The following is a 56,087-nucleotide window of genomic DNA, read 5'->3' as shown; positions in this document are numbered from 1 at the left end:
GGAGGCGATCAGCGTCGTGCGATCGGGCGTGACGATGCCCCGCAGGATCGAGCGACCGGCCTCCATGAATTCGGAGGCGAGGACGATGTCGACATCGCCCGGTGTCGGCATCTGCGCCAGGATCGGCTTGCGCCCGTTGGCGGCGGGCATCATCTCGACATAATAGATCGTCGCCCCGGTGCGCTGAGCCACGCCGGGCACCGAGGTCGACTGTGCCACCCAGCCGGCATCTTCGGCCAGCCGGACGATCCATCCGGTGAGCACGCCGCCGCCCTGCCCGCCCATCGCGACGATGGCGATCGAGATCGGCCGTTCGGTGGCAGCGCCTCCGGGCACCAGCGGCACATGCAGGGCCTGGGTCAGCATGCGGCCGCCTCCAGTGTCAGGCGGCGGCCGGCGCGGCGGCGCTGCAGGAAGCCGATGACCGCCATCCGCCAGCGATGGGCGATCCGCTCCCGCCGAGTAGGATTGTGCACCACTTCGGCGCGGTAGAAGGAGGGGCACAGCGCCACCGCCTCGGAAACCTCGCCGCAATTGCCGCAGCCGACGCAGCTATTGTCGATCGCCGCAACGGGATCGTCGCGCAGCGGATCGTCGAGCATCTTCACCGACAGCGACGGGCAGCCGGACAGGCGGATACAGGCATGATCGCCGGTGCAAACATCCTCATCGACGCCGAAGCGTTCCTTCACCACCCGCTCGCCGTTCCGGATCTTCTTCGCCACCAGCGGCTTGATGCGGCGCTGCTTGTTGAGCATGCATTCGGAGGAGGCGATGATGATCTTCGGCCCCTCCGCCTCGGTGGTCAGCGCCTCCTTCAGCGTGTCGCGCATCCGCGCCACGTCATAGGTCCGGTCGACCTCGCGCACCCATTTCGCCCCCATGCCCTTCACCGCAGCGATGATCGGGTTGTTGGTCGCGCGATCCTTGTTCTGCGCGCGCGATGACAGGATGTCCTGCCCGCCCGTCGCCGAGGAATAGAAATTGTCGACGATCAGGAACACGCCGTCATGCTTGTTGTACACCGCGTTGCCGATGCCGCTGGTGAGGCCGTTGTGCCAGAAGCCGCCATCGCCCATCACCGCGATCGACCGCTTCTCCGCCTTGCCACCGAACGCCGCCGCCGACGCCGGACCGAGGCCATATCCCATGGTGGTGTTGCCCAGGTTGAACGGCGGCAGGATCGAGAAGAGGTGGCACCCGATATCGGCGGCGATATGGTGCTCGCCCAGATCCTGCTCGACCATCTTCATGGCCGCGAAAATCGGCCGTTCGGGGCAGCCGGTGCACAGGCCCGGGGGACGACTGGGAACCACGTCCTTGAGCTTTTCGACCATCGGATGCGCGAGCACCGGGGCGGCATCGGGCACGGGTGGGCGGTTGCCGAGGAATCGGGGCGCACAGTCCTCCAGAAACCGCTGGAGCCCGGTCATGATTGCCTGTGCCGTATAGTCCCCTGCCATCGGCAGCACGTCCTTGCCGCGCACCCGCGTCGCGATGCCGCGGCGGCCCAGCACCGTGTGCAGCGCCTGTTCCAGATATTCGGGCTGCCCCTCCTCGATCATCAGCACCGCATCCTTGCCCTGGGCGAAGGCGGCCACTTCGGTGTCGATCATGGGATAGGTGACGTTCATCACATAAAGCGGGATCTGCGTGTTGCCATAGGCGTCTGACAAGCCGAGATATTGCAGCGCGCGGATCACGTTGTTGTACATGCCGCCCTGCAGGATCAGTCCCACCGGCGCCTCCTGCGGGCCGAACCATTCGTTCAGCCGGTGTTCGCGCACGAAGTCGATCGCGGCGGGCAGGCGGCGGGCGATCTTCTCGTGCTCATGCGCATAGGCGGCGGGCGGCAGCACGATGCGGCCCAGGTCGCGCTTCGGATGGCTCTGCGCCTGCGCGACGGTGAGCGGCGGCGGCACATTGTCCTTGCAGCGGAAACTGCCATGCATGTGACAGGTGCGGACGCGCACCTGCAGCATCACCGGCGTGTTCGACGCCTCGGAAAGCTGGAACCCCTTCTCGATCAGGTCGACGATGCAGCCATGGTCGGGGCGCGGATCGAGCAGCCACATCTGCGACTTCATCGCGAAGGCATGGCTGCGCTCCTGCATGATCGAGGAGCCCTCGCCATAATCCTCGCCGACGATCACCATCGCACCGCCAGTCACACCGCCCGAGGCGAGGTTGGACAGCGCATCGGACGCGACATTGGTGCCGACCGTGGACTTCCAGGCAACGGCGCCGCGCACCGGATACATCACCGATGCCGAGAGCATCGCCGCTGCGGTCGACTCGTTGGCGGAGCTCTGGAAATTGACGCCGAGTTCGTCGAGCACGTCCTTCGCATCGGCGAGCACGTCGATCAGGTGCGAGATCGGCGATCCCTGATAGCCGCCAACATAAGCAACGCCCGATTGCAGCAGTCCCTTGGTGATCGCGAGGATCGCCTCGCCGGAGAAGACCTCGCCCTCCCCCAGCCGCAAATGCTCCACTTCCCGCGCAAAAGAACGCTCCGCCATTGGGATCCCCCATTTATATGTATTTGCATATAACTAGGTTCCCTCCCTGTCAATCGCCGCCGCCTTTGCGAAACCGGCGGCGGCTGTCCGGAACGGAAATTGCGTGCGCAACGTGGCAGCCGTACTGCTGACCGCCACGCATGAATGTTGGGAGGAGTTCGCCATGATCGCATCCATCCGCCGCCAGCTCTGCGGCGAAGGCGCGGCGCAGGGGCTGACCCGATCGGCCTTTCTGGGTCTGCTGACCGCCGGCATCGTCACTGCCGGCGTTGCCGTGCCCGCTGGCCGGGCGATCGCTGCGGGCCGCAAGCGCATTCCGCCGGTGACCGATCTCGACCGCTTCTATGATGCCTGGCAGGATCGGTTCAACGCCGCCGATCTGGAGGCGATGCTGGACCTCTATCTGCCCGATGCCGTGTATGTGAATCCGCAGGGCCAGCACCTGAACAGCCATGCCGGGTTACGCGCCGATTTCGAAAGCATGTTCGTTGCCAGGCCGGTCATCGACCTGCACGATCGCCGCCACATCGTCTATCGCGATACCGCGATCACCACCAATCATTGGACGATGACGCTGCCCAAGCCCGATGGCAGCAAGGAAAGGCTGACCGGTGGCGGCATCGAAGTGGTCCGCAAACAGGCCGATGGCGGCTGGCGTTTCATCATCGACGACGCCTCTCGCTCCGCCGCCTGAACTGCACCGCGCAGGCGAAGCTGGCCGGTTCCGTGCGCCAATCTATCGGCGACTTTCCCTGGGAGGGATCGCTCGTGCGCCGTCGCCCGTTCGCTAGAGCGCATCGCTAGCGGCCGCCCTTCTCGGGGCAAGGCCGTACGCTGAGGTTAAGATCAGCGCGTGCAGCCGTTACGCCGCCTCGTTGTCCTTCATCGTGTCGCCGCGGCGGCGATCCTCGCGCTGGCACTAGTGATGAAGCTGCTAATCCCTGCCGGCTTCATGCCGTTGGGGCTTGCGTCCGGGTCGGTGCTGCGTGTCACCCTTTCCCTCTTCAAGACGCCGGACGAACTCGACCGCCTCGTTCACGCGATCCGCGAGGAGCGTGGCCTGTTTTCGTGACCTGCACGGCGCCGCCCCTCGAACCGACGCCGCCATCGCCGGGACAGCCGACGCATATCCCGGCGCGCCTTGCGCAATCCCATCCAGCTGCCGGTGGCGCAAACCAGCGTGACCATCGCAAGCAGCGGCAGTACTACCAGGTCCCGAAGCGGGCGGGACCGAAGACCCGGCAGGTCGAGCCGGTGAAGACCGTCCTGTAGCCAGCGAAAGGCTCGGCCCTTGCCATCGACGGCGCGGAGCAGCACGCCCGTATCCGGATCGATGTAGAGCCGCGTAGCCTGGCCATCTGCCAGCACCGCTCGCCATACCGGCAGCGATGCCGGCGCCCTGTGGCCGTAGTAATAGGCGTCCTCGTCCGTGAGCAGGGTTAGGCTGGTGACGCGCGGGCCAGGCTCCAATGCCGCCGTGAGCGCGGCACGCCGCAGCGGCGCGGGTCGACCTTGCGCATCGAAACGCGTCGTTACCCCAGCGCCATTCACCGCCAGCAGGAACAGGCGTCCCCCCAGCGGGGCACTTTCCAGCCGCCGCGTATCCGCCGGGAGATGCTCGATCCGGGCCAAGGCGGTGCGGAGCGCGTCCCAGCGCATCGGACCGGCGAGACGCGCGCGCTCAAGGCCCCCAGCATGGCTATCGAGAAAGCCCCAGGGGTTCATCGAGAACAGCCCACTGGCCACCCAGGTGAGCGTCAGCACCCCGAAAGCGAGCCCGAAGACATGGTGCCACCACCACAGCCCCTTGTACGGCGAGCCGAAGCTACCGTCCTTCCTTCGGCGCAACCGCGCAATCCCGACCCAGAGGCCGGTCACCGTCAGGAAGCAGCCGATCAGCGAGGTCCAGATCACCACCTGGCTCCACAGCGCGCCGTTCTGCCGCAGCAGCGTGGGATAGAGCCAGTGCGGGACCGCGCCGAGCCAGCCCCAGAAGCGCTCGAACCGCGTGGTCTGCTGCACCACCTCCCCGCTCCGGCCCGCGATGTACACGCTGGTGGCGGCCGGATCGGAATAGTCGACACGGACAAGCGGACGGTTCTGGCTATAGGTCTGCACGGTCCACTGATCGATGCCGGTTTCGGCTACCCGCATCGTCGCACTCGCGATGCCGGCCTGCGCCGCATAGTCGGACCCGATCCGGCGGAGGTCGGGCGGCGACAGCGCGGCCAGCAGAGCGCCCGTAGCGACGTCATAGCTACCAGGGTTCGATCGCACCTGCTCGATCCGCCGCTCCGGCACCGTGGCGGACACGATGCGCAGGATGGTCCGGCCCGCGATGGTCTCCAGCCGCGCCGAGGCAAGCGCAAGATCGTCGGGCAAGTCGATCCGCGCCAGCGCTGTCGCGGCGGGCAGCCGCAGGGGCGGTAACCCGCGCAGCTGCTCTGCCGGCGTCAGCCGCGGATAGTCGACATACAGCATCACGAACCCCGACAGGCACCAGAGCGTCATCACCGTGCCGATGACGACGCCCAGCCAGCGGTGTAGGACGAGGACCGCCTTGGGCATGGTCAGAAACCCAGGCCGTAGCTGACCCGCAGCGTCCGCGGCGTGCCGCGGGTGAAGTAGAGGAACCGCCCCACCCCGCTATCCGGCACCGCCGACTGGAAGCCGCGCGTGGCATAGTCGCGGTCGAACAGATTCTCGACGTTGATGCCGAAGCGGTGGCGGCGCGCCACATCGGGAAAGAGGGTCACCCCGGCATCGACAATCGCGTAGTTGCCATAGTTGCGGCGACCAAAGCCGCTCGCCGTGGCATAGGCGTCCCCCACCCAGTTGACCGAAACACTGGCGCCCACCGGCAGCCCCCGGGGACGCCAGGCGACCGTACCGCGCGCCAGCTGCTTGGGGGTGCGGTCTCTCTGGAGCGACGAACCTGCGGTACGCGCGCGGGCATAGGTGTAGCTCGCGTCCAGGTGCCAGGCATCGGCGATCACCGCGCCCAGCACTACCTCGGCACCACGCACGTTCACGCGGGACGCCGAGTTCGTGTAGATGCCGTCGGGATAGGCGGGATTGGCCGTGTCGATGTCGATCAGATGATCGATGCGCCGGGCGAAGACCGTGCCCTGCCAGTGGAGCAAGCCGCCGGCCAGGGTGCCGCCGATGGCGGCATTGATGCTCAGGCTCTCCTCGGGCTTGAGGTTCGGATTACCCAGTTCGCAACAAGGATCGATCTGATAGAGCTGGGAGGCGCTGGGCAGCAGAAACGACGTGCCGCCATTGGCCTGCACGAACAGGCTGTCGTTCAGTTCGATGCGACCGGAAACGTTCCACACCGTCTTCCGCGATCCGCTGCCGTCATTGTAGCGCAGTCCGGCCGAAAGACGCGCGCGGCGTGAAAGCTCGTCGTTGGTGCGAATCTGGAAGGTGCCGGCATGGACGCGTTCCTTGGTAGCGGCGATCCGCAGCACGTCGTCGCGTCCGCTGAACTGCTGGAAATCATAGCCGATAAGATACTCCAGCCCGCGATGCGGCCGCAGCTGCACCAGCGCGCTGCCGCCATAGTCCTTGAAGCCCCAGAAGGTGCCGGCAGGATATACCACGATCGGCGCGCCGCCGCCGATCGGGTTGCGGATCTGGACATAGGCGGTCTTCCAGTCATGGAAATAGCCCTTGAGGAACAGCTTCACCACATCGTTTCCGACATAGTCGAGCCGGACGCTGGCGATCTCCTCGTTGCGATCGTTACGGCTCTCGCGGGTGAGAGTGGGGCTGAGATTGTCGAGCTTCGCCTCGGTATGGATGTACTGGAGGTTGAATCGCCAGTCTGGGCCGAGATCGTAGCGATATTTGCCGCCGACCGACCATAGGTCGTAACCGCGCAGGCGGTCTGTCGCGCTCGGCTCCATCCGGTTAAAGGGCCGATAGCCTTCGGAGCGATTGTATGAGCCCCAGGCGACGAATTGATGCCGACCCGATCCGCCGCGCACATAGCCGCTAAGGTTGGTACCCGCGAAGCTGTCGACGCTGGCGTCGATCTGGCCCCCGAACCGGTCCGCGAAATCGCGCGTGACGACATTGATCACGCCCGCCGCAGCCTGAGTGCCATAGAACAGGCTCTCGCCGCCCTTCAACACCTCGATGCGCTCGATCATGCTGGCCGGCAGCGTGTCGTTGGGCGAGGTACTGCCATAGAGGCGGTTGTTGATGCGGATACCGTCGACGGTCCACAGCACATCCTGCGTTCGCGAACCCTGCAGCGAGACGTCGACATAGCTGAACGGGCCGCTACCGGGCTGGACGTAGAGGCCAGGTACGCCGCGCAGCGCCGTCGCGACGTCGATCGCGCCGCTTTCTTGGACCTGGGTTTCGGCGAGTACGGCAAGATCGCTGCCATAGCAGGCACGCTGGTGCGGCAGCGTCTCCTCCAGGCTGGTGCCGGTGACGACCAGCGTCTCGTCGTCGCTTTGCACCTGTGCATGGGCGGGCGGGATCGCGACGGCAACGGCAACGGCGAGCGCGGCCACGGACCGGGTAACGGACGGAAAATGCATCATTCATCCCCTTCGGCGTCGTCGACATCGGGCGGGAGCGTGCCGTTCATGCAAACGGTCGGCGCACGGCGCCGGCCGGACGCCATGGGCGACCGACGCGCGTGACCGATGCGGCTCCCGCCGCTCGTTCGTCGCTCAGACGGAGTACACCGTGCCGCGGCCCTCCCCTGGACCAAGGCAAGAGCGACCAGACGCCGGCAGGTATCCTGGCTCACGGGTCGTCGCTCGATACACACCTTCCCGGGCCTGCGGGCCCAGTGGCTGCTTCCGTAGCAGGAAGCCCGTGGATCTCGCTTACCGCTTACAGTTGCAGGGACAGCCTCGGCTTCGGACGGCATGCCGCCTTCACCGCGTTCCCTTTTAAGCCTCTCGTCGAGGCACCGGCGCGATCTGCGCTCGCGGCAACGGATGCCGAGAGCGCAGCATGGGCAGAGGCGCTCTGTCGACCGTGCAAGGTAGCGGCCTCCATCCTCCACTCAGGGTGTGGATCGCTCCACGCCTGGACAGTGCTCTGATCAAAAAGAGGCGGCGACCAGGCCCCAGCAACCTAGATACGTTGCACGGCAGACGTAGCAGTGCCGAATCAATTCGGACATCAGCCAGCACCGCTTGCGTGCACTGGCTGCGGCTCTCGATGGCCCTGCAACCTCGGCATTTTAGCCGTATAGTCTGACATGCTCTCCTCCCTTGTTCATCGCATCTTCGTCGGGATGCTATGTCCAGAAAGGTACGGAACCGAAGGTCGCAACGGTTAGGTTACGGTGCTGCCGGATAAGTGTAACCCGCTGCGAGGGACCACGGAGATTTCTTCCGATGCCCTGCCGAAGGAGTGTCTCCGGAACCTGTTCTCGACTGTTCGCTCCTGAAACTCACCGGCTCCGCAGTAGCAAGGCTCGCTGTAGCCACGCAGGCCGCCGCACCCTCAGGATTCGCGCGCCGCCCATCGTCAGATCCGAACCTTGAGCGTGGTGGCCCACTTTTCGCGGGGCTTGGCGGAACAAGGCGAGAGACCCCGTCAACCGCGATTTTATCGCCGTTTTCCGCGGATTTCTACAATGTTCTCAATATGTACTGGTGCCCCTGGCCGGACTCGAACCAGCATGCCTTGCGGCGTTCGATTTTGAGTCGAATGCGTCTACCAATTTCGCCACAGGGGCAGCGAAGGCGGCACGGCTAGACGAAGCGCGCGCCGCCCGCAAGCGCCTTCACAATTCCTCGCGCACCTGGGCATGCGCCAGCAGCGCGAACAGCACCGACCCGCCCAGGATATTCCCCAAGAGCGCCGGCGCCAGAAAGCCGAACAGCACCCAGCCCAGGCTCGCCTCCCCCGCCAGCCACAACAGCCACGCCTCCACCGCACCCGCCACCACATGGGCAAAGCCCCCCAGCGAAATGAAATAGGTGCAGAACAGGACGACGAAGAACTCCTGCCGCCGCGCCCCCGGCAGCGACCAGGCCACCGCCGCCATCAGACCCCCCCGGCACCCCTGCCCGCACCGCCGCCCAGCCGCTATGTTCGGCCAGGCTGCGCGAGGTTTCCAGCATCGCCGCCGTCGCTTCCGGCGTACCCGACCAGCCGGCGGAGACCAGCCAGGCGATCAGCAGCGTGCCGCCCATATTCGCCACGAACACCAGCCCCCCATAGCCGCGCCAGCCGCCCCAGGTTGCGCGGCGTCGGATCGGCCGCAGCCGGGATCACCGCCGACAGGGTGCTTTCGGTAAACAACTGCAATCGGCCCAGAATCACGATCATGAAGCCCAGCGAATAGCCGATACTCGCCACCGCCGGCCGCCATGGCGCATCGGGCAGATGGCTTTCGATCAGCGCCCGCCCCAGCACCGAGGCCGCCATCGCGATCCCCGCCACCACCCCCGACCAGAGCAGCGAGCCCGCCGGCCGGTCGAGCTCCTCATCCCCCTGCCGGCGTATCGCCTCGTGAATGACGCGCGAGGGCGCAGCGCGGCGGCGGGCGATCTCGTCCTCCTCGGCGGCGGGGAGCTGGGCCTCGTCGCCGTCCGCGGCGTCGCTTGGGGATGGTTGCATCCCCGCTGAACGCCGCGGACGGGTGGAGGTTGCCCCGCCAGCTTACCGTCAGGCGTCGATCGCCGGCAACAAGGCCGCGAGCTGGTCGAGCTGCATCGGCAGCCCCGCCGCCGAGCCTTCCATCGCCTCTTCCAGCGCCTCCGGCGTGGGATAACGCTCATGGAACGTCACCAGCGTCTTGCCGCCCTGGTCCTCGAAGGTCACGGTGGTGACGGCGCCTTCCTCCCCCTCGTCATTGGTCCAGACGATGCGCTCGCCCGGCACGACTTCCAGATATTTGCCGTAAAAGGCCATGGTGGCGCCCTCTGCGGCCGCAAATTCCAGCCGATAGCTGCCGCCGGTGCGGACATCCATTTCGCAGCCGACCAGCGTGACCCCCACTCCCTCCGGCACCCACCAGCGGCGGAACAGCGCAGCCTCGGACCAGGCGCGGAAGACGATGCGCGGCGGGGCATCGAACAGCCGCGTCACTTCCAGTTCGCGGTCGGACTTGCGCGCCACGGCCGTGCGGTGCGCGGCGGCGGGAATGTCAGTCTGGTCGGCCATGTTCGTCCTCCTCCTGTTGTATCTCGGCAAGTACGCGGTCGAGCGCATCGAACCGCGCCGCGAACCGGTTGTGCCAGGCGGCGATCCATTCGGCCTCGGCCGCAAGACTGCGCTGCCCCAGCCGGCAAACCCGCGTGCGCCCCACCTTCTCGGTGGCGACCAGCCCGGCGCGTTCGAGCACGGCGACATGCTTCTTCATGCCGGTGAGCGTCATCTGAAACCGCTCGGCCAGGCTGGTGATCGACGCCTCTGCCCGCGCCAGCTGCTCCAGCACGCCGCGCCTTGTGGCATCCGACAGCGCGGCGAAGGAGAGATCGAGGGCGAGAGACGAATACTGAACCATATGGTTTAGTGTTAGCAGCGTCCGGATGGAGAGGCAAGGGGCCGCGGTCGTGCAAAACCGCCGTGTAAAATCAACACGCCGCCGCGAGCGTTCTTGCGATGAAACGCGGGCGGCAATGGGGGTGAAGTTTAGGAAGTTGTCAGTATCGCGCAGTTTTTTCAGGAGCGACCGCACCCTGGGGTTGGAGAGCTGAAAATAGAACATAAACAGAACATTGGCGTGTAGGAAAGCGTTTTTTGCGGCGACCGGCGAGAGTCAGGGGGTGGCGAGCGGTCGGCGCGGGGACTGGCCGGTTTCACGCGGAGGCGCGAAGACGCGAAGGGGGCAGGGAAGAAGTGTATGGTTCGCGCGGAGGCGCAGAGACGCGGAGGCTTATACCAAGCTGCGTCGATACGGATATGCGCGCAATGCGCAGCCTCCAATCACCGTCACCCCGGCGCACGCCGGGGTCTCTGCGGAGCTGGGCGAGACCGGAACAGCGCTGGAAATAGGGACAGGGAATAGGTATACTGTCCCCGTAATTCCCTGTCCCCGTAATTCCTGTCCCCGCAATTCATGCCGCTGGACATCAACGGTCAATGTGAAATTGCTCTAGCACTTTGGAAACCTTATACCCTTCGTGGTACTCTTCAACGCGCGAGATATCCATGCCCAAGTGGCTGAGCACATCGTTTACATTTGTCGTAAATTGCTGGGAACGAATGCTTTTCGGCTTTGTGGGAACGGCATGCCTCGTACTGACATTCAAATCTCTGTTGGCCAACAATTTAACAGCCGGTTCAGCGCTATTTGGCATGACATTTTTCAGCTTCTTCTACTCTAATCTCGCCCGATTTAAAAAATTCAAGGGATTAGGTTTTGAAGCCGAACTCTGGGAAGATAAACAAAAAGAGGCCGCCGATCTGATCGAACGCCTAAAAAGCATCGTCTCGGTGTATACACATGAAATCGTTATGGGCAGCGTAATGCGCAATCGCATGAGCGGAATAAATTGGCAAGAGAAATGGGATTTATTTGACAAACTATCCGCAAAGCATTCTGAACTTGGCCAGGAAATCGACTTTAGTAATCTAAAGCACGAAATTGACAGCGCTTTTATATTTGACATTTGCATAAAGCACGCTTCAATTCTTAACAAAAGCATCCAAGCTGCAATTAACGAAGCGACAAATTTCATTTCAAAAAAGTATGGTAACCCAATTAAAGACGCAGAAGGACACGCAAAAGACCACTCAAAACTGATTGGCATACAGATTATCTTAGACGATTTGTTTGAAATGTCAAAAAGCGCAAATATTGCTCGAGATATTTTGACACAAGCCGATCTTGCTCGCTACAACCTCAAGGAATCATTCGACATAATGGTTGATTTTAATGATAATTCTTATTCAATAATTAAAAATATGGCCGAGCTTATTGATAGAAGGCCTCTCGCAATCACTCCAGAACTGGTCTCATGGGCAAATCGCGAGTGATGAGCGCTTGCAGTCCAACCCGTTTAACTCAATCCTTCAGCCAAACTTCGCACTCCGAAGGCTCACCCTCTCACCCCCGCGGTGCCTGCCGCCGGTAGCTGAGCGCCTCCGCCACATGGATGCGCCCTACCCCCTCCGCCCCCGCCAGATCGGCGATCGTTCGGGCCACGCGCAGCACGCGGGTGTAGCCGCGCGCGGATAGCCGCATCGCTTCGGCGGCTTGCGCGAGCAGCTTGCGGCCGGCGTCGTCGGGCGTCGCCACGGCCATCAGCGGTTCGCCGTCGGCCTCGGCATTGGTGCGCGTGGCGGTGCCGGCATAGCGCGCCGCCTGGACCGCGCGGGCGGTAGCCACGCGGGCGGCGACTTCGGCCGATCCTTCGGCAGGCGGCGGCATCACCAGATCGGCGGCGGTGACGGGCTGGACCTCGACATGCAGGTCGATGCGGTCGAGCAGCGGACCGGAGACCTTGGCCTGATAGTCCGCCGCGCAGCGCGGCGCGCGGGCGCAGGCGAGCGCGGGGTCGCCGAGATGGCCGCATCGGCACGGGTTCATCGCCGCGATCAACTGCACCCGCGCGGGAAAGGTGACATGCGCATTGGCGCGCGCGACGCTGACCACCCCGGCCTCGAGTGGCTGGCGCAGCGAATCGAGCACGACGCGCTGGAACTCGGGCAGTTCGTCGAGGAACAGCACGCCGAGATGGGCGAGGCTGACTTCGCCCGGCTTCACCTTCAGCCCGCCGCCGGTCAGCGCCGCCATCGAGGCGGAATGATGCGGGCTGCGGAACGGCCGGGTGCGGGTGAGCCGCCCGCCCTGCAGCGTGCCGGCGACCGAGGCGACCATCGAGACTTCGAGCGCCTCGGCCGCATCGAGCGGCGGCAATATGCCCGGCAGGCATGAGGCCATCAGCGACTTGCCGGCGCCGGGCGGGCCTACCATCAGCATGTTGTGGCCGCCGGCTGCGGCGATCTCCAGCGCGCGCTTGGTGGTTTCCTGCCCCTTGACCTGGACGAGGTCCGGCCCCTGCCCCGGCGGATCGACCGTGCCGGCGGCGGGCGCGGGGAGCAGCTGACTGCCCTTGAAATGGTTGAGCAGCGCGATCAGGTCGGGCGGGGCGAGCACCTCCACCTGCCCGGCCCAGCTCGCCTCCGGCCCCTGCGCGGCGGGGCAGACCAGCCCCTTGCCCTCTTCGGCCGCATGCATCGCCGCGAGCAGCACCCCCGGCGACGGCGCGATCCGCCCGTCGAGCGCAAGTTCGCCGACCACGACATAGCCGGCGATAGTCTCCGCATCGACCACCCCCATGGCCGCGAGCAGGGCAAGGGCGATCGGCAGGTCGAAATGCGATCCTTCCTTGGGCAGATCGGCCGGCGAGAGGTTGAGCACGATATGCTTGGGCGGCAGCGCGAGGCCGATCGCAGCCATCGCGGCACGCACCCGCTCGCGGCTTTCGGCAACGGCCTTGTCGGGCAGGCCGACGACGACGAACTTGGGCAGGCCGGCGACCAGGTTGCACTGCACCTCCACCGCCCGGGCCTCCAGCCCGAGATAGGCGACCGTCGATACGCTTGCGACCAAAGCCACTCTCCCCCGCGGGCGAGCATAGAGGCTGGGAACCGTTTCGGAACCGGACCCAACCGGAATGGATGCAAGTTTGTTGGGGGCCTCGAGATCGCGTCGCTCTCTTCGCTTGCGCTCCCCTCCCGCTTGCGGGAGGGGAACGCCGGTTGATATCGGGGGGGGGGGGGGGGGCGAAGCCGCCTTGCATCAGCAACACACCCTTCCCATCTGCCGCGGCAATGTACGCCGCTCCGCCTTGTCCCCGCGATCGCGCGTTGACTCGGGCGCTACATCTGCGTAAGGGCACCCGACACGCGGCCGCCCCTGTGGCGGCCCTTTTACGTTCTAGATACTCGAGGATGAGCGATGAAGCGGACCTTTCAGCCGAGCAACCTGGTGCGTGCGCGCCGGCACGGCTTCCGTGCACGGATGGCGACCCCGGGCGGTCGCAACGTGATCCGCGCCCGCCGCGCCCGCGGCCGCAAGAAGCTGTCGGCGTAATCGCCGGCACTGCTTCGGTGGGCCTCGAACGGCTCACGCAGCGCAAGGACTATCTCGCCGCGAATGCGGGCAAACGGGCACCGATGCCCGGCTTCGTCCTCATCGTGCGCGACCGTGGCGATGCCGATCCGGTCATGCGGGTCGGCATTACCGTATCCAGGAAAGTCGGCAACGCCGTAATCCGCAACCGGATGAAGCGGCGTTTCCGCGTGCTGGCGCGCGAAGTGCTGCCGCAGGCGGGAATCGCGGGTGCCGACCATGTGCTGATCGGCCGCGCGGGCGGAATCGAGCGGCCCTATGCCGAGCTGAAGGCAGAGCTGGCCAAGGCGCTGCGCCGCGTGGCACCGCGAGACGCGCAGTGATTGCCCGGCTGCTGATCCTGCTGGCGCGCGGCTGGCAATTGGGGCCGTCGCTGATCCTGCCGCCCAGTTGCCGCTACCAGCCTTCCTGTTCGGCCTATGCAATCGAGGCGCTTCGCCGCTATGGAGCGCTGAAAGGCGGCTGGCTTGCGCTCCGGCGCATCGCCCGTTGTCATCCATGGGGCGGGCACGGCCCAGATCCCGTACCTTGAGCGACCTTCCGGGGAATCATCGGTGAAAGAAGACCAGAAGAATTTCGTGCTCTTTGCGGTGTTCGCCGCGCTGATCCTGTTCGGCTGGCCGATGATCAGCCACTGGATCTTTCCGCAGCAGCAGCCCGCATCGGTGAAGATGGTCGACGGCAAATCGCAGCCGGCGCCCAGCCCCGCCGATTCGCCCAAGGTGCTGCGCAACCGCGACGCGGTGCTGGGTGAAACCCCGCGCGTCGAGATCGACACGCCGGCACTCAAGGGCTCGATCAACCTGAAGGGCTTGCGCATCGACGACCTCGTCCTGCGCCAGTACGACCAGACCGTCGCCAAGGGCTCGCCGCCGGTGCGGCTGCTGTCGCCGAGCGGGGCCGAGGGCTCCTATTTCGCGCAGTTCGGCTGGCAGGGCACCGGTGCGCCCGACGCCAACACCGTCTGGCAGGCCGATGCCGACAAGCTGACGCCGGCGACCCCGGTGAAGCTGACCGCCACCAATGCCAGCGGGCAAATGTTCCAGGTCGAGATCGCCGTCGACTCCAACTATATGTTCACCGTGCGCCAGACGGTGGTGAACCGCGCGGGCGCTCCGGTTGCGATGACGCCCTATACGCTGATCTCGCGCGGGCAGCGCTCGACGGATGTGAGCCAATGGGCCGCGCATGTCGGGCCGATGGCCGTCTATAACGGCGCCGCCGACTATATTAACTGGAAGGATGTGGAGAGCGCGCCGAAGCAGTTCTCCACCACCGGCGGCTGGGTGGGCTTCACCGACCATTACTGGCTGACCGCAGCGATCCCCGACCAGCGCGGCACCGTGCAGATCGAACAGCGCGGCACTTCGGCCCAGGCCTATCAGGCCGATTATTCGCCGACCCAGCCGATTACCGTGCATCCGGGCAAGGAAGCGACCTATACCAGCCACTTCTTCGCCGGCGCGAAGGAAGTGAAGCTGCTCGAAGCCTATCAGAAGGATCTGGGCATCGTGCAGTTCGATCGCGCGATCGACTGGGGCTGGTTCGGCATGATCGAACGGCCGATCTTCGCCTATCTCAGCCTGTTGTTCCGGCTGGTCGGCAATTTTGGCGTGGCGATCATCCTGCTGACGATCACCATCCGCGCACTGCTCTTCCCGATCGCGCAGAAGCAGTTCGCATCGATGGCGAAGATGCGCCAGGTGCAGCCGAAGATGAAGGCGATCCAGGAGCGCTTCAAGGACGACAAGCAGCGCCAGCAGCAGGAGATCATGAAGCTGTACAAGGAGGAAAAGGTGAACCCGCTTGCGGGCTGCGCACCGATGCTCCTGCAGATTCCGATCATGTTCGCGCTGTACAAGGTGCTGCTGCTGACGATCGAAATGCGCCACCAGCCCTTCGTCTTCTGGATCAAGGACCTGTCGGCGCCCGACACCGCGACGATCCTCAACCTGTTCGGCTATCTCCATTATCCGCTGCCCAGCTTCCTCGCGATCGGCGTGGTGCCGGTGCTGCTCGGCGTGTCGATGTTCTTCCAGATGCGGATGAACCCGGCGCCGATGGACGAGATGCAGAAGCAGATGTTCGCGATCATGCCGTGGATGCTGATGTTCCTGATGGCGCCGTTCGCGGTCGGCCTGCAGCTCTACTGGATCACCTCGAACGTGCTGACCGTGCTGCAGCAGCAATGGCTCTATGCGCGGCACCCGGAAATGAAGGCGCCGGTGGCAAAGGCCGGTTCGGGCAAGTGATGGCAACCCTCGCCTACCCCAACCGCGAGCAAGAGGCAGGCGCTTTCGCTCCCCTCCCGCTTGCGGGAGGGGAACGCGGGCAGCGCGCTCCCCGCATTTCTGAAAGGGCTCCGCGTTGCGGGGCAGCTGATTAACTGATGCCCTTCGACGACGACCAGATCGAATCCGCCCGCAAGCTGTTCGCCGGCCCCATTACCTTCCTGAAATCGGCGCCGGCGCTGCAGCATCTGCCGGCCCCGGTGGCGCCGGAGATTGCCTTTGCGGGTCGCTCCAATGTCGGCAAATCGTCGCTGATCAACGCGCTGACCAACCGCAACAGCCTGGCGCGCACCTCAGTGACGCCGGGGCGCACGCAGGAGCTCAACTATTTCGACGTGGGCGAGCCGCTGCGCTTCCGCCTGGTCGACATGCCCGGCTACGGCTTTGCCAAGGCGCCCAAGGACATGGTGCGCAAGTGGCGCTATCTGGTGAACGACTATCTGCGCGGCCGCCAGGCGCTCAAGCGCGCGCTGGTGCTGATCGATTCGCGCCACGGCATCAAGGATGTCGACCGCGAGATTCTCGACATGCTCGATGCGGCCGCCGTCAGCTATCGTATCGTCCTGACCAAGGCCGACAAGATCAAGGCGACCGAACTGGCCGACGTCACCGCCCGCACCGCCGAGGAAGCCCGCAAGCGCCCGGCCGCACATCCCGACATCCTCGCCACGTCGAGCGACAAGGGTATGGGCTTACCCGAACTGCGCGCCGCCGTGCTCGAAGCGATCGGTTGAGGCGCGGATGGAGCGGCTATTCTCCTATGGCACTCTTCAGCTGGAAAGCGTCCAGCTGAGCCAGTTCGGACGGTTGCTGACCGGCAGCGACGATGTGCTGCACGGCTTCGTCGTCACCGAAATCCAGATCCGCGACCCCGCCGTGCTCGAAGCCAGTGGTATCGAGACACATCTCGCGCTGGTGCCGGGCGACGGCCCGCCCATCGCCGGCAAGGTGTTCGAGGTGACGGCGACGGAACTGGCCGCCGCCGATGTGTATGAAAGCGAGAATTACCGGCGGGTGCAGGTGCCGCTGGCATCCGGCACCCGCGCTTGGGTCTATGTGAAGGCCTAGGCCGGGTTATACTTGTTCAGGAAGGCCTCCAGCGCCTTCAGGAATTCCAGCCGGTCCTGGGCGCGGGTGAAGAAATGGTCGGCCAGCGGCTGTTCGATGAACTCATACGTCTTGCCGGCCGCACGCAACTGATCGACCATCAGCTTGCTCTGCTTGAACGGCACGCGGCGATCCTTCTTGCCATGGACGATAAGGATCGGAATCGAGAAATCCTGGGCATGGTATAGCGGCGAGATCGCCTTGAAGTCCGGCGCCTGCGCCTTCAGCCAGTCCTTGCCCGAGCCGCTGGCCAGGAAGCGCGAATTATAGCTGACCATGCGCTGCAGGTCCGACACGCCGGCGAACGACACGGCGCAGCGATACAGCGCGCCGTCGCGCTGCGCGGCCCGCATCGCCGCATAGCCGCCATAGGAGCCGCCCACCATGCACACGCGCTTCGGATCGGCGATGCCGCGATCGACCAGCGCCTTCACCGCATCGTTCAGGTCATCCTGCATCGCCAGGCCCCATTGGCCCTCGCCCTTGGCGGCAAACTGCGTGCCATAGCCCGACGAGCCGCGATAATTGGGCTTGATGACGGCGTAGCCGCGATCGGCGAGGAACTCGCTCCACCAGTCGAAATCCTCGGTGTCACGCGCGAACGGACCACCGTGCGGCATCACGATCAGCGGCAGGTTCTTCTGCGGACCGCTGCGCGGCAGCGTCAGCACGGCGGCGATGTCGAGCCCGTCGCGGGCCTTGTAGTGGATCGTCTGCACCGGGTGCAGCTTCTTCAGCCCCAGCGGCTCATAGTTCATCGCCAGCAGCGTCATCGAATCGTCTGCGGCGCGGTAAACGAAATAGGCACCCGCGACATTCGCCGCGCCGATCTGCACGATCGCCACGGAATGATCGCGCGAAAGCGACTGGATTTCGACCTGCGCGCCCTGCACCTTGTCCGCCAGCTTCTTTTGCAGCGCGACCATTTCCGGGTCGATCCAGTGCGTGTACGGCCGCTCTTCATTGACCGAAACGCCGGTCAGCACCGTATCGGTAGCGTCGGTCTGGAGCCCTTCAATGTCGTAGCCGGGCGTGCCGAACACTTGCTTGCCCGTCTGCATCGTCTTGAGATCGAGTTCGTAAACGGCGGAATAGCCCTTTTCGTCGTCCAGAACCGCCAACGCCTTGCCCGGATCGGCAAGGAACAGTGCAGGCGCCAAAAGACTGTCGTGCAGCCCGCGCGCCCGATCGACCACGCGGAAGCTCTGGCCGCGACTATCGCGATAGAGCAGCCGACGGCTGCGTCCGTCCATCGACTTGCCGATACCCATACGGACGGTGCCGCTGGCATCGGCATACCAGTCCATCACGCCTTCCTGCCCTTCGAGCACGGTCTTGCGCTTGCCGTTCGTGACGTCGATTTCCTCGACCTTCGGCCAGAATCCGGGCTCGTTGCTGTAGATCGAGGTCTGCGTCGCGATCATCACGCGCGGCGTGCCGTCCCGGGCGACCCATAGCAGATCGCCGCCACTCTGTGCGGCGTCACGGCTGTTGAGCTTGACCAGCTTGGCGGTAGTCGCGTTCACGCCGAGTGCGCGGGAAATGTACCAGTCATCGCCTTCCACCTGCTGGGTTTCGCCGATGCCGATCGCCAGCCAGTCGTCATTGACCCAGCGCCACCAGTTCAGGTCGATTTCGCCGAGCCCGATCAAGGCCGGCTTGCCCGCCTCGATCGACTGAATGACGAAATATTGCACACCGTTGATCGCGATCTTGGCGGCAAAGCGCTTGCCGTCGGGCGACAGCGTCGGATTCTCAAGCAGCGGCAGTGCGGCAAAGACTTCCACCGGAATGCGGCTCGCGGCCGGCGTCGCCGGCTTGCTGGCTTCCTGCGCCATGGCGTGCGGCGCGAAAGGAACGGACAGCAACAAAGCGCCTGCGGCCAGCAGGCACGACTTACCGATCATCAATTTCCCCCATCAAAACCCCGGCGCCCCCGCGCGACCCCGCCAATACCTAGAATGAGACGGTGACGTTACGGTTGCAACCATGATCTTGCGCCGTTCCCGGTTGCCGCGTCGCCCGCCGCTGGGTATCCCGGTGGCATGAAGCTCATCATCGGCAACAAGGCCTATTCGTCCTGGTCGCTCCGCGGCTGGCTCGCCTGCAAGCAATCGGGACTGCCGTTCGAGGAAACGGTCGTGCCGATGTACGATCAGGACTGGGACCGGCGGCGTCAGGGCGCCGAATTCGCGCCTTCCTCGGGCAAGGTGCCGATCCTGTGGGATGGGGAGGCGGTGGTCTGGGACAGCCTCGCGATCGTCGAATATCTCAATGAAAAGACCGGCAACACGCGCTTCTGGCCGGAAGACCCTGCCGCGCGCGCCATGGCGCGGTCGATGGCGGCGGAGATGCACTCCAGCTTTGCCGCCCTGCGCAGCAAGCACAGCATGAACATCCGCCAGGTCTATCCGGCGCGGCCGGTCGACGAGGATGTCGCGCAGGATCTGTCGCGGATCATGGAACTTTGGGCACAGGCCCGCGCCCGGTACGGCAGCGAACAGCCCTTCCTGTTCGGCGCATTCGGCGCGGCCGATATCATGTTCGCGCCGGTGGTAACGCGGATCGTCACCTACTCGCTGCCCGTCCCCCGCTTCGCCCAAAGCTACATGCTCGCGGTGCTCCAGCACCCCTTTCTGCAGGACTGGATCGCCGGTGCGCAGGAAGAGGAATGGGTGATCGAGAAATACGAACTGTCGGTGGCGTGACCCGCCTGCCTGTGAGGGCGGGCGGGACGGTGCCTATTTCACCCGCTGGGTTGCGTAGCGCGTACCGTCCTTGTGGAAATAGCCCTCGGCCGTGAATTTCATGTCGATGTCAGGATAGTCGCCGCCCCCGCGCTCGCCTGCACCAATCGCCAGGAACACGCAGTCGGCATCCGAGCGGTTCTGGAGGTGATGGCCGTCGGCGACGCCCTTTGGGAATGCCGCGCAGTCGCCGGCCCTGAGCAGCGTCTCGCCGCCATCCTCGATCAGCACAGCCTCGCCCGCCAGCATCACGACGAACTCGTCCTCGCTGTCGTGCCAGTGGCGCTGCGACGACCAGGCGCCGGGCTTGAGCACGACATGGCTGACGCCCATTTCGGTCAGGCCGCTGGCCGGCGCCAGGCGGCGATACCAACGCCCAGAAACCGCGGCATCGAAAGGTGCGGGATAGCCGGTGGCGTTCGTCTGCGGGATTGTATCCAGATCGAGCTTGGGCAATGCCGACTCCTTAGCCTGTTGGAGGAACTGTGCCCGACGTCGTCGAACTTACCAAGGCCTTGATTTCGGCCGAAAGCATCACCCCGGCGCGTGGCGCGGTGTTCGATGTGCTCGAATCGGCGCTGGTACCGCTGGGGTTCCGGGTCGAGCGGTTCGTGGAGGGCGAGGCGCCCGACGGGCCGGTCGAAAATCTGCTGGCGGTGCGCGGCGAAGGCGGCACGCATTTCGCCTTTGCCGGGCATCTGGACGTGGTGCCGCCGGGCGAGGGCTGGACGAGTGGCGCCTTTGCCCCCGACGTGCGCGGCGACCTGCTCTATGGTCGCGGCGCGGTGGACATGAAGGGGGCGATCGCCGCCTTTGTCGCCGCCGCCGCGCAGGTGCCGGCGACGGGCACGACCAGCCTGATCATCACCGGCGACGAGGAAGGGCCGGCGACCTGGGGCACGCCGAAGCTGATCGAGCGGATGGCCGAGCGCGGGCTGAAGCCGGACATATGCCTAGTCGGCGAGCCGACTTCCGCCCACCGGCTGGGCGACACGATCAAGATCGGGCGGCGCGGATCGACGGTGATCGACATCGCGGTAATCGGGCGGCAGGGGCATGTCGCCTATCCGCACCTCGCCGACAATCCGGTGCCCCGGCTGGTCCGCGCGCTGGCCGAGATCGACGCGATCGAGCTCGATCAGGGCAATGCCTGGTTCCAGCCGTCGAACATCGAAGTGATCGATCTGGCCGTCGGCAACAAGGCGACCAACGTCATCCCCGGCCGCGCCGCCGCGCGGCTTAGCATCCGCTTCAACGATCAGCAGCGCGGTAGCGATCTGATCGCGCGGATCGAGGAAATAGTCCGCCGCCATGCGCCGGAATCAGAAGTGCATGGCCGGGTTTATGGCGAAGCGTTCCTGACAACGCCGGGAGCATTGTCACAACTGGTGAGCGACGCGATCGAGGCGCGGCTGGGCGTGACGCCGGAGCTCTCCACCACAGGGGGCACGTCCGACGCGCGGTTCCTCTCGCGCCTCTGCCCCGTGGTGGAATTCGGGTTGCTTAACGCGACAATGCACAAGCTCGACGAGGCAGTTGCGCTCGCCGACCTGCACGCGCTGACCGAGGTCTATGCCGAAATTTTGAAACGGGTGGGCTAGGCCGGCAGGCCGACGATGGCGCGGCGCGGCGCCATTTCGCGTGCCCAGGCTAGGAAATCCCCCTCGCCCATCGGCTGGCCCAGCGCATAGCCCTGCAGCACATCGCAGCCGATGACGCGCAGCACGGCGACCTGCGCCTCGGTCTCGATACCTTCGGCGACGGCTTCGCAGCCCAGGCCATGGACCAGCCCGATCACGGCCTGGGCAATGGTCCGCGCTTCAGGGTCTTCGGCGACACGCTCGATCACGCTGCGGTCCAGCTTCACCCGGTCGACCGGCAAGTCGCGCAGGCGCGCCAGATTGGAATAGCCGGTGCCGAAATCGTCGATCGCGATGCTGGCGCCATCGGTGCGGAGCGCGGCGATCGCTTCGATCACTTCCTCCGAGCAATGCATTGCCAGCGTCTCGCTGATTTCCAGCTCGAGCAGATGCGCGGGCGCCTCCGCCGTCAGCATTGCCTCGCGAAGGCGGCGGAAGAAGGTTGCGTGGTCGAGCTGGCGCGGGCTGATGTTCACCGCCAGCCGCTGTTCGATGCCAAGCCGGCCCCAGCGCGAAATGGTTTCGGCGACACGATTGACCACCCATTCGCCGATCTCGACGATCAGCCCGGTTTCTTCCGCGCGCTGGATGAAGGCACCGGGCAGCCGCACCCCTTCCGGATGCTGCCAGCGGAGCAGCGCCTCGGCGCCGACGATGCGGCCGTCATTGGCGGCAATCTGCGGCTGGAAGGCGAGGATGAACTGGTCCTTCTCCACCGCGACGCGCAGGTCGCTTTCCAGCCGGGCGCGCTCGGCCATCCGCTCGGCCAGTGTTTCAGTGAAATGCTCGACCCGGCCGCGCCCCTGCGCCTTGGCATGGTACATGGCAGCGTCGGCGGCGCGCATCAGGTCGTGGAGCGTCGTGCCATGGTCCGGCCGCACCGCAATGCCCACCGAGGCGCCAATCGAGACTTCCTGCTCGGCAAGGTCGAACGGTTCGGACAGGGCGAACAATATGCCGCGCCCGATCCGCTCCGCCTCGCGCGGGTCGGCCAGGTCGGGGAAGAACATGGTGAACTCGTCGCCCGCCAGACGGCCGATCAGCGGCAGGCGGCTGGTGCCCTCCGCCGCAAAGCGATCGGCCACCGCACGCAGACGGTTCGCAACCATACCGAGCAGCACATCGCCGGTCGCATGGCCCAACGTGTCGTTCACCGCCTTGAAGCGGTCGAGATCGATGAAATAGAGCACCGCGCGATGGCCCTGCGGCAGCTCGGCCAGGATCCGTTCGGCACCGCGACGGAAATTGGGGCGGTTGGCAAGGCCGGTAACGGTATCGAACATCGCCAGCCGCTGCACGCTTTCGAGATTGCCGTGCAACTGGCGGAAAAGCCCGTCCATCGCGTGCGCCAGCGGTGGCACCGCTTCGCGGACGGTCTGCGGCACCGGGCTCTGCAGGTCGCCATTGGCCGCGCCGGACAGCCGCTCGATCGCAACATCGAGCGCCGATGCCGTCGCCGCTAGCGCGCGTTCGGCCGAGGCCCAGCTCAGGACGCCGCAGACGATCGCCGCGATCAGCGCGCGGCCCAGCGAATCGAGGCTGGGCACATGGCCACCCGACGCGGCAATGAGGGCGAGGATAAAGGCCACCGCCCCTGCGCATATCGCAAATACGATTGCGCGGTTCCTGAGCGAAAAGCCCTCCACCAGTGTCCGCTCCGAATCCCCATCCAGCCGGCAGGCAATGCCCGTTTGAGAGAGGAGATTTCGCAGACAGAAGTTAAGAAATTGGCAAGCCCGGTCCGCGCGGCCGGCGCAGCACGATATACAGCGCGCCCGCCCCGCCATGGCGCGGATGTGCCTGGCGTACCGCCGCAATGCGATCGGCATGGCGCGAAGCAGCCAGCCAGTCCCCCACTGCCGCGCGGATGGCGCCACGGGCATGCGGCCGCTCGGATTCGGGCCGGGGTGGCTTGCCGGTAACGAGCAGCAGCACCCGGTCGCCCCGCGCAATCGCCGCCGCCAGCCCGGCATCGAGCCGGTCATAGGCGGAATGCAGACTGTGCCCGTGCAGGTCGATGGCGCTTTCGGGCGCGACCAGCCCGCGTGACAGGCGGCGATCCCAGCCGGCGTCGAGCGTCCGCCGCTCGAACGTATCGGCCGCAGGGGTGGTAAGCGTCACCGTCGGGCGCGGCGGTCGGACGGGTACGAGCTTGCCCGGCGCGAGCGCGACCGGTCTGGCGCGCGGCGCTGCGTTGGCACTCGGCTCGGGCGGCGCCGGAACCGGCGCATCCAGGGACTTCGGCGCAGGGCGCGCATGGAGCGGCGTGACACTGGCAATCACGCGCTGCCACAGCGCCGATTCCTCGGGCGCCAGGGTGCGGCGCCCGCGCCCGCTCATGGCTGTGCGGCGGGTTGCGTCAGCCGGGCAAAGGTTCCTCTGGGCACCAGCAGCCAGGCGGTGCCGTGCGCGGCCATGCCGCCGGCGATTGCCCGCGCCTCCTCGCCCGCGCCCCAGAAGGTATCGATGCGGTTGGCGCCCTTGATCGCACCGCCGGTATCCTGCGCCACCCACAGCCCGGTCGCGTCGGTGCGGTCCATCGACAGGAACAAAGGCGCGCCCAGCGGCACGAACTTGGGATCGGCCGCCACGCTGGCCCAACCCGCCACCGGCACGCCCATCGCGCCGAGCGGCCCCGCGCCGGTCAGTTCCTTGAAGAAGACGAAGCTCTTGTTCTCGCGCATGATCGCGCGGCCTTCCTCTGGATGCGCGCGAATCCAGGCCATGATGCCCTGCATCGATGCCTGGCCGGGGGCGAGGAGGCCGCGATCGCGCATGACCCGGCCGATGCCGGTATAATCGCGGCCGTTCTGGCCGGCATAGCCGATCCGCATCACGCCGCCGCCGGGCAGCTTGAGCCGGCCCGAGCCCTGCACCTGCAGGAAGAATATCTCGACCGGGTCCGCCGCCCAGCCGATCACCGGCGCGCGACCTTCGATCGCGCCCTGCTCGATCTGGGCGCGATCATAATAAGGAACGAAGCTGCGACCATCGACCCGGCCGCGGATATGCTTGCCCTTCAGATCGTCGGAGAACAGGCCCAGATCGACGTCAACCAGATCGCTCGGCAGGCCATAAATGGGCACGTCATAGCCGGGGCGATGGTCGCGTGAACCGGCAATCTCCGGCTCATAATAGCCGGTGGCGAAAGCGGCGCCGTCGGCGACCTGCAGCGTTTCGAAATGTTCGTTGAAAAACCGCACAGCATCTTCGGTGGGCCAGCTCGTGGCGACCGTGCAGGCATCGGCCCAGTCGGCGGGCCGCGTAAGGCCTGTCGCATCCGGGCGACGCACCAGTCCGGGGCAGCTCAGGCGGAACGCCATCAGCGCCCGCGCGGCATTATCCTCGCCGATGGGCAACGTGTCGACCGCCGGACCGGCGATCACGCCGGCGGCCCGTGCGGTCGTGGCGCCCGCCGGGACTGGCGCAGCAGGGAGTGCCGGGAGCGGCTTGGCACCCACCGGCTGACGCGCGGGCAAGTTACGCGGCGTTTCCGGCAGCGCGGCGGAACCATCGGCGCGCGGCGTGGATTCCGGCGCCGGCCGCACTGGCGCGGGCCGGGGACGTGGCGGCGCCTCGGGCGGGGTCCGCGATCCCGGCGCGGGAGGAACGATGCCGCCAGAACAGGCGCCCAGCAGCGCAGCGAGCGCAATTACCCCCCAGTGGCGCATCAAATCCCTCAGGCTTCGTCGGTTTCGACCAGCTTCCAGTTCGGATCGTCGCTACGCAGGTTGCGCGCAAAGGTCCACAGGTCATGCGTGGTGACCGCGTCGGTCAGCGAGCCGGCGACAACATTGCCATCCTGGTCGCGCGTTACAGCGGCGATGTCGGCATCAAAGCGCACGACAACCCGCGCCACCCGGCCTTCCACCGAGGCATCGACGATGGACGCACGCTCGATGGCGACCAGCCGGTTGTCGAGCACATGGCCCTTTGCCTTGCGGTCGGCGATCGCCTCGCCAAACGCGGCGCGCACATCCTCATCGGCCAGCCAGGTAAGCGTGTCTTCGTCGCCCTTCCAGAACGCCTCGAGGATCATCTTGTAGGCGGACTTGGCGCCTTCCACGAACTGGGCGACGTCGAAACCCGAATCGGCCGCCACCACGGCACGCAGGCCAGTTTCAGCGCCAGCCTCGACCGCGCGGCTCGCTGGTTCGCGCAAATCGGACACCGCGTCGATCGTCCGCGCGACCGGCGACGCGACGATGCGCTCTTCGGCCGGTTTGGGCAGCGGCTGCTCATGCCCGGTGCGCTTGCCGAGAACGGCATAGAGTCGCAGCGCGAGAAAGCCTGCCACCATCGCGAACAAAATGACGTAAAACACGGGCCCTCCAAAGCCTCCAAGCGTCTCACATAAGCGTTCGGGACGCAGGTTTCAAATCGGGCATCCCACGTACGATTGCATGGCCGGCATGTGCCTGCTACTCGCCTGCCCGGTAACGCGCCCAGGGCGCGAAATTATCCGGAAAAAAGAGGAAAGTTCGATGGCCGAGAACGACACCTTCGCCGATATCGGCGAAACTGCCGCCAATGGCGCTGACACTGCGCCGCAGGCGGGCGTTCTGTCGCAATATGTGAAGGATCTTTCGTTCGAGAACCCGAACGCCCCGGCCATCTACCAGCAGCAGACGCCGCCTGCGATCGACGTGCAGTTCAACATCGGCTCGTCGAAGGTTGCCGATGACGTGTACGAAGTCGTGCTGAAGATCGAAGTCCGCGCCCAGGCCGGCGAGCAGGTCGCGTTCCTGGTCGACCTCTCCTATGCGGGCCTGTTCGCGCTCCGCAACATCCCGGCCGAAGCGCTGGACCCGTTCCTGCTCGGCGAAGCGCCGCGCATCCTGTTCCCCTTCGCCCGCCGCGTGCTGGCCGATCAGGTCCGCGACGGCGGCTTCCCGCCGCTGATGCTGGAGCCGATCGATTTCGCCGGCATCTATATGCAGCAGCGCGCGCAGCAGGAAGGCGAACTTGCCGCACCGGCGGGCAACGCCTGATCGGTTCCGGGGAGCGCCTGCCCTTGCAAGCACCGGTGCGCTCCCCAGCCTCCCAAAGCATCGTCATTCCCGCGAAGGCGGGAATCCATTGGTGGGAACGCTTCGGTTCTTGCCGTGAGTGCGCCGGCAAATGGATCCCCGCCTTCGCGGGGAGGACGGGAGGACGGGCTGCGGCACGTCCTCTTCTTTCCACGATGGCGATCTATCGATGAAGCTCGTGCGCAGCCTGGGTTCGGTAGGTGGTCTCACGCTTGCCAGCCGCATCCTCGCGCTGGTCCGCGACTCGCTCCAGGCGCGTTACGTCGGCGCCAATTTCGCGTCGGACGCCTTTCTCGTCGCGTTCCGCCTGCCCAACATGTTCCGCGCCTTTTTCGCGGAGGGCGCGTTCGCATCGGCCTTCATCCCGATGTTCAACCGCAAGCTGGGTGTGGACGGCGAGCGCGGCGCGGCGTTCGACTTTGCCGAGCGCACCCTGTCGGTGCTGTTCGTCTTTCTGCTCGCGATGACGCTGGCGGCGCTGGCCGCGGCATGGCCGCTGACGGCACTGCTTTCCGGCGGCTTCGCCAAACAGCATCCGACGCATGAACAGTTCGCCTTTGCGGTACAGCTTTCGCGGATCACCATCCCCTATCTGATGCTGATCTGCCTCGCCTCGCTGCTGGGCGGCATCCTCAATTCGCTCGACAAATTCTGGGTCAACGCCGCCGCGCCGATCCTGCTCAATATCGCGATGGTGGTGGCGCTGTTCGCGTTCCACGGCACGCCCGAGGAAACCGCGCGGGTACAGGCGATTGCCGTTCCCGTCGGCGGGCTGATGCAATTGCTGTGGCTTGCCGCTGCATGCCGCGCCTCGGGCGTGTCGCTCAAGCCCCGCCTGCCCCGGCTAGACCCCGAAGTGCGTGAGCTGATGAAGCTGATCCTGCCCGCGGCAGTCGGTGCCGGCGCAGTGCAGATCAACCTGCTGATCTCCACCGCCCTGTCAGGCAAGCTGCTCGGCAAGGGATCGATTTCGTTCATCTATTATGCCGACCGGGTGAACCAGCTCCCGCTTGGCCTGATCGGCATCGGGCTGGGCACGATCCTGCTGCCCACCATCACCCGGCTGCTCACCGCCGGCCGCGATACCGAAGCGATGGAGACGCAGAATCGCGGCATGGAACTGGCGCTGTTCCTCACCCTGCCCGCAATGATCGCGCTGATCGTCGCCGCCGAGCCGATCATTCGCGGGCTGTTCCAATATGGCCATTTCACCCCGCAGGACACGGTGAGCTGCGCGCTGGCACTGGCCGGCTTTTCGATCGGCCTGCCCTCTTATGTGCTGGTAAAGGTGCTGACTCCCGGCTTTTACGCGCGGCACGACACGAAGACGCCGGTGCGGTTCGCGATGATTTCAGTCGCGGTGAACATCGCCGCCAATCTCGCACTCATCCCGCTGATCGCGCATCTCGGGCCGCCACTCGCCACGGCGCTCTCTTCCACCGTCAACGTGACGATGCTGTATCTCACGCTGCGCAAGCGCGGCCATTTCATCGTCGATACCCAGTTGCGCCGCCGGGTGCCGCGGCTTGCGCTGGCCGCCGTGGTAATGGGCGTGGCACTGTGGGCCGGCGACGGGCTGCTCGACCCGTGGCTGAACGGCCGCATCTGGGAGCGCTATGCGGGCCTCGTGCTGCTGGTCGGCGCCGGTTGCGCGATCTATGTCGCCGCCTGTTTTGCCACCCGCGCCTTTCTGCTTTCGGATCTCAAGGCGCTGCTCTCGCGCCGTGCTGCGCGCTGATCCGGTTTCCCTTCGTCGCAAGCTGCTCTACAGCGCCCGCGTCCTGGCAATTCGCGCGGCCCTAGCACCCCCGCTGCCCATGGACCCGCGGCCGGTCCAACGGCCGAACGGTCAACCGGGTGCGGAGTGAACATGTCATGCGCGTCGTTTCCGGCATCCAGACCACCGGCAACCTTCACCTCGGCAATTATCTGGGCGCCATCAAGCAGTGGGTCGCGATGCAGGATCAGGGCGAATGCCTGTTCTTCCTCGCCGATCTCCACGCCCTCACCGGTACGGTGACTCCGCAGGAACTCGCCAACTCGACGATCGAGATGGCCGCCACGCTGTTTGCCGCGGGAATCGACGATCGCTCGATCCTGTTCAACCAGGCGCGCGTGCCCGCCCATGCCGAACTGTGCTGGATCCTGCAGGGCACCGCACGGATGGGCTGGCTCAACCGCATGACGCAGTGGAAGGACAAGGCGGGGAAGAATCGCGACGGCGCCAGCGTCGGGCTGTTCACCTATCCGGTTCTCCAGGCGGCCGATATTCTCGTCTATCAGGCGACGCATGTGCCGGTGGGCGAAGACCAGAAGCAGCATCTCGAACTGACCCGCGACATCGCGACGAAGTTCAACCAGGATTTCGGCGTCGAGCTGTTCCCGCTGCCCGAGCCGCTGATTAGCAAGGCCGCGCCGCGGATCATGAGCCTGCGCGACGGCAATGCGAAAATGTCCAAGTCCGATCCCTCGGACCTGAGCCGCATCAACCTGATCGACGACAACGACACGATCGCCGCCAAGTGCCGCAAGGCCAAGACCGATCCCGAGCCGCTGCCCGATTCGTTCGATGCGCTTGCCGAGCGGCCCGAGGCGCGCAATCTGGTGACGATCTTCGCGGCGCTGGCCGATCGCGAGCCGCAATCGGTGGTCGAGGAATATGCCGGGCAAGGATTCGGCGCGTTCAAGCCGGCGCTGGCCGATCTGACGATTTCGGTGCTGGGACCGATTCGCGAGCGGCTGACGGCACTGCTGAATGACCGGGCCGAAGTGGGCGCCCAGCTTGCCAAGGGGGCCGCACGGGCCAGCGCGCTGGCGGCACCGACGCTCAAGGCCGCGCAGCAGGCGGTCGGGCTGCAGGTGTGATTGGGAGAGGCGGGGAGCATTCCCGTCACCCTCACCCTTCCCACCGCCTGCGGCGGCGGGCCCCTTCCCTCTCCCATTGGGAGAGGGAGGGAGGCGCGCAGCGCCGGAAGGGTGAGGGTGAGTGTTCGCTCCTTAAGGTAATTACCCCTCCAGCGTCCGCATCAGCGCGCGCACGGCGCCGTCGATCTCGACATCCTTCACGCGCAGATCCTCGATCCGCTTGACCGCGTGAATGACGGTCGAATGGTCGCGATTGCCGAACTTGCGGCCAATCTCCGGCAGCGACCGCGTCGTCAGCCGCTTGGCGAGATACATCGCGATCTGACGCGGGCGCGCGATCGCGACCGCGCGGCGCGCCGAGATAAGATCGAGCTGCTTGACTTCGAAATGCGCCGACACCGCGCGCTGAATCTCGTCGATCGTGATGCGGCGCTGGCTGGTGCGCAGCACTTCGCCCAGCACATTGTTGGCGAAATCGAGCGTGATCGTCTCGTTCGACAGATTGGCATAAGCCAGCAGCCGGTTGAGCGCCCCTTCCAGCTCGCGGACATTGGTGGTGATCCGCGCGGCCAGCATTTCAACCACTTCCGCCGGCATGTCGACGGCCGGCATGTCCTTCAGCTTGCGCGCGACGATCGCGCGGCGCAGGTCCAGCTCGGCTGGTTTGATGTCGGCGACGAGCCCGGCGCCGAGCCGCCCCGCCAGCCGCGGCTCAAAGCCTTCCAGCGCCTGCGGCGCGCGGTCGGCGGCGATCACCAGCCGTTTGCCGGCGCCCATGAACTCGTTGACCGTATGGAAGAATTCTTCCTGGGTCGCATCCTTGCCGCCGATGAACTGCAGATCGTCGATCATCAGCAGATCGACCGAACGCAGCCGCGCCTTGAACGCATGCGTGTCCTTGTTGCGCAGCGCCTGGACGAATTCGAACATGAAGCGCTCGCCGGTCGAATAGATCGCCGTCGCGCCGGGATTCGCATCGAGGAACGCATGGCCCAGCGCGTGCATCAGGTGCGTCTTGCCCTGGCCCGTGCCGGCATGGAGATAGAGCGGGCTGAACTGCGGCACGCCCGGCTGCGCCACGGCCCGCGCCGCGTTGAAGGCGACGCGGTTGGTAGAATCCACCACGAATCGCTCAAAGGTGAAGCGCGGGTCGAACAGCGGCCGTTCGGCGGCCGATCTGGTCTGTTCCACGCGCAGCTCCGGCGCCGGCTCCGCCTTGAGAACCCGGGCCGATTCGTCCGCGATGGTCTCTACCAGAACCGCGCGCACGCTGGGCAGCGTCGAGCGGAACTCGAGCAGCAGCCGGTCGGCATAGTGATTCTTCACCCACTGGGTAAGGAACGGCGAAGGCAGGCCCAGCCGCACGGTCAGCGAATCGCTGCCGTCGATCAGGACGACAGGTTTCAGCCACTGGTCAAACAGCCGCTGGCCGGCGGAACGGCGCAGGTTGGCACGCACATGCGCCCAGGCCTTCGCCACCGCTTCCCTATCATCACGATCCAGGGCCTGAACCTGATTCACGGTGACGCAACCCTCCTCCACGGGAAACGGTGTTCCCGCGCCATAAGCCAATCCGAAATGAGGCCCCGCACCACTGGTCATGCCCCCATGTGGGCGCAGGGCTCGCAAACCTTCCCGAACACGTCGTGCCGGGACCGTTGTTTTAGGTAGCCAGAACTGAGTCGATCAAGGGGGGAGCGCGTAAAGAATCTGAAATAGTTTAGTTGACAGAGCTAACCCCTAGATTTTCCGTGGGTTGCCCAATTTTACCAAATAATATCAGCGCCTTGCGATTAGTTCATCACTATAGATCGACACGACTCGTGGAATTCCGCGATTCGCTGGCGCAACGCCGATTCGGCACCAGAAAGCGTTTGATCCACGGCAAAAAGCCCCGCCGGAGGGCTCCGACGGGGCTAAAATTACGGATTCGTTACGTTTATGCGAGCGCTTGAAGACGCTTGTTGAGGCGCGAGAACTTCCGGGCCGCCGTGTTCTTGTGCAGCACGCCCTTGGCCACGCCGCGGGCCAGTTCCGGCTGCACTGCCGCCAGCGCCGCGGTTGCAGCAGCCTTGTCGCCCGATGCCAGCGCCGATTCGACCTTCTTCACGAAGGTGCGGATGCGGCCGACGCGCGCGCCATTGATTTCTGCGCGGCGTTCGTTGCGACGGATGCGCTTCTTCGCTTGCGGCGTATTCGCCATTCGGTCTTGTTCCTGCTCGAAATTGGGTGAGGCGCGGAAGCGAGCCCACGCCGGAAAGACGCGCCCCTTAACGGCTTGTGCGATTCGGGTCAACCATCAGCGCTGGCATTTCGGACACCAGAAGGTCGATCGCCCGCCATCCACCCGGCGCTGCACGGGGCGGCCGCAGCTGCACGCCTCCCCTTCCCGACCATAGACGCGCCATTCCTTCGCGAAATAGCCGAGTTCGCCATCGGGCCGCGCATAGTCGCGCAGGGTCGATCCGCCGGCGCGAATCGCAGCCTCCAGCACCTCGCGAATCGCCGCGACGAGCTTTTCCAGCCGTGCGCGCGTGATCGTGCCCGCAGCGCGGGTGGGGGCGATGCCGGAAAGGAACAGCGCCTCGCAGACATAGATATTGCCGAGCCCCGCGACGATTCGCTGGTCGAGCAGCAGCGCCTTTACCGGAGCGATTCGCCCCTCGAACGCCGCCGCCAGATGCGCTGCGTTGAAATCAGGCCCTAGCGGCTCCGGCCCAAGCGCCTTGAAGGCGGGCCAGTCGCCAAGTTCTGCCGTCGCCACCAGATCGATCGATCCGAACCTGCGAGGATCGTTGAGCGCCAGCCGGTGGCGCGCCGTCTCGATAATGACGTGATCGTGCTTGCCCAGCTCCGCCGGATCGATCCGCCAGCGGCCCGACATGCCCAGATGGAAGATGAGCGTATCGTCGCGATCGGTGGCGATCAGGCCATATTTGGCGCGGCGAGACAGGCCGGTGACGGTGGCACCGGTCAGCCGCTGGCCGAGATCGGCGGGAAAGGGCCGGCGCAGATCGGCGCGATTGAGCAGCACACGCTCGATTCGCTGGCCTTCCAGCACAGGGGCCAGGCCGCGAACGGTAGTTTCGACTTCGGGAAGCTCGGGCATTTGCCGGTAGAGCTAGGCATTGGAGGGCGGATTGTCACCCTTTGATCCTTCCCCCTCAGGCCCCTTGGTTTGCCCGGCGCACCCCGCTAAGGCACCTCCATGCCCGATACCGTCTCCTTCGGTTACGAAGATGTCGCCCCCGAGGAAAAGACCCGCCGCGTCGGCGAGGTGTTCTCGAACGTCGCCAGCAAATATGATCTGATGAACGACGCCATGTCGGGCGGGATGCACCGGCTGTGGAAGGACCGCTTCGTCCGCCGCGTGAAGCCGCGCGCCGATGAACACATCCTCGATATGGCGGGCGGCACCGGCGACATCGCCTTTCGCATGGCGAAGTCCGGCGCGGCGATCACCGTGGCCGACATCAATGCCGAAATGCTCGCCGTGGGCGTGGAGCGCGCGGCCGAGCGCGGGATCGACGGGCTGGTCTGGACCCAGGCCAATGCCGAGGAACTGCAATTTCCCGACCGCTTTTTCGACGCCTATACGATCGCATTCGGCATCCGCAACGTGACCGACATCCCCAAGGCGCTGCGTGAAGCGCACCGGGTGCTGAAGCGCGGCGGCCGGTTCTTCGTGCTCGAATTCTCCACCACCCAGTGGCCGGGTTTTGCCGAGGTGTACGACGCCTATTCGCACCATCTGGTGCCGAAGCTGGGCAAGCTCTTCGCGCGCGACGAAGAGAGCTATCGCTATCTGATCGAATCGATCCGCCGCTTCCCCGACATGCCCAGCTTTGAGCGGATGATCGCAGAAGCGGGCTTTGTGCGAACCCATGTCGAGCCGCTGCTCGGCGGGCTTGTCGCGATCCACAGCGGCTGGAAGATTTGATGGGGGTTCCCGTTCGATCCTCCCCGGCATGGGGAGGGCGGATCGCCACCGGCGCCACGTTCGTCCCCCTCCCGCTTGCGGGAGGGGAGTGAGGCCGCATGACTGCACCTGCCGTCCATCTCTGGCGCCTGCTGAAATGGGGCCGCATCCTCGCTCGCCACGGCGCCCTGCGCGGTATCGAGCGTGATGCCAACACCCCGCGTCCGGTGCGGCGCCTGGCCCGCATTGCCCGGTTCGGCGCGCGGGTGCCGGCCGTACCCGCCTATGCCGATGCGTTTCAGGCGATCGGCCCGGCTGCGATCAAGCTGGGGCAGACGCTCGCCACCCGCCCCGATCTGGTCGGCGAGGAGGCGGCGAACGATCTGCTCCGCCTGCAGGATGCGCTGCCGCCCGTGCCCTTCGATGTCATCCGTCAGCGGATCGAGTCGAGCCATGGCCGTCCGATCTCCGCGATGTTCGCCGAGATCGAGGAAGTCCCAATCGGCGCGGCCTCGATCGCGCAGGTCCATCGCGCCGTCACCACCGATGGCCGCCGCGTCGCGGTGAAAGTGCTCCGCCCCGGGATCGAGACGGAGTTTGCGCGCGCGATCGACACCTATGAATGGGCTGCCGCGCAGCTCGAGGCCTTTGGCGGCGAGGCGCGGCGCTTGCGCCCCCGCCTCGTCATCGAAAGCTTCAAGCGCTGGACCGCACGGGAACTCGATTTCCGCCGCGAAGCTGCCTCCGCCTCCGAACTTGCCGAGGGGATGACGGCAGAGCCGGACTTCATGGTGCCGGCGATCGACTGGCAGCGTACCACCGGCAAGGTGCTGACGCTCGAATGGATCGACGGCATCAAGCTGAGCGACCGCGAGGCGCTGCAACGTGCCGGCCACGACACCTCTGCGCTGGCGTCGAAGCTGATCAAGGCCTTTCTACGCCAGGCGATCGCCGAGGGCTTCTTCCATGCCGACATGCACCAGGGCAATCTGTTCGCGCTGGCAGACGGCCGCATCGCCGCGATCGACTTCGGCATCATGGGCCGGATCGACCGGCGCGCGCGGGTGTGGCTGGCGGAGATTCTCTACGGCCTGATCACCGGCAATTACCGGCGCGTCGCAGAAATCCATTTCGAGGCAGGCTATGTGCCGTCGCATCACAATGTCGCGGAATTCGCGACGGCGCTGCGCGCGGTAGGCGAGCCGATGCGCGGCCTGCCGGTCAAGGAAATGTCGATGGGCGGGATGCTCGACGGCCTTTTCTCGATCACCCGCGATTTCGACATGATGACGCAGCCGCACCTGCTGCTACTGCAAAAGACCATGGTGATGGTGGAAGGCGTCGCGCGTACGCTCGATCCCGACATCAACCTGTGGGACGTGTCCGCGCCGTTCGTACGCGAATGGCTTCGCACCGAACTGGGGCCGGAAGCGAAGGTCGCCGACCGACTGATCGAGGATCTGCGCACGCTTGCCCGGCTGCCCGAGCTGGTGCGCAATATCGAGCGCCGTTTCCCCTCGCCCGGTGGCGCGCCACCCGAGCCGCCCTTGCGCGAAATTCAGGTGGTGCGCGTCGGCGGCGGCTGGCGGTACGGAGCGGTCGCGATCCTGGCGGCACTGGCCGGGGCTGCGGCGACCTTTTTCCTGCTGTGAGGCATCGCGTGACGTGGCCCCGCGTCCGCGCTAGACGGCAGCCATGCGCCTGAGCCCTTCCCTGTCCCGCCGGTCGCAGCGACCGGCTGCGGGTGCGCCGCGAACGGGGTTCTGGACCGGCCAGACGAGTCGCTTTGCGTTGCTGTCGCGCAACCGGGCACGCCTTGCCCTGGTGGCGATCCTTCTGGTGCTGGGCGCCTGCCTTACTGCGCTCGCAGCACCGCTGCCGACCGGCGACGCGCCCGCCACCGCCGGCAATGCCGCCCAGCGCATGACCGATCTCGACCTCTATGGGCAGATCGTCTCTGCAGTGAAGGGCGGCGAAGGCTATTATGCTGCAGCGGCCCAGACGATGCGGGCCGGTGCCTATCCGCTGCGCCCCTTCCTGACGATGCGCATGCCGGTGCTGGCCGAGGTGCAGGCGGCGCTTCCCCTCTGGGGTGTGGACGCGCTGCTGATGTTGCTGGCGCTGACGACGGCACTTGCCTGGGCAATGCGACTGGGGCCCGCCGTGCCGCGCCTGTTGCCGCGCATCGCGCTTGCGCTGCTGCTGGCGGCATCGCTGGTCGTTTATTTCCAGCCGGGTCTCGCCGGTTTTCATGAGTTGTGGGCGGGGTTGCTCGTTGCACTGTCGCTGGCGCTGCGGCGGCCCGATCGTTGGACGACTGCCGTGGCGCTGGGGCTGGCTGCAATGCTGGTCCGCGAGACCGCCGCACTGTACGTGATAATCATGTCGGCCTTCGCCTGGGCCGAAGGCGCGCGACGTGAGGCGCTGGGGTGGTTGATGGCACTCTCCCTGTTCGCCGTGGCGCTCGCCTGCCACGCCTGGGCCGTCGCCGCCGTGACCGGGCCGCTGGACCCGAGTTCGCCGGGCTGGACCGGCTTGAACGGCGTCGGCTTTTTCATTCGCGCGCTGGTATCCGCAACCGCGCTACAGGCGCTTCCGCTTTGGGCCGCATCCGTGCTGGCCGGTCTCGCGGTGATCGGCTGGGCGAGCTGGAACGACGGCCTGGGGTTGCGGATGCTCGCGCTGCTCCTCGGCTATGGCGCCGCAATCGCGCTGTTCGCCCGGGCCGACAATTTCTACTGGGTACTGATGGTGGCGCCGGTGTCGCTGGTCGGGCTGCTGTTCGTGCCCGATGCGCTGCGCGACCTGTGGGTCCGCGCGCTCGACAGGCGGCGGATCACGATTACAACGGTGGTGCAGTGAAACGCATCCTTCTCATCGTCGGCGGCGGTATCGCCGCCTACAAGGCCTGCGAGCTGGTGCGGCTGTGCCGCAAGGCGGGCATTGGTGTCACCTGCGTGCTGACCGAAGGCGGCGAGCATTTCGTCACGCCGATGACGCTCGCGGCCCTGTCCGAAAATCAGGTCCACACGACGCTGTGGGATCTGAAGAACGAAACCGAGATGGGCCATATCCAGTTGAGCCGCGAGGCCGATCTGGTGGTGGTTGCGCCCGCCACGGCCGACCTGCTGGCGCGCATGGCGGGCGGGCTGGCAAATGACCTCGCCACAACCTTGCTGCTCGCCACTGACAAGCCGGTGCTTGCCGCGCCGGCGATGAACGTGCGGATGTGGCAGCACCCCGCCACCCGCCGCAACGTGGCGCAGCTTCGCGCCGAGGGCATCATGGTGCTGGAGCCCGACGAAGGGCCGATGGCGTGCGGGGAATATGGCCCCGGCCGCCTGCCCGAGCCGGAGGCGATCCTCGCCGCGATCGAGCAGGCGCTCGCGCCCGTGCCGCAGCGCCTCGCCGGCCGCCACATCCTCGTCACCGCCGGCCCGACGCACGAGCCGATCGACCCGGTCCGCTACATCGCCAATCGCTCGTCGGGCAAACAGGGCTTTGCCATTGCCGGCGCGCTGGCACGGCTGGGCGCGCGCGTGACGCTGGTGGCTGGACCGGTAACGCTGCCCACGCCCGCCGGCGTGACGCGCATCGACGTGGAAACCGCACGCGAGATGGCGGCGGCAGTCGATGCCGCCCTTCCCGCCGACGCCGCCGTGATGGTCGCCGCCGTTGCTGACTGGCACGTCGAAGCCCGGCCGCAGAAGATCAAGAAGAGCGAACAGGCGCCGACGCTGGCGCTGGCCGAAAATCCCGACATTCTCGCCACGCTGGGCCGAAGCGCGAACCGCCCGTCTCTGCTGGTGGGATTTGCCGCCGAAACCGAACAGGTCGTCGATCATGCCGTCGCGAAAAGGACTCGCAAGAACGCCGACTGGATTGTCGCCAACGATGTTTCGGGCGATGTGATGGGGGGTGAAGCCAACGCCATCCATCTCGTCACGGCAGAAGGCGTCGAACATTGGGATCGGCTGCCGAAAGAGGAAGTCGCCCGCCGCCTCGCCGAACGGATTGCCGATGCACTGTAAGACCCCCGCCTTGCTCGCCGCGCTGGCTTTGCTCGCCGGCTGCGCTGCCGACCGCGCCGCCGCGCCGTCGCTTGCCAGCGCCCATGCTCCCCTGCCGCTGCACGCCGCCACCTATGGCACGGCACCGCGCGGCGGGCTGCGCACGCTGGTGGTCGTGCTCAACGGCGACGGCGATCCGGCCGCACGCAGCGACCATTATCGTTTTGCCGAAAGCGTGTCGCACGCCGTGCCCGGCAGCGTCGCCGTCGCGCTGCTTCGCCCGGGCTATGCCGATACCGCCGGCAACCGCTCCCCCGGCGAGCGCGGGACCGATACTGGTGATAATTACACGCCCGAGCGGCTGGGCGTGGTGGCAGATGCGCTCGCCAAGCTGCGCCGCCGCTATCCGCATGCGCGAGTGATCCTGGTCGGCGAATCCGGTGGCGCCGCGATGGCCGCGGACCTGGCCGGCATCCGCCCCGATCTGGTCGACGGCATGGTGCTCGCCGGCTGCCCCTGCGCGCTGCCCGAGTGGCGCGCGGCGATGCAGAAGCAGCAGGCGCGGCAGGGATGGGACGCCCCCGTTACCAGCCTCGATCCGCTGAAGACGGCAGGTGGCCTGCTGCCGCGCCTGCGCGCGGCCGTGCTGGTCGGTTCCGACGACAAGGTGACGCCGGCGTCGCTCTCGCGCGCTTATGCCGAAGCACTTGCGCTGCGCGGCATCGCCACCGATTTCCGCATCGTGCCGGGTCGCGGCCACGACCTGCTCAACGATCCCGAAGTGCTCGCCGCCACCGTCAGGTTGGCCGCTGCGCTGCCGATGAAAGGCTGACATGCTCCCGCCGATCCGCATCGCCCTGCAACGCCTGCCCCATGGCGAGGGGCTGCCCCTGCCCCGCTATGCTACCGAAGGCGCGGCAGGCATGGACGTGGTTGCAGCCGAGGCGCTGACGCTCGCGCCCGGCCAGCGCCATGCTGTCGCCACCGGCTTCGCCATGGCGATTCCCGCCGGCTATGAAGTGCAGGTGCGCCCGCGCTCGGGCCTTGCACTGAAGCATGGCATCACCTGCCTGAACACGCCGGGCACGATCGACAGCGACTATCGCGGTGAAGTGAAGGTGATCCTCGCCAATCTCGGCGACGCGCCCTTCCCCATCGCGCGCGGAGACAGGATCGCACAGCTTGTTCCCGCGCCGGTCCAGCATGCCACGCTGGAAGAAGTCGACGCGCTCGACACCACCGGGCGCGGTGCCGGAGGGTTTGGATCGACGGGCGTATGAGTGTCGCGCTGGCCTTGGCGATGATGGTTGGCGGGCCGGGAGGGGTACCGCAGGCGACGCAGACCTGGACCATCGACTGGAACGCACTGCCGCCGCTGCCCTATCGCGCGCCGCCGGTCATTACGCCGGAGATGCTGGCCTTTGTCGCGAATGAAGCGACCAACCGCAAATGCCCGATCGCAGTGGGCCCGGGCCAGTCGCTCGCGGTGGACGTCGCCGTGCTGGTCGATGTGCAGGACAATATCCGCACCACCGTGCCCCGCGCGATCCAGTGCGCGACGGTCGAGCAATATGCCTCGGCACTGGTCGCCGGCTTTGCCCGCGCCAATTTGTTGCCGCGCACGGCCAGCGCGGACCAATGGTATCGCACGACCATCACCTTCACCTGGCCGAAATGACGCTGTCCGACGCGGAGCTGGACCGTTACGCCCGCCATATCATCCTGCGCGAGATCGGCGGCGCGGGGCAGGCGCGATTGAAGGCGGCAAAGGTGCTGGTTGTAGGGGCAGGCGGTATCGGCGCACCGGCCTTGCAGTATCTCGCCGCAGCTGGCGTGGGGCGCCTCACCATCGTCGACGACGACCGTGTCGAGCGTTCGAACCTCCAGCGCCAGATTCTCTTCGACACCGACGAAATCGGCCGGGCCAAGGTCGAGGCGGCCGGTGCGCGGCTGCGCGCGATCAACCCGCATGTCGAAATCGTCACCGTGTCCGACCGAATCCAGGCGGACAATGCCGCAGCGCTTCTGGCGGGCCATGACGTGGTGCTGGACGGCACCGACAATTTCGCCACGCGCCTAGCGGTCGCCGACGCGGCCTTGCACCTGCGCATGCCGCTGGTGTCCGCCGCAGTCGCGGAATTTGAAGGCCAGCTCGCCACATTCCGCGGCTGGGAAGCGGACAAGCCCTGTTATCGCTGCTTCGTCGGTCACGACCCCGAACGCGAAGGGGTAAGCTGTTCCGAGCAAGGCGTGCTGGGCGCCGTTACCGGCGTGCTCGGCAGCCTTGCCACGCTCGAGACGATTCGCGGCATCACACCCTTTGGCGAGGATAGCGCCGGCAAGCTGCTGCTGGTCGACGCGCTGGCGCTGCGGTTCCGGACGCTGCGCCTGTCCAAGGATCCGGGCTGCCCCGCTTGCGGCGGCGCGCGACTCGGCTAAGGGGCGCGGCATGACTGCTCCGCGCGTGCTCATCACCGGTTCGGCCGGCTTCATCGGTTTCCACACCGCCAGCCGGCTGCTTCAGGCCGGGGCGACGGTGCTGGGCGTCGACAACTTCTCCGATTATTACGACGTGGGGCTGAAGGAAGCGCGCAACGCCGTGCTCGCCAATCATCCGCATTTCCGGGTCGCGCGGGTGTCGATCGAGGACCGCGATGCGCTGGCGGCGGTCTGGACCGAGTTCCGCCCCGAGATCGTCATCCACCTCGCCGCGCAGGCAGGGGTGCGGTACAGCATCGATCATCCCGCCAGCTATGTCGGCACCAATGTCGTCGGCACGTTCAACCTGCTGGAACTGGCGCGGCACCATCCGGTGCGCCACCTGCTCGCCGCTTCGACCAGTTCGGTCTATGGCGCCAACACCGACATGCCTTTCGGCGAGACGCAGCGCACCGCGACGCCGATGAGCCTCTATGCGGCGACCAAGGGTGCGACCGAACTGATGGGCCACAGCTATGCCCATCTGTTCCGCACGCCGATGACGTTCTTCCGCTTCTTCACTGTCTATGGGCCCTGGGGGCGGCCCGACATGGCGCTGTTCAAGTTCACCCGCGCGATTCTCGCGGGCGAGCCGATCGACGTGTACAATAATGGCGCGATGGTCCGCGACTTCACCTATGTCGAGGATCTGGCCGAATCGATCGTGCGGCTGATCGATGCCGTGCCGGGCGACATGCCGGTCGAAGGCGACAACCTGTCGCCGGTGGCGCCCTTCCGCATCGTCAACATCGGTGCCGGCCGCCCCGTGCAGCTGATGGACTATATCGCCGCCGCCGAGCGGGCACTGGGCCGAACCGCCATCAAGAATTTCCTGCCGATGCAGCCGGGCGACGTACCCGCGACCGAAGCGTCCTCGGATCTGCTGCGCCGGCTGACCGGCTATGCCCCGTCAACCACACCGGAACAGGGCGTGGCGCAGTTCGTCCACTGGTATCTTGCCCATTATCAAAGCTGAAACCCCTTTGCGTTCATAGGCTTCGCAAACACCAAAGGCGCGAGTGGGGATCGGATGAGCATCGAATGGCCGGCCCATGGGCTGAAGCTGCAGGCGAAGATCGAGACCAGGCGCGTGAAAGTAGGCGTGGTCGGCATGGGCTATGTCGGCCTGCCGCTCGCGGTCGCCTTTGCCGAGGCGAACTGCAAGGTGCTCGGCTTCGATATGGACCCTGCCAAGGTCGAGGCGCTGAAGGACGGCACCAGCTACATCAAGCATATGCCGGCCGAACGCACGCTGCCGCTGGTCAAAAAGGCCAGGCTGGATGCGACATCGGACCTCTCGCGACTGGGCGAGGTGGATGTCGTGCTGATCTGCGTGCCGACGCCGGTGACGCGCCATCTCGAACCCGATCTGCAATATGTCGAGGCCACGACCGAGGCGATCGCCCGCACCTTGCGGCGCGGCCAGCTGGTGATCCTCGAATCGACCAGCTATCCCGGCACCACCCGCGAAGTGATGCAGCCGATCCTGGAATCCGGCGGACTGGTAGCCGGCAAGGACTTCTTCCTGGCATATTCGCCCGAGCGCGAGGATCCGGGCAACGCGGAATGGTCCACCACCCGGATACCCAAGGTAGTGGGCGCCGATGATCCGGTCTCGGCAGGGCTGGCGCTGGCGCTATACCGTCACGTCGTGCCAGCAACCGTGCAGGTTTCTTCGGCGGCGACGGCCGAGGCGGTCAAGATCACCGAAAACGTGTTCCGCGCCGTCAACATCGCGCTCGTCAACGAACTGAAGCTGATCTTCACCGCGATGGACATCGATGTCTGGGAAGTGATCGAGGCGGCGAAAACCAAACCGTTCGGCTTCATGCCCTTCTATCCGGGGCCGGGTCTGGGCGGCCATTGCATTCCCATCGATCCCTTTTACCTGACCTGGAAAGCCCGCGAATTCGACCAGCACACGCGCTTCATCGAGCTGGCGGGGCAGATCAATGCCGATATGCCACGCCATGTCGTGCAGGTGCTGGCCGACACCCTCGACGCGCGTTTCGGCCGCGGGCTGCGCGGCGCACGCATTCTGGTGCTGGGCGTGGCGTACAAGAAGAATGTCGACGATCTGCGCGAGAGCCCGGCGCTACGACTGATGGAATTGATCGAGGCACGCGGCGCTGCGGCCGATTTCTTCGATCCGCATATCGCCCAGATCGACGCCACGCGCGAACATCCCACCCTCAATCACCGCTATGGCGTGGCGTGGGATGAGGCGGCACTGGCAGGCTATGACGCGGTGCTGATCGCCACCGACCATGATGCGTTCGACTATGCCGCGCTGGCCCGTTCGGCGCGGCTGGTGGTCGATACCCGCAATGCCTGTGGGCGCGCGGGCGTGACCGGCGTGAATATCGTCCGCGCCTGATCCTCCGGCCGCACGCCCAGTGCCGCGACCGCGCGACACCGGGCGATCGCGGCGATCACCGCATCATGCACGGCGGAGTCGGCAGGATAGCCCAGATGCGGGCACGCCACTTCGATCCCGAAATTAGCCTCGCCACTGGCGCCGCGCGCTGCCGCCGCGGGGATCACGCCATCGCAGCGTGACCAGATTGCAGCCGTGGGCACCGGCGGCTTTTCTGCCAGCGCACAAGGGATCGGAATTGCCGAGACCGGGTGGCCCGCCACCCAGTGATAGAGCCGGGCGATCAGCATATTGCCGATCTCGCCCGAAAAGGGGCTGCCCATCGTAACCACGGCTGCCACGCGGTGCGGCGCCCGCTTGGCATATTCGCGCGCGATCAGGCCGCCCAGGCTCCAGCCGACCAGGATCAGCGGCCGCCCGTCATGGCGCTGCAACCGCCGCACGCGCGCATCGAGCCGGTCGAGCAAATCGGGCGTGACGCCCAGATTGCGCCCCAGGCACCAGCGATAGGGTTGATAGCCACGCGCCCGCAACGCCAGTCGCAAGGGCCGCATCGACGCATCATTGGCAAGCAGCCCCGGCAGAACCAGCACGCGCGGGCCCCGCCAGCGGCCCCGCCGCACAGGACGCAATAACCGGGGGGCGCCCACCATGCTGCGCGCGAAAAGGCTCAATTCGCGGACGAACTGAGCGCATTCGAGCAGCAGATGGCGGGAGGGAGCCGGCGCGGCGGGCGAAACGGGGTCGATCGGCTTCATGCCAGACCGAACCCTTGTACCTGTGATTTTGTTTCGCCGCTGCGCGCGGCAGCCGGATCAGAGCTGCACGGTTGCCATGAATTCGCGCACCGCAGGCGCGATGTCAGGGCGGGCGAGTGCGATGGCGAGATTGGCCTGGATGAAACCGGCCTTGTCGCCGCAATCATAGCGCTTGCCGGCGAAGGTGACGCCGTGGAACGGCTGGGTGCCGATCATCCGCGCCATGGCATCGGTCAGCTGGATTTCACCCCCGGCCCCCGTTTCCTGGCTTTCCAGCACGCGCATCACTTCCGGCTGCAGAATGTAGCGGCCGATCACCGACAGGTTCGACGGCGCGGTGCCGGGCTTGGGCTTTTCCACCAGCCCCTTCACTTCCGTCAGGGCGCCATCCTGTGCGCCCGGCGTGATGATGCCGTAGCGGTGCGTCTGGTCGTCGGGCACGATTTCGGCGCAGATCAGGTTGCCGCCGGTCTTGTTATAGGCCTCGACCATCTGCTTCAGGCAGCCCGGCTGCCCCACCATGAAGTCGTCGGCAAGCAGCACGGCGAACGGCTCGTCGCCGACGATGTCGCGGGCACACCACACGGCGTGGCCCAGGCCCATCGGTTCCTGCTGGCGGACATAGGCGACAGCGCCCGGCTTCAGCCGCGTGGCATCGAGGACTTCGAGCGATTTGCCGCGCCCGATCATTGTGTTCTCGAGCTCATAGGCAATGTCGAAATGGTCTTCGATCGCCGTCTTGCCGCGCCCGGTGACGAAGATCATCTGCTCGATCCCGGCTTCCAGCGCCTCGTCCACCGCATATTGAATCAGCGGACGGTCAACGATCGGCAGCATTTCCTTGGGCATTGCCTTGGTCGCAGGCAGGAACCGGGTTCCCAGACCACCCACAGGAAAAACGGCCTTTCGCAACGGCTTGATCGTCATACGCACTTTTCCCCTGAATACTCCAGCGTGGCATAGCCGCGCTGCAGCAATGTAGCAATTCTTGCGGCGGCCGTAACGGGATGGTGACGACTGTCGCTCTATCCCCGCCCCGATGACGCAGGAACGCAAACGCATTCTGGTGATTTTCGGTACCCGCCCGGAAGCGATAAAGCTGTTTCCGGTCGTGCAGGCGCTTGCCGCCAACCCCGGCTTCGACGTGCAGACATGCGTCACCGCCCAGCATCGCGAGCTGCTGGACCAGGTGCTTGCCATTGCCGGGCTCCGGCCGGACCTCGACCTGGACCTGATGACGCCGGGCCAGACGCTCGACGAACTCACGGCGCGCTTGCTCACGGGGCTGGGGGGCGCACTGGACGAAACGCGGCCCGACCGCGTGATCGTGCAGGGTGACACCGCCACCGCCATGGTGGGGGCGCTCGCCGCCTATTATCGCAAGGTGCCGGTCAGCCATGTCGAGGCAGGGCTGCGATCGGGCGACATCTATCAGCCCTGGCCCGAGGAAGTGAATCGCCGCATCGTCGCACCGATCGCCGACCAGCATTTCGCCCCCACGGAAACCGCAGCGGCTGCGCTCAAGGCCGAGAACATCGCGGCGGACACCATCCACGTCACCGGCAATACGGTGATCGACGCGCTGCTGGCCACGCGCGCGCGAATCGATGCGGAGCCGGCGCTTGCCGCCGGGCTGGACCCGATCGCAGCGCGCTTTGCCGGCAAGCGGATCGTGCTCGTCACCACCCACCGCCGCGAGAATTTCGGTGGCGGCATGGAGGCCATCGCCCACGCCATCCGGCAGATCGCCGCGCGGCCCGATGTTGCGGTGCTCTTCCCGGTCCATCCCAATCCGAACGTCGTGACGGTGATGGACCGGGTGCTCGGTGATGCCGACAACGTCGCTCGCATCGAACCGCTCGATTACCCGCATTTCATCCGCGCGCTCGGCATGGCGGACATCGTGCTCAGCGATTCGGGCGGCGTGCAGGAAGAAGCACCTGCGCTCGGCAAGCCGGTGCTGGTGATGCGCGAGACGACCGAGCGGCCCGAAGGCGTCGCAGCCGGCACCGCGCGGCTGGTTGGCACCGACACCAGCCGCATCGTCGCAGGCGTAACCGGTCTGCTCGACGACGCCCAGGCATATGGCGCGATGGCGCGCGCCCATAACCCCTTTGGCGACGGCCACGCCGCCGCTCGCATCGTCAACATCATCGCTCGAGACTTTGGCCTCGCACAGGGCTGATTTCGGCCTTCTACCGATATCTTAACCCTTGCCGGGCAAGGTTGCCGCCGGATTGGCAAGGCGGGGAACCCATGGTGACTGTAACGGCGGAACCGAAGATCGCAGTATTGGGGCTGGGCTATATCGGGCTGCCCACCGCCGCGGTCATCGCCCGCACCGGCGCGCAGGTGCTCGGCATCGATGTCGATCCGCAGGTTGTGGAAACCGTCAATTCGGGCCGCGTGCATATCGAGGAGATCGATCTCGACGGCCTCGTCTCCGGCGTGGTGGCCCGCGGCAATCTGCGCGCCGCGCTGCAGATCGAGCCGGCTGATGTGTTCGTCATCGCCGTGCCAACCCCCTTCGGCGCCAACCATGCCCCTGACATCGGTTATGTGCTGAAGGCCGCGACGACGATCGCGGCCGTGCTCAAGGCGGGCGATGTCGTCATCCTCGAATCGACCTCGCCGGTCGGGACCACCGAAGAGGTGGCAGCTTTGCTCGCGCAATTGCGCCCCGATCTGAAGGTGCCGGGGCACTGCACCGGAAGCGCCGACGTCGCGATTGCCTATTGCCCCGAGCGCGTGCTGCCTGGCCGCATTCTGGTCGAGCTGATCGAGAATGACCGGGTCATCGGCGGCATCACGCCGCGCTGCGCCCGCAAGGCGCTGCATTTCTATCGCCGCTTCGTGCGCGGTGCCTGCGTCACCACCTCGGCCCGCGCTGCGGAAATGACCAAGCTCACCGAAAACGCCTTTCGCGACGTCAACATCGCCTTTGCCAACGAACTCTCGATCGTGGCCGAGGGCATGGGCGTCGATGTGTGGGAAGTGATCCGCCTCGCGAACCGCCATCCGCGCGTCAACATTCTGTCGCCGGGCCCCGGTGTCGGCGGCCATTGCATCGCGGTAGACCCCTGGTTCCTCGTCCATTCGGACCCGGCCAACACGCCGCTGATCCGCACCGCCCGCGAAGTCAATGACGGCAAGATCGCTTATAGCGTTGCCCGCGCCGAAGCGCTGATTGACCGCCTGCCGCATGCGCCGATCGCTTGCCTGGGACTGGCGTTCAAGGCGAATATCGATGACTTCCGCGAAAGCCCCGCCCTCAAGGTGGCGGAGGCTATCGCCCGGCGGCACGGCGAGCGCGTCCGCATCGTCGAACCCTACGCCCAGACGCTGCCCGCCGCGCTCGCCGCCACTGGGGCGCGGCTGGTCGACATCGATACCGCCATCGAAACCTGCCCGATCTTCATCGTGCTGGTCGACCACGATATTTTCAAATCCGTGCCGCTCGACGAACGCACCGGCAAGCTGGTCTATGATACGCGGGGCATCTGGCCGGACCAGCCGCCAGTGCCAGCGCGCAGCGAGCCGGTCCGGCTGGCGGGTTGAGCCGCCGAGCCCTTTGCGGCGGCCCGGGGCAGGAGTAACGGGGACGGCCATGGGCCTGGTTCGATCGATCTTGCAGCGCTTCGCCGGCGCACCTCCCCGGACGTTCCGCGTAGCCGAAGGCACCCGAGTCTTCGCCATCGGCGACGTGCATGGCCGGCTGGACCTGCTCGACCATCTGCTGGCGCTGATTGCCGCCGAACGCAGCGACCTGCCCCGCCAGCACGACCATATCATCTTCCTCGGCGACCTGATCGACCGCGGCCCTGATTCGCGTGGTGTCATCGACCGGCTGCTGGCGATCCGCGACACGCTCCCCAACCCCGTGTTCCTGGCAGGCAACCACGAAGAAATGCTGCTGCGCATCCTCGACGGCGAGGGGGAGGAAATTCCGAACTGGATGCGGTTTGGCGGGCAGGAAATGGCGGAAAGCTACGGAATCGACCCGTTCGCGCTGATCGAGGCTGGCCCAGAGGGCGGCATCGCGATGCTGGCAGCGGCCATCCCGGCCGAGCACCAGCAGTTTCTGCGCGACATGGCCGACAGCTTCGCGATCGGCGATTACTGGTTCGTCCATGCCGGTGTGCGGCCCGGCGTGGCGCTGGCGGAACAGGCGCCTTCGGACATGCGCTGGATCCGGCAGGAGTTCCTGTCGAGCAATGCCGATTTCGGGGCGCTGGTGGTGCACGGCCACACCGTCGTCATCGAACCCGATGTGCGGCCGAATCGCATCGGCATCGATACCGGCGCCTATGCCAGCGGCGTGCTCACCGCGCTGTGCATCGACGGTGCGGAGCGGCGCTTTCTTTCCACGCCCGCAGAATAGCCCCGGACTGCAAAAAGCCCGCACCAGACGGCGCGGGCTTTTTCGATTCGCGATCAAGCGCGGGATTACTGGACCGGCTGTCCTTCCGGCGCACCGCCCTGCGGCATTCCACCACCACGCTGCATCATCATCTGGCGCAGCACCGCACTGGGGATCAGTTCCTGCATCTTCACGTCGAAAACAAGAACCTTGCCCGCCAGCTCATTGTCGGCGCTCGGCGCGGCGCCATAGCCCAGCGCAGGCGGCAGCCAGAAGCGGTAATGGCTGCCCTTCTTCATCAGCTTCACGCCTTCGGTGAAGCCGGGGATCATCGGCTGCCCGACCTGCATCGGCATCGATGCATGCGGCTGGAATTCCTTGCCGTCGCGCAGCACGCCGCGAATTTCGAGCTTGGCACCATCGCCATCCGAAGCGGCGGGGCCTTCGCCGGCTTCGATCACCTTGTACTGAAGACCCGAGGCAGTCGTCTGCACGCCCGCCTGATTCTTGTTCCAGGCAAGGAACTGGTCGTCCGAATAATGCGCCACCGCCGGCGCGCGCGTGCCGGTCCAGGCCAGCGCGACGGCGACAGCCACGGCGAACAGAACGCCCAGCCAGATCCAGACCTTGTAGCTACCCTTGACGGGCTGGAGCGGAACGGCGGTCACGGACATGGCAGGGCTCCCTGGCGGGCATCATGCTGCCCGGTCACGACGAAAGATGGTGCAACGCCGGGCCGAATCGGCCCGGTGGCCGGTATTACCGGGCGCTGTCGCGCTCCATGCGCTTGCGCTCCAGCTTGCGGGCGCGACGCACGGCAGCGGCACGCTCACGCGCGCGCTTTTCGCTGGGCTTTTCGTAATGACGGCGCAGCTTCATCTCGCGATAGACGCCCTCACGCTGCAGCTTCTTCTTGAGCGCGCGCAGCGCCTGGTCGACATTGTTGTCGCGAACGATGATTTGCATAAGGCCGTACAGCTCCGATCGATCTGAATAGAAAGGGGTTCGCCGGAACCAAGGTTGCGGCGTCGTTCGGGCCACCTATCAGCGGCAATGGCAAAATTCAAGGAAAAGCTTGGTCCCGGTACCAGCATAGTGTGACACCACAGCCACACCGGGCCAGATTGCACCGGATTGCAGCGGCGACATGCTGGCGATAGATTCGTCGGGCAATTTTGCGAAGATGAATCAGCTAGCCTACGCTTTGGACCTCGAAACCCGCCTCCTGATCGTCGATGACGATGCCGGTATCCGCGAGCTGACTGCGGCATTCCTGTCCCAGCACGGCTATGTCGTCGACACGGCCGAAGATGCCACAACAATGCGCGCGGCGCTCGATTCGCAAAGCTATGCGCTGGTCGTGCTCGACGTGATGATGCCCGGCGAGGACGGTCTTTCGATCCTGCGCACCATGGACCGCAATGACGGGCCGGCGGTGATTCTCCATTCGGTAATCAGCGAGGATGTCGACCGGATCGTCGGGCTGGAGCTGGGCGCCGACGATTATATCGCGAAGCCGGCAAATCCGCGTGAGCTGCTCGCGCGCGTTCGCTCGGTCCTGCGCCGCGTCAGCGGCAGCACCGCCATGCCCCGCGAGCCCGAACGGGGCTTTCTGCGTTTCGCCCGCTGGCGGCTCGACCCGATCGGGCGCCAGCTGTTTGATCCCGAAGGCGTTCTGATCAACCTTTCCGACGGCGAATTTCGGCTGCTGCTGGCATTGGTGGAGCGGCCCCGTCGGGTGCTGACCCGCGACGCGCTGCTCGATTATTCGCGAGGCAGCAATGCCGAACATTTCGACCGCGCGATCGACGTGCAGATGAGCCGGCTGCGCAAGAAGCTGGCGCGCCCCGGCAGCGACGAACTCATCCGGACGATTCGCAACGAAGGCTATATGTTCATCGCCGAAGTGACCCGGTAACGCCGTTAGATGACTCGCCCCCGCTCGATCGTCGTGCCCATGGTGGTATTGGTGATCGCAACGGCGCTGATCGTCACGCTGGTCCAATTCGTCGTCACCTTCCGCGGACCGCCCCCCGGATCTGCCCAGGTCGCCATCGAACGAATCGCCGAGGCTTTGCGTACGGGCCGCGAACCGGCTTTGGCGCACGGCCATGTCGTCGTCAGCCATCGTGACCTGAACGCGCGGATCGGCCGCAGCGGCGAACGTCCCGCCCCCGAGCGCGATGCAGCCATCGCCGCAATGGTGCCGGTACCCGCCAACCAGTTGCGCGGCTATTACCAGTGGCCGGTCGATGATCCCGAACAGGACATATTGGGCGGCTTCACCATCGCGATGCGCTCAGGCAACGGCTGGACGGTGGTTTCCAGCCCACCGCCGCCTTCGCTTTCGCGCTGGCACATGGCGACGCTGAGCGCGATGCTCGCGACGCTCTGCATTCTGTCTTTGGGCGCCTGGGCCTTCGCGAGACGCATTTCGCGCCCGATGCGGCGATTGGCCGAAGCCGCCAAGCGCGCGCGGCTGGGCGCGCCCGTGGCCATTGCCATCGAAGGTCCGCGTGAAGTACGCGAACTGGCCGGCGCGATGGCGGCGATGCAGACCCGCATCCTCCAACAGGCGGAAAACCGCACCGCCATGCTGGCAGCCATGGCGCACGATATCGGTACGCCGCTTTCCCGCCTCGCCTTCTGGATCGAGCAATTGCCCGATGCGGCACGCGATCGCGCAGGGGCAGACATTGACGAGATGCGGGCAATGCTCAGCGCCACGCTGCGCTTTACCCGCGACGACCGCACCCCGATGAATCCGGTGATGCTCGATCTGGGCAGCGCCATCGAGAGTCTGGCCGACGATATGGCAACCACCGGCACCCCCGTGTCGGTAGTAGCCGGCCCGCGCGTAGTACTGCGCGCGGACTCGGCCGCGATCCGCGCGCTGTTCTCCAACCTGATCGGCAATGCGGTGCGCTATGGCGAGCGCGCCAGGATAAGCTGGGACGTCAAATGGCCCTTCGTCGTGATCGATGTCGATGATGACGGCCCCGGCTTCGACCCATCGACCAGCGAGCGCCTGTTCGCGCCCTTTGTACGCGGCGAAACATCGCGCAACCGGGCGACGGGCGGCATGGGCCTGGGCCTCGCAATCGTGCGCGGCATCGTCGATTTCCACGAAGGTGAAATTGCCCTGATGCGCCGCAGCGGCGGCGGCGGCAGGGTGCGCGTGCGGTTACCGATTGCGAGCTGACGCAACATATCGAAATCCCGCTGCATCGCGGACATTCCAGACAAGGCGCCACAACGCAGGAGGCCTGATGCAACGCCGCGACGATCCATATCCGCGCTGCCCGAAACATGCCCTCAATGCCTTTTACGATATCGCTCGGTAGGTCTCCGGCGCGATCGGCTCCGCTCGCCGAGGTGGCGGTCATCCCCCTGCACGTCACTTCCCGGCGGGCGGAGCTCTGCATATAGAAAGCGGATGGATCAGCCCGTCCCCCAAACCCGGCTGCGCTCGATTATCGGCGGATCGGCCGGCAATCTGGTCGAATGGTACGACTGGTACGCCTATTCGGCCTTCACCCTTTATTTCGCGCCGCACTTCTTCCCCGCCGGTGACCGCACGACGCAGTTGCTGAACAGCGCCGCCGTCTTCGCCGTCGGTTTCCTGATGCGCCCGATCGGCGGATGGCTGATGGGCGTCTATGGGGATCGCCACGGCCGCAAGGCGGGGCTGACGCTGTCGGTGACGCTGATGTGCGCAGGCTCGCTGCTGATCGCCCTCACACCCGGCTATGGGACAATCGGGGTGGCGGCACCGATACTGCTCGTCCTCGCGCGGCTGATGCAGGGCCTGTCGGTCGGCGGCGAATATGGCGCCAGCGCGACGTACCTCTCCGAAATGGCAGGGCGGCGGCATCGCGGCTTCTATTCCAGCTTCCAATATGTGACGCTGATCGCCGGCCAGCTCGTCGCGCTGCTGGTGCTGCTGGTGCTTCAGGCACGCTTGAGCGAGGCTGCGCTCGACCAATGGGGATGGCGCATTCCGTTCGCGATCGGCGGCGGTCTGGCCGTGCTGCTGTTCTGGCTGCGCCGGGGGCTGGCAGAGACCGACAGCTTCGCCGCCGCCCGGGCCAGCGGCCGCAAAAGCAGCTTCCGCGCGCTGCTGCTCGACCATCCGCGCGAGGCCGCCGTGGTGATGCTGCTCACGGCGGGCGGCACGCTCGCTTTCTACGCCTACTCGATCTACCTGCAGAAATTCCTGGTCAACACCGCCGGTTTCAGCCGCCCCGTGGCTTCCGAAATCAATGCCGCCGCGTTGCTTGGCTTCATGTTGCTGCAGCCGCTGGCCGGCGCGCTTTCCGACCGCATCGGCCGCAAACCGCTGATGGTCGCATTCGGCATTGCCGGCGTTACGCTCACCTATCCGATCTTCCGCACGCTGGAGACGGTACGCGATCCGTTGCTCGCCTTCTGGATGATGTTCGGCGCGCTCGCGATCGTCACCGGCTACACCGCCATCAACGCGGTGGTGAAGGCAGAGCTGTTCCCCGCGCATATCCGGACGCTGGGCGTGGCCCTCCCCTATGCCGTCGCCAACGCACTGTTCGGCGGCACGGCCGAATATGTCGCGCTTTGGTTCAAGGATTCTGGCTGGGAACGCGGCTTCTACTGGTATGTCACGGCCATGATCGGCCTGTCCCTCGTCACCTATCTGGCGATGCGCGATACGGCCCGCAACAGCCGCATCGTCGAGGACTGACCCTGGGCTAGACTAGACGATCATCCCGCCGCCCCGAATGGCAAGCACGCGACCGATAGAATCGAACAGCGCGTCCATCGCCACCGGCTTGAACAGGACATCGTCCGCGCCGACTTCCAGGCAACGCTCACGCAGATCAACGGCAGTATCGGCGGTGACGACGATGACCGGCAACTGGGCCTTGTCGTCCTCCCGTGCCCGAATGCGGCGGATCGTCTCAAACCCGTCGGTGCCTGGCATCCGCAGGTCGACCAGCACGACATCGAATGTCTCGGCGTCCAGCCGTGCCAGCCCCTCCTCCGCCCAGCTTGCCTCCGCCATGGTTGCGCCGGCAACGTCCAGCATGTCTTTCACGACGCGCCGGTTCATGGGATCATCCTCGATGAAGAGAACATTCATCGAATGCCGCCTTTACAGCGGGCTGGTGAAAGGGGTGCGACCTTTTTCATCGGGGTGTGCTATCGCCCTAGGCCGCTCGCGAGACAAGCGAATCCGCCGGGGGTGCCCCCGATTTTTCTGAACTTCGTGGCAATATCGCCTCCACCAGCGCCGCGCCTGACACGGGCTTGTGTATCACTTGCCCGATCCCTGCGTCCAGAAGTCGAGACTGCGTCTCAACATCTGGTGACTGCCACAGCACAGCGCTCACCATGCGCGGGTCGACAGCGCATAGTTTCCGCAACTTTTCCAAAGGGTCACCGCCACCCGCCTTCAACGCGGCCTCATCGATCAAAAGGCGGTCTACACCCCCCGTTTCGAGTATCTTCACAGCCGCATCAATATCGGCGGCAAACTGCAGCCCGTTGACATGCGATTCGAATAGCGTGCGCATCATGCTGCGCGTTATCGGATTGCGATCCAGCACCAGCATGCCGCCGCTGCCAACCGGGCTTACCGCCGCGTTAACCACCGGTTCGGCGGCGACCAACGGCAGATCGACGGTGAAGGCAGAACCCTTGCCGGGCGTGCTGCTGACGCGAATATCGCCCCCCAGCGCACGGGCGAGGTTGCGGCAAATCGTCAGGCCCAACCCCGTGCCGCCAAACTGACGGGTCGTGCTGGAATCGGCCTGACGGAAGGATTCGAAAATTTCCTCGAACTTTTCCGGCGATATGCCGATGCCGCTGTCGTGGACGACCAGTTCCAGCCGCGGCGCCTCCGCAGTGCCGGCGCGGCGCGCGGCGAGCCCCACGCTACCCTCCGAGGTGAATTTGATGGCGTTCGAAAGCAGATTGAACACCACCTGCCGCAATCGGCCGGCATCGCTGACGATCCAGCCCGGCGCGTCGGCGATATCGAGCTGGAAGTCGAGCCCCTTGCCCTGCGCCTGCTCCTGCCAGATGCGCGTTACCTGTGTCAGCGTGGCGGGCAGATCCATCGGCGCCAGCTCGACCGTCATATTGCCGGTCTCCATCTTGGCGACATCGAGAATATCGTCGACCAGCGCGCGCATGGTCACGCCCGCGCCATGGACGACACCAATGCGGTCGCGCAAATCGGCATCCAGCTGCGGATCGGCGAGCATCACCTGCGTCATGCCCAATATGCCGTTCAGCGGCGTGCGGATCTCGTGGCTGGTTGTCGCCAGAAACTCGGTCTTGGCCTGCAATGCCTTTTCGAGCGCGGCATTGGTCTGGTTGAGCACCACGTTCGCGTCGCGCACCTGATTGCGGCTGCGCCGGATGGTGACGAGGCCAAAGCTGAGCACCGCGATCAGCACCAGCGTTGCGCCGCCGATCGCCAGGAACAGCGTGCGCTGGAACTCGGCCGCCTTGCGCAACTGCTCGGTGGTGAGCTTCTGGATCGTCAGTTCCTGATTGGCATAGTCGAACCGCGCCGCCATCAGCGCTGCGCTGTTGGTGGTGGCAACCTTGGCGCTCTCGTCGCTGAGGCGCTTCAGCGCCTCCAGATGCGCAAGCGCGCGGCGGTAATCGCCCAGGGCGCGGTAGATTTGGTAGGCGTAGAGGTGTGAAGTTCGGAAGTCGTCAGGAGTGTTGCGAATATCGACCCCTTGAAAAGCCTTATCGATGAATTCGCGAGCCTGATCCAGCAGCCCCTGGTCCATTGCCAGACGAGCAGACGTCGCATAAAAAATTTTTCGAAGTTCCAAAGAATCTCTAGATGAGGTGAGATCTAACCCCCTCTTGAGCGTCTGAGCCGCACGCGCAAACCAGCGAGCCTCAACTTGATTTCTCGCCATATTGCTCAATACTAGAGCGGTCAATACTTTCCTATTGAAATTATCTGCGATCAACAACGCAGAATTATACTCTCTATCCGCTTGAGCATATTTTTCCATACCCATCAATACATTACCCCGGCTATTATGCAGAGATAATGTTAACATCTTGTCATCAGAGTATGCACTTGCTGCTTGCGCATAATATCTCTGGGCGCGGTCATTGTCACTAGCAGAAGAATATAGATCGGCTATATTCTTTAGAGACAAAGCCTCCCCCCTACCATCCCCTGTTGCACGAAAAACGTTGTACGCCTCCTGAAAACTAGCCAGCGCGTCAGCTGCCTTATTATCACTAAAATACAAGCTTCCTAGTGATAAATATATATAACCTTTAACGCCCGAGTCGCCGCCTATATATTTTAGATCATCAAGGGCAGATGATAGTAATTTTTTTGCGGATTTTGAATCACCGTTTCTGAGATTTATTTCCGCCAGAAGCCAATTTGAGGCCCCTAAAGCAATCGCCCTCTGCTTAATGTCATTGGAATTATTCGCGAATTCACGAATTTTGGCGACATATGGGAGCGCTTTGCTAGGCTCATCTACTAGAAGAGACTTTCCGTCAGCAAACAATGATGCCAGTTGCCCAGCCATTTTTTGCGCCGTGGCAACGTTCGGCATCATGAATAGCGCCGCCATCAAGAGCCAGGCCGGCCATTGCCTGATGCGCCGCATCACGCGCGCTTCCAAAAGCTCTCGGGCCTTACAAAAGAAGAACGGCCTGCGCCGGTAGCGGTCAGATGCGCCTGTTGGTCAAGATAGGCGATGAAAGCATCCAGCGCGATCGGGCGCGAGATCAGATAGCCCTGCACCATGTCGCAACCCATTACGGTGAGCAGCGCAAGCGCCGATGGCGTCTCGACGCCCTCGGCAGTCACTTCCATCTCCAATGCGTGCGCCAGATCGATCGTCGAGCGCACGATCAGGGGATCGCGATTGCTGGACGTAAGCTGCGTCACGAACATCTTGTCGATCTTGAGCTCCTTGGCGGGGAGCTGCTTGAGATAGGCGAGTGAGGATAGCCCGGCGCCATAATCGTCGATCGCCAGGGCCACGCCGTTATCGGCGAAGCGCTGCAAATGGCGAATCGCACTTTCGGGATCGCGGATCACCGCGGTTTCGGTGATTTCAAACCCGAGCCTGGCTTCCGGATGGGCAGCGAGGATCGCGCAGGCAGCGGTGATAAAATCCTTGTCCGCAAGCAACTGGCCAGAGATATTGACGAAGATCAGCAGATCATAGCCGGCATCTGCCAGGCGGCGCTGATCGGCAATCACCTGCCGCAGCGTCCAGAGCGTAAGCGCCGCTATCTCGCCCGCCTGTTCGGCGATCGAGATGAAGTCTCCGGGCAGGATCAGCCCCCGCTCCGGATGGCGCCAACGGACCAGCGCCTCGGCGCTCGCAACCTGTTGCCGCCGGACATGCACCTTGGGCTGATATTGCAGGAACATCTCACCATTGGCGATGGCGCCGGGCAGTTCCCGCATCAGCGACAGGCGGTCGAATGCCAGATCCTCACGCGAAAGATCGAGCAGGACGATGTGATGATCGACTCGCGCCAGGTCGAGCGCCGACTCGGCCGACTCAGTGAGGCGCACATCCTCGCAAGCACCCGCCGGAACCACCGCCCCTCCGATTCGGAGCAGAATGCGGTGCGGTTCACCGTCCAGGTCGATCGGCTCGGCAAATAGCGATTCGATCCGTTCCGCGTCCGCCGCAATCGCTTCTGCGGTCGGCCGCTCGAACGCGATTTCGATAAGATTTCGCCCGGCGAAAACGATGCGGGCATCGGGACAGCAAGCAAGGATTGTGCGGCCGACATCACCCCCCAGCGCATCGGCGCGCGGGCGCCCCAGATAGCGCCGAAGAAGCACGAAATTGGCGATTTCGCAGTGGAACAGCGCCTGCCACGAAGCCGGCTTTTCCGCATTCTTTTCAGAATCTTGGGGCAGAACCGCG

At 65.4% G+C, this 56,087-nt stretch carries 55 protein-coding genes, 1 tRNA gene and 1 riboswitch (1 of these 57 running past the window's edge); of the genes, 30 read left to right on the top strand and 26 right to left on the bottom strand.

The annotated features are described in order from the left end of the window. On the bottom strand, positions 1-366 hold the start of the coding sequence (locus ACT53K_RS17360) for an indolepyruvate oxidoreductase subunit beta family protein (RefSeq protein ID WP_476229973.1). Its footprint begins 1,200 nt before the window's first position; only the first 366 of its 1,566 coding nucleotides appear in the window; the start codon lies at positions 364-366; its stop codon lies off the left edge, out of view. Beyond that, on the bottom strand, positions 360-2,522 hold the full coding sequence (locus ACT53K_RS17355; RefSeq protein WP_476229972.1) for a thiamine pyrophosphate-dependent enzyme: 2,163 nt from the start codon (positions 2,520-2,522) through the stop codon (positions 360-362). The genes ACT53K_RS17360 and ACT53K_RS17355 overlap by 7 nt, the downstream gene beginning before the upstream one ends. Positions 2,523-2,685: 163 nt before the next feature. Between ACT53K_RS17355 and ACT53K_RS17350 the strand changes: the two genes are divergently transcribed. Then, positions 2,686-3,216 carry a YybH family protein gene (locus tag ACT53K_RS17350; RefSeq protein WP_476229971.1) on the top strand — a complete coding sequence of 177 codons (531 nt, stop codon included), beginning with the start codon at positions 2,686-2,688 and terminating at the stop codon, positions 3,214-3,216. A 159-nt stretch (positions 3,217-3,375) separates the two neighbouring features. Beyond that, entirely contained in the window at positions 3,376-3,594 is a 219-nt protein-coding gene (locus ACT53K_RS17345) for a hypothetical protein (protein WP_476229970.1), read from the top strand. Here ACT53K_RS17345 and ACT53K_RS17340 read toward each other — a convergent pair. The 7 genes from ACT53K_RS17340 to ACT53K_RS17310 form a co-directional block, all read right to left on the bottom strand. Continuing rightward, positions 3,558-5,090 (bottom strand): PepSY domain-containing protein, encoded by a 1,533-nt coding sequence (locus tag ACT53K_RS17340; RefSeq protein WP_476229969.1) that lies wholly within the window; start codon positions 5,088-5,090, stop codon positions 3,558-3,560. The genes ACT53K_RS17345 and ACT53K_RS17340 overlap by 37 nt on opposite strands. Before the next feature lie 2 nt (positions 5,091-5,092). Next, positions 5,093-7,081 (bottom strand): TonB-dependent receptor plug domain-containing protein, encoded by a 1,989-nt coding sequence (locus ACT53K_RS17335; protein WP_476229968.1) that lies wholly within the window; start codon positions 7,079-7,081, stop codon positions 5,093-5,095. Between the two features lie 176 nt (positions 7,082-7,257). Further along, positions 7,258-7,478: riboswitch (cobalamin riboswitch) on the bottom strand. A gap of 672 nt (positions 7,479-8,150) precedes the next feature. Then, positions 8,151-8,235, bottom strand: a tRNA-Leu gene (locus tag ACT53K_RS17330). A 48-nt stretch (positions 8,236-8,283) separates the two neighbouring features. Further along, positions 8,284-8,547 carry a formate/nitrite transporter family protein gene (locus tag ACT53K_RS17325; RefSeq protein WP_476229967.1) on the bottom strand — a complete coding sequence of 88 codons (264 nt, stop codon included), beginning with the start codon at positions 8,545-8,547 and terminating at the stop codon, positions 8,284-8,286. 41 nt (positions 8,548-8,588) lie between these two features. Continuing rightward, a complete protein-coding gene (locus ACT53K_RS17320; protein WP_476229965.1) occupies positions 8,589-9,122 on the bottom strand; it encodes a formate/nitrite transporter family protein in 534 nt (177 codons plus the stop codon). Positions 9,123-9,170: 48 nt separating this feature from the next. Beyond that, positions 9,171-9,668 carry an SRPBCC family protein gene (locus ACT53K_RS17315; protein ID WP_476229964.1) on the bottom strand — a complete coding sequence of 166 codons (498 nt, stop codon included), beginning with the start codon at positions 9,666-9,668 and terminating at the stop codon, positions 9,171-9,173. Beyond that, positions 9,652-10,011 (bottom strand): ArsR/SmtB family transcription factor, encoded by a 360-nt coding sequence (locus ACT53K_RS17310; RefSeq protein WP_476229963.1) that lies wholly within the window; start codon positions 10,009-10,011, stop codon positions 9,652-9,654. The genes ACT53K_RS17315 and ACT53K_RS17310 overlap by 17 nt, the downstream gene beginning before the upstream one ends. Before the next feature lie 647 nt (positions 10,012-10,658). On the opposite strand from ACT53K_RS17310, the gene ACT53K_RS17305 reads away from it, so the two are divergent. Beyond that, the gene (locus tag ACT53K_RS17305; protein WP_476229962.1) at positions 10,659-11,486 is read left to right on the top strand and encodes a hypothetical protein; all 828 of its coding nucleotides are present in this window, start codon (positions 10,659-10,661) and stop codon (positions 11,484-11,486) included. A gap of 70 nt (positions 11,487-11,556) precedes the next feature. On the opposite strand, the gene ACT53K_RS17300 is transcribed toward ACT53K_RS17305, so the two are convergent. Continuing rightward, entirely contained in the window at positions 11,557-13,065 is a 1,509-nt protein-coding gene (locus ACT53K_RS17300; RefSeq protein WP_476230012.1) for a YifB family Mg chelatase-like AAA ATPase, read from the bottom strand. Between the two features lie 348 nt (positions 13,066-13,413). Between ACT53K_RS17300 and rpmH the strand changes: the two genes are divergently transcribed. From rpmH to ACT53K_RS17270, 6 genes are all read left to right on the top strand, one after another. Continuing rightward, the gene (gene rpmH / locus ACT53K_RS17295) at positions 13,414-13,548 is read left to right on the top strand and encodes a 50S ribosomal protein L34 (RefSeq protein ID WP_010545931.1); all 135 of its coding nucleotides are present in this window, start codon (positions 13,414-13,416) and stop codon (positions 13,546-13,548) included. Between the two features lie 17 nt (positions 13,549-13,565). Then, the gene (gene rnpA, locus ACT53K_RS17290; protein WP_476229961.1) at positions 13,566-13,910 is read left to right on the top strand and encodes a ribonuclease P protein component; all 345 of its coding nucleotides are present in this window, start codon (positions 13,566-13,568) and stop codon (positions 13,908-13,910) included. Then, positions 13,907-14,119 carry a membrane protein insertion efficiency factor YidD gene (yidD, locus tag ACT53K_RS17285; RefSeq protein ID WP_476229960.1) on the top strand — a complete coding sequence of 71 codons (213 nt, stop codon included), beginning with the start codon at positions 13,907-13,909 and terminating at the stop codon, positions 14,117-14,119. Before rnpA ends, yidD begins: the two co-directional genes overlap by 4 nt. 22 nt (positions 14,120-14,141) lie before the next feature. Then, entirely contained in the window at positions 14,142-15,839 is a 1,698-nt protein-coding gene (yidC, locus tag ACT53K_RS17280; RefSeq protein WP_476229959.1) for a membrane protein insertase YidC, read from the top strand. A gap of 137 nt (positions 15,840-15,976) precedes the next feature. Beyond that, the gene (yihA, locus tag ACT53K_RS17275; RefSeq protein ID WP_476229958.1) at positions 15,977-16,612 is read left to right on the top strand and encodes a ribosome biogenesis GTP-binding protein YihA/YsxC; all 636 of its coding nucleotides are present in this window, start codon (positions 15,977-15,979) and stop codon (positions 16,610-16,612) included. A 7-nt stretch (positions 16,613-16,619) separates the two neighbouring features. Further along, the gene (locus tag ACT53K_RS17270; protein WP_476229957.1) at positions 16,620-16,946 is read left to right on the top strand and encodes a gamma-glutamylcyclotransferase family protein; all 327 of its coding nucleotides are present in this window, start codon (positions 16,620-16,622) and stop codon (positions 16,944-16,946) included. On the opposite strand, the gene ACT53K_RS17265 is transcribed toward ACT53K_RS17270, so the two are convergent. Next, entirely contained in the window at positions 16,943-18,892 is a 1,950-nt protein-coding gene (locus ACT53K_RS17265; protein ID WP_476229956.1) for an alpha/beta hydrolase family protein, read from the bottom strand. The genes ACT53K_RS17270 and ACT53K_RS17265 overlap by 4 nt on opposite strands. 138 nt (positions 18,893-19,030) lie before the next feature. Between ACT53K_RS17265 and ACT53K_RS17260 the strand changes: the two genes are divergently transcribed. Next, entirely contained in the window at positions 19,031-19,693 is a 663-nt protein-coding gene (locus tag ACT53K_RS17260) for a glutathione S-transferase family protein (RefSeq protein WP_476229955.1), read from the top strand. Positions 19,694-19,726: 33 nt separating this feature from the next. On the opposite strand, the gene ACT53K_RS17255 is transcribed toward ACT53K_RS17260, so the two are convergent. Continuing rightward, positions 19,727-20,188, bottom strand: a complete 462-nt coding sequence (locus ACT53K_RS17255) for a cupin domain-containing protein (RefSeq protein ID WP_476229954.1) — start codon at positions 20,186-20,188, stop codon at positions 19,727-19,729. A gap of 29 nt (positions 20,189-20,217) precedes the next feature. Here ACT53K_RS17255 and dapE point away from each other — a divergent pair, with 29 nt between their 5' ends. Then, a complete protein-coding gene (dapE, locus tag ACT53K_RS17250; protein ID WP_476229953.1) occupies positions 20,218-21,333 on the top strand; it encodes a succinyl-diaminopimelate desuccinylase in 1,116 nt (371 codons plus the stop codon). Here dapE and ACT53K_RS17245 read toward each other — a convergent pair. The 4 genes from ACT53K_RS17245 to ACT53K_RS17230 form a co-directional block, all read right to left on the bottom strand. Next, the gene (locus tag ACT53K_RS17245) at positions 21,330-23,018 is read right to left on the bottom strand and encodes a putative bifunctional diguanylate cyclase/phosphodiesterase (protein WP_476229952.1); all 1,689 of its coding nucleotides are present in this window, start codon (positions 23,016-23,018) and stop codon (positions 21,330-21,332) included. The two genes, dapE and ACT53K_RS17245, sit on opposite strands and share 4 nt — an antisense overlap. Positions 23,019-23,091: 73 nt before the next feature. After that, positions 23,092-23,712, bottom strand: coding sequence for a Smr/MutS family protein (locus tag ACT53K_RS17240; RefSeq protein WP_476229951.1), 621 nt, complete (start codon positions 23,710-23,712; stop codon positions 23,092-23,094). Continuing rightward, positions 23,709-25,043, bottom strand: coding sequence for a murein transglycosylase A (gene mltA, locus ACT53K_RS17235; RefSeq protein ID WP_476229950.1), 1,335 nt, complete (start codon positions 25,041-25,043; stop codon positions 23,709-23,711). Before mltA ends, ACT53K_RS17240 begins: the two co-directional genes overlap by 4 nt. Before the next feature lie 8 nt (positions 25,044-25,051). Beyond that, entirely contained in the window at positions 25,052-25,672 is a 621-nt protein-coding gene (locus tag ACT53K_RS17230; protein ID WP_476230011.1) for a Tim44/TimA family putative adaptor protein, read from the bottom strand. A gap of 184 nt (positions 25,673-25,856) precedes the next feature. On the opposite strand from ACT53K_RS17230, the gene secB reads away from it, so the two are divergent. The 3 genes from secB to trpS all read left to right on the top strand — a co-directional run bounded on the left by secB (position 25,857) and on the right by trpS (position 29,267). Continuing rightward, positions 25,857-26,363, top strand: coding sequence for a protein-export chaperone SecB (gene secB, locus ACT53K_RS17225; protein WP_476229949.1), 507 nt, complete (start codon positions 25,857-25,859; stop codon positions 26,361-26,363). Positions 26,364-26,571: 208 nt separating this feature from the next. Continuing rightward, a complete protein-coding gene (gene murJ / locus ACT53K_RS17220; RefSeq protein ID WP_476229948.1) occupies positions 26,572-28,140 on the top strand; it encodes a murein biosynthesis integral membrane protein MurJ in 1,569 nt (522 codons plus the stop codon). Between the two features lie 137 nt (positions 28,141-28,277). Further along, positions 28,278-29,267 carry a tryptophan--tRNA ligase gene (gene trpS, locus ACT53K_RS17215; RefSeq protein ID WP_476229947.1) on the top strand — a complete coding sequence of 330 codons (990 nt, stop codon included), beginning with the start codon at positions 28,278-28,280 and terminating at the stop codon, positions 29,265-29,267. Positions 29,268-29,408: 141 nt separating this feature from the next. On the opposite strand, the gene dnaA is transcribed toward trpS, so the two are convergent. The 3 genes from dnaA to mutM all read right to left on the bottom strand — a co-directional run bounded on the left by dnaA (position 29,409) and on the right by mutM (position 32,376). Then, a complete protein-coding gene (dnaA, locus tag ACT53K_RS17210; protein ID WP_476229946.1) occupies positions 29,409-30,746 on the bottom strand; it encodes a chromosomal replication initiator protein DnaA in 1,338 nt (445 codons plus the stop codon). Positions 30,747-31,206: 460 nt separating this feature from the next. Then, positions 31,207-31,470, bottom strand: coding sequence for a 30S ribosomal protein S20 (gene rpsT / locus ACT53K_RS17205; protein WP_476229945.1), 264 nt, complete (start codon positions 31,468-31,470; stop codon positions 31,207-31,209). Positions 31,471-31,566: 96 nt separating this feature from the next. Beyond that, positions 31,567-32,376: a bifunctional DNA-formamidopyrimidine glycosylase/DNA-(apurinic or apyrimidinic site) lyase gene (mutM, locus tag ACT53K_RS17200; protein ID WP_476229944.1), complete on the bottom strand. Its 810-nt coding sequence runs from the start codon at positions 32,374-32,376 to the stop codon at positions 31,567-31,569. A gap of 99 nt (positions 32,377-32,475) precedes the next feature. On the opposite strand from mutM, the gene ACT53K_RS17195 reads away from it, so the two are divergent. The 10 genes from ACT53K_RS17195 to ACT53K_RS17150 all read left to right on the top strand — a co-directional run bounded on the left by ACT53K_RS17195 (position 32,476) and on the right by ACT53K_RS17150 (position 42,051). Then, positions 32,476-33,207, top strand: a complete 732-nt coding sequence (locus ACT53K_RS17195; protein ID WP_476229943.1) for a class I SAM-dependent methyltransferase — start codon at positions 32,476-32,478, stop codon at positions 33,205-33,207. Between the two features lie 98 nt (positions 33,208-33,305). Further along, the gene (gene ubiB, locus ACT53K_RS17190; protein WP_476229942.1) at positions 33,306-34,838 is read left to right on the top strand and encodes a 2-polyprenylphenol 6-hydroxylase; all 1,533 of its coding nucleotides are present in this window, start codon (positions 33,306-33,308) and stop codon (positions 34,836-34,838) included. A 43-nt stretch (positions 34,839-34,881) separates the two neighbouring features. Further along, positions 34,882-36,048, top strand: a complete 1,167-nt coding sequence (locus ACT53K_RS17185; RefSeq protein WP_476229941.1) for a hypothetical protein — start codon at positions 34,882-34,884, stop codon at positions 36,046-36,048. Continuing rightward, a complete protein-coding gene (coaBC, locus tag ACT53K_RS17180; protein ID WP_476229940.1) occupies positions 36,045-37,217 on the top strand; it encodes a bifunctional phosphopantothenoylcysteine decarboxylase/phosphopantothenate--cysteine ligase CoaBC in 1,173 nt (390 codons plus the stop codon). Before ACT53K_RS17185 ends, coaBC begins: the two co-directional genes overlap by 4 nt. Continuing rightward, positions 37,207-38,028: an alpha/beta hydrolase gene (locus ACT53K_RS17175; protein ID WP_476229939.1), complete on the top strand. Its 822-nt coding sequence runs from the start codon at positions 37,207-37,209 to the stop codon at positions 38,026-38,028. The genes coaBC and ACT53K_RS17175 overlap by 11 nt, the downstream gene beginning before the upstream one ends. 1 nt (position 38,029) lies before the next feature. After that, positions 38,030-38,476, top strand: coding sequence for a dUTP diphosphatase (gene dut / locus ACT53K_RS17170; RefSeq protein WP_476229938.1), 447 nt, complete (start codon positions 38,030-38,032; stop codon positions 38,474-38,476). Further along, positions 38,473-38,874: a hypothetical protein gene (locus tag ACT53K_RS17165; RefSeq protein ID WP_476229937.1), complete on the top strand. Its 402-nt coding sequence runs from the start codon at positions 38,473-38,475 to the stop codon at positions 38,872-38,874. Before dut ends, ACT53K_RS17165 begins: the two co-directional genes overlap by 4 nt. Next, on the top strand, positions 38,871-39,635 hold the full coding sequence (locus ACT53K_RS17160) for a HesA/MoeB/ThiF family protein (RefSeq protein ID WP_476230010.1): 765 nt from the start codon (positions 38,871-38,873) through the stop codon (positions 39,633-39,635). The genes ACT53K_RS17165 and ACT53K_RS17160 overlap by 4 nt, the downstream gene beginning before the upstream one ends. 10 nt (positions 39,636-39,645) lie before the next feature. Continuing rightward, entirely contained in the window at positions 39,646-40,650 is a 1,005-nt protein-coding gene (locus ACT53K_RS17155) for an NAD-dependent epimerase/dehydratase family protein (protein WP_476229936.1), read from the top strand. A 54-nt stretch (positions 40,651-40,704) separates the two neighbouring features. Beyond that, positions 40,705-42,051: a nucleotide sugar dehydrogenase gene (locus ACT53K_RS17150; RefSeq protein ID WP_476229935.1), complete on the top strand. Its 1,347-nt coding sequence runs from the start codon at positions 40,705-40,707 to the stop codon at positions 42,049-42,051. Here ACT53K_RS17150 and ACT53K_RS17145 read toward each other — a convergent pair. Continuing rightward, on the bottom strand, positions 41,955-42,809 hold the full coding sequence (locus ACT53K_RS17145; RefSeq protein ID WP_476229934.1) for an alpha/beta fold hydrolase: 855 nt from the start codon (positions 42,807-42,809) through the stop codon (positions 41,955-41,957). The genes ACT53K_RS17150 and ACT53K_RS17145 overlap by 97 nt on opposite strands. Before the next feature lie 57 nt (positions 42,810-42,866). Further along, positions 42,867-43,736, bottom strand: a complete 870-nt coding sequence (gene galU / locus ACT53K_RS17140; RefSeq protein ID WP_476229933.1) for a UTP--glucose-1-phosphate uridylyltransferase GalU — start codon at positions 43,734-43,736, stop codon at positions 42,867-42,869. A gap of 112 nt (positions 43,737-43,848) precedes the next feature. Here galU and wecB point away from each other — a divergent pair, with 112 nt between their 5' ends. The 3 genes from wecB (at position 43,849) to ACT53K_RS17125 (ending at position 47,190) form a co-directional block, all read left to right on the top strand. Then, a complete protein-coding gene (gene wecB / locus ACT53K_RS17135) occupies positions 43,849-44,994 on the top strand; it encodes a non-hydrolyzing UDP-N-acetylglucosamine 2-epimerase (RefSeq protein WP_476229932.1) in 1,146 nt (381 codons plus the stop codon). Between the two features lie 74 nt (positions 44,995-45,068). After that, entirely contained in the window at positions 45,069-46,367 is a 1,299-nt protein-coding gene (gene wecC / locus ACT53K_RS17130) for a UDP-N-acetyl-D-mannosamine dehydrogenase (protein ID WP_476230008.1), read from the top strand. 49 nt (positions 46,368-46,416) lie between these two features. After that, a complete protein-coding gene (locus ACT53K_RS17125) occupies positions 46,417-47,190 on the top strand; it encodes a metallophosphoesterase (RefSeq protein ID WP_476229931.1) in 774 nt (257 codons plus the stop codon). A 65-nt stretch (positions 47,191-47,255) separates the two neighbouring features. Here the strand turns inward: ACT53K_RS17125 and ACT53K_RS17120 are convergent, their stop codons facing one another. Further along, positions 47,256-47,843: an FKBP-type peptidyl-prolyl cis-trans isomerase gene (locus ACT53K_RS17120; RefSeq protein WP_476229930.1), complete on the bottom strand. Its 588-nt coding sequence runs from the start codon at positions 47,841-47,843 to the stop codon at positions 47,256-47,258. A gap of 85 nt (positions 47,844-47,928) precedes the next feature. Further along, complete coding sequence (rpsU, locus tag ACT53K_RS17115; protein WP_010545388.1) at positions 47,929-48,135, bottom strand: 30S ribosomal protein S21; 207 nt, start codon at positions 48,133-48,135, stop codon at positions 47,929-47,931. A 217-nt stretch (positions 48,136-48,352) separates the two neighbouring features. On the opposite strand from rpsU, the gene ACT53K_RS17110 reads away from it, so the two are divergent. The 3 genes from ACT53K_RS17110 to ACT53K_RS17100 all read left to right on the top strand — a co-directional run bounded on the left by ACT53K_RS17110 (position 48,353) and on the right by ACT53K_RS17100 (position 51,886). Then, positions 48,353-49,087: a response regulator gene (locus tag ACT53K_RS17110; protein ID WP_476229929.1), complete on the top strand. Its 735-nt coding sequence runs from the start codon at positions 48,353-48,355 to the stop codon at positions 49,085-49,087. A 9-nt stretch (positions 49,088-49,096) separates the two neighbouring features. Continuing rightward, a complete protein-coding gene (locus ACT53K_RS17105; protein WP_476229928.1) occupies positions 49,097-50,371 on the top strand; it encodes an ATP-binding protein in 1,275 nt (424 codons plus the stop codon). A 234-nt stretch (positions 50,372-50,605) separates the two neighbouring features. Then, a complete protein-coding gene (locus ACT53K_RS17100) occupies positions 50,606-51,886 on the top strand; it encodes an MFS transporter (protein WP_476229927.1) in 1,281 nt (426 codons plus the stop codon). Between the two features lie 12 nt (positions 51,887-51,898). Here ACT53K_RS17100 and ACT53K_RS17095 read toward each other — a convergent pair whose 3' ends face one another. The 3 genes from ACT53K_RS17095 to ACT53K_RS17085 all read right to left on the bottom strand — a co-directional run bounded on the left by ACT53K_RS17095 (position 51,899) and on the right by ACT53K_RS17085 (position 56,002). Next, complete coding sequence (locus ACT53K_RS17095; RefSeq protein WP_476229926.1) at positions 51,899-52,285, bottom strand: response regulator; 387 nt, start codon at positions 52,283-52,285, stop codon at positions 51,899-51,901. A gap of 67 nt (positions 52,286-52,352) precedes the next feature. Continuing rightward, positions 52,353-54,803, bottom strand: a complete 2,451-nt coding sequence (locus tag ACT53K_RS17090) for an ATP-binding protein (RefSeq protein WP_476230006.1) — start codon at positions 54,801-54,803, stop codon at positions 52,353-52,355. Next, complete coding sequence (locus tag ACT53K_RS17085) at positions 54,803-56,002, bottom strand: EAL domain-containing protein (protein WP_476229925.1); 1,200 nt, start codon at positions 56,000-56,002, stop codon at positions 54,803-54,805. Before ACT53K_RS17085 ends, ACT53K_RS17090 begins: the two co-directional genes overlap by 1 nt. Positions 56,003-56,087: the final 85 nt, after the last annotated feature.

It is taken from the genome of Sphingomonas sp. DMC8, from assembly GCF_056314185.1.
The sequence above is the reverse complement of the archived record's forward strand: the minus strand, read 5'-3'. Positions and strand labels throughout refer to the sequence as shown.

What these genes read in the sequence shown, in the direction of transcription:
- ACT53K_RS17150 (WP_476229935.1), top strand. Translation starts at nt 40,705, where the DNA reads ATGAGCATCGAATGGCCGGCCCATGGGCTGAAGCTGCAGGCGAAGATC.
- ACT53K_RS17265 (WP_476229956.1), bottom strand. Translation starts at nt 18,892, where the DNA reads ATGATCGGTAAGTCGTGCCTGCTGGCCGCAGGCGCTTTGTTGCTGTCC.
- mltA (WP_476229950.1), bottom strand. Translation starts at nt 25,043, where the DNA reads ATGCGCCACTGGGGGGTAATTGCGCTCGCTGCGCTGCTGGGCGCCTGT.
- mutM (WP_476229944.1), bottom strand. Translation starts at nt 32,376, where the DNA reads ATGCCCGAGCTTCCCGAAGTCGAAACTACCGTTCGCGGCCTGGCCCCT.
- ACT53K_RS17155 (WP_476229936.1), top strand. Translation starts at nt 39,646, where the DNA reads ATGACTGCTCCGCGCGTGCTCATCACCGGTTCGGCCGGCTTCATCGGT.
- ACT53K_RS17100 (WP_476229927.1), top strand. Translation starts at nt 50,606, where the DNA reads ATGGATCAGCCCGTCCCCCAAACCCGGCTGCGCTCGATTATCGGCGGA.
- ACT53K_RS17160 (WP_476230010.1), top strand. Translation starts at nt 38,871, where the DNA reads ATGACGCTGTCCGACGCGGAGCTGGACCGTTACGCCCGCCATATCATC.
- ACT53K_RS17355 (WP_476229972.1), bottom strand. Translation starts at nt 2,522, where the DNA reads ATGGCGGAGCGTTCTTTTGCGCGGGAAGTGGAGCATTTGCGGCTGGGG.
- ACT53K_RS17325 (WP_476229967.1), bottom strand. Translation starts at nt 8,547, where the DNA reads ATGGCGGCGGTGGCCTGGTCGCTGCCGGGGGCGCGGCGGCAGGAGTTC.
- dut (WP_476229938.1), top strand. Translation starts at nt 38,030, where the DNA reads ATGCTCCCGCCGATCCGCATCGCCCTGCAACGCCTGCCCCATGGCGAG.
- ACT53K_RS17125 (WP_476229931.1), top strand. Translation starts at nt 46,417, where the DNA reads ATGGGCCTGGTTCGATCGATCTTGCAGCGCTTCGCCGGCGCACCTCCC.
- ACT53K_RS17230 (WP_476230011.1), bottom strand. Translation starts at nt 25,672, where the DNA reads ATGGTGGCAGGCTTTCTCGCGCTGCGACTCTATGCCGTTCTCGGCAAG.
- ACT53K_RS17240 (WP_476229951.1), bottom strand. Translation starts at nt 23,712, where the DNA reads ATGAGCGGGCGCGGGCGCCGCACCCTGGCGCCCGAGGAATCGGCGCTG.
- ACT53K_RS17350 (WP_476229971.1), top strand. Translation starts at nt 2,686, where the DNA reads ATGATCGCATCCATCCGCCGCCAGCTCTGCGGCGAAGGCGCGGCGCAG.
- ACT53K_RS17315 (WP_476229964.1), bottom strand. Translation starts at nt 9,668, where the DNA reads ATGGCCGACCAGACTGACATTCCCGCCGCCGCGCACCGCACGGCCGTG.
- galU (WP_476229933.1), bottom strand. Translation starts at nt 43,736, where the DNA reads ATGACGATCAAGCCGTTGCGAAAGGCCGTTTTTCCTGTGGGTGGTCTG.
- ACT53K_RS17120 (WP_476229930.1), bottom strand. Translation starts at nt 47,843, where the DNA reads ATGTCCGTGACCGCCGTTCCGCTCCAGCCCGTCAAGGGTAGCTACAAG.
- ACT53K_RS17185 (WP_476229941.1), top strand. Translation starts at nt 34,882, where the DNA reads ATGCGCCTGAGCCCTTCCCTGTCCCGCCGGTCGCAGCGACCGGCTGCG.
- ACT53K_RS17260 (WP_476229955.1), top strand. Translation starts at nt 19,031, where the DNA reads ATGAAGCTCATCATCGGCAACAAGGCCTATTCGTCCTGGTCGCTCCGC.
- ACT53K_RS17145 (WP_476229934.1), bottom strand. Translation starts at nt 42,809, where the DNA reads ATGAAGCCGATCGACCCCGTTTCGCCCGCCGCGCCGGCTCCCTCCCGC.
- secB (WP_476229949.1), top strand. Translation starts at nt 25,857, where the DNA reads ATGGCCGAGAACGACACCTTCGCCGATATCGGCGAAACTGCCGCCAAT.
- ACT53K_RS17335 (WP_476229968.1), bottom strand. Translation starts at nt 7,081, where the DNA reads ATGATGCATTTTCCGTCCGTTACCCGGTCCGTGGCCGCGCTCGCCGTT.
- ACT53K_RS17175 (WP_476229939.1), top strand. Translation starts at nt 37,207, where the DNA reads ATGCACTGTAAGACCCCCGCCTTGCTCGCCGCGCTGGCTTTGCTCGCC.
- ACT53K_RS17090 (WP_476230006.1), bottom strand. Translation starts at nt 54,803, where the DNA reads ATGCGGCGCATCAGGCAATGGCCGGCCTGGCTCTTGATGGCGGCGCTA.
- ACT53K_RS17305 (WP_476229962.1), top strand. Translation starts at nt 10,659, where the DNA reads ATGCCCAAGTGGCTGAGCACATCGTTTACATTTGTCGTAAATTGCTGG.
- ACT53K_RS17310 (WP_476229963.1), bottom strand. Translation starts at nt 10,011, where the DNA reads ATGGTTCAGTATTCGTCTCTCGCCCTCGATCTCTCCTTCGCCGCGCTG.
- rpsU (WP_010545388.1), bottom strand. Translation starts at nt 48,135, where the DNA reads ATGCAAATCATCGTTCGCGACAACAATGTCGACCAGGCGCTGCGCGCG.
- yihA (WP_476229958.1), top strand. Translation starts at nt 15,977, where the DNA reads ATGCCCTTCGACGACGACCAGATCGAATCCGCCCGCAAGCTGTTCGCC.
- ACT53K_RS17340 (WP_476229969.1), bottom strand. Translation starts at nt 5,090, where the DNA reads ATGCCCAAGGCGGTCCTCGTCCTACACCGCTGGCTGGGCGTCGTCATC.
- trpS (WP_476229947.1), top strand. Translation starts at nt 28,278, where the DNA reads ATGCGCGTCGTTTCCGGCATCCAGACCACCGGCAACCTTCACCTCGGC.
- ACT53K_RS17095 (WP_476229926.1), bottom strand. Translation starts at nt 52,285, where the DNA reads ATGAATGTTCTCTTCATCGAGGATGATCCCATGAACCGGCGCGTCGTG.
- ACT53K_RS17320 (WP_476229965.1), bottom strand. Translation starts at nt 9,122, where the DNA reads ATGCAACCATCCCCAAGCGACGCCGCGGACGGCGACGAGGCCCAGCTC.
- rpsT (WP_476229945.1), bottom strand. Translation starts at nt 31,470, where the DNA reads ATGGCGAATACGCCGCAAGCGAAGAAGCGCATCCGTCGCAACGAACGC.
- ubiB (WP_476229942.1), top strand. Translation starts at nt 33,306, where the DNA reads ATGACTGCACCTGCCGTCCATCTCTGGCGCCTGCTGAAATGGGGCCGC.
- ACT53K_RS17270 (WP_476229957.1), top strand. Translation starts at nt 16,620, where the DNA reads ATGGAGCGGCTATTCTCCTATGGCACTCTTCAGCTGGAAAGCGTCCAG.
- ACT53K_RS17165 (WP_476229937.1), top strand. Translation starts at nt 38,473, where the DNA reads ATGAGTGTCGCGCTGGCCTTGGCGATGATGGTTGGCGGGCCGGGAGGG.
- ACT53K_RS17105 (WP_476229928.1), top strand. Translation starts at nt 49,097, where the DNA reads ATGACTCGCCCCCGCTCGATCGTCGTGCCCATGGTGGTATTGGTGATC.
- wecB (WP_476229932.1), top strand. Translation starts at nt 43,849, where the DNA reads ATGACGCAGGAACGCAAACGCATTCTGGTGATTTTCGGTACCCGCCCG.
- murJ (WP_476229948.1), top strand. Translation starts at nt 26,572, where the DNA reads ATGAAGCTCGTGCGCAGCCTGGGTTCGGTAGGTGGTCTCACGCTTGCC.
- ACT53K_RS17110 (WP_476229929.1), top strand. Translation starts at nt 48,353, where the DNA reads ATGAATCAGCTAGCCTACGCTTTGGACCTCGAAACCCGCCTCCTGATC.
- ACT53K_RS17195 (WP_476229943.1), top strand. Translation starts at nt 32,476, where the DNA reads ATGCCCGATACCGTCTCCTTCGGTTACGAAGATGTCGCCCCCGAGGAA.
- rpmH (WP_010545931.1), top strand. Translation starts at nt 13,414, where the DNA reads ATGAAGCGGACCTTTCAGCCGAGCAACCTGGTGCGTGCGCGCCGGCAC.